Source organism: Pseudomonas sp. NBRC 111123 (assembly GCF_001320205.1).
In the GTDB taxonomy this organism is placed as follows: Bacteria; Pseudomonadota; Gammaproteobacteria; order Pseudomonadales; family Pseudomonadaceae; genus Aquipseudomonas; species Aquipseudomonas putida_J.
This window is the reverse complement of record NZ_BCAZ01000044.1, coordinates 1-46,806: the sequence shown is the minus strand read 5'-3', so window position 1 is coordinate 46,806 and position 46,806 is coordinate 1. Positions and strand designations below refer to the sequence as shown.

Below are 46,806 nucleotides of genomic sequence, written 5' to 3'. Positions count from 1 at the left end.
CGGGCGCTTAGCCTGTGGGAGCGGGTTCACCCGCGAAGAGGCCCGCACAGCGCCGCTGAATGCCCGGTTGTTCCTTACCAGTGATGTTTATCGAACCCTGAACTACGCTGACAGTCGCATCCCACGAATCATTTGCGCGCAAGCAAGGAGCCTGCATGACGTTGATGCGTCCCCTGTCGGTCATTTGCCTGGGGCTGCTGTACATGCTCACCGGCTGTAGCAAGGAAGAGGTACCCGAGACACTGCCACGTGTAGGTGTGCAGCAGGTCCAGCCCACCGATTTCGCTGCCAGGGTCACCCTAACCGGCGACGTGCAGGCGCGGGTGCAGACCGACCTGTCGTTCCGCGTGGGCGGCAAGATCATTTCCCGCAGCGTCGACGTCGGTGACCACGTCAAGGCCAACCAGGTGCTGGCGCGGCTAGACCCGAAAGACCTGCAGAACAATGTCGACTCGGCCAAGGCCGAGGTGTTCGCCGCGCAGGCGCGGGTCACCCAGACCAGCGCCGCCTTCGTGCGCCAGCAGAAACTGCTGCCCAAGGGCTACACCAGCCAGAGCGAATACGATTCCGCCGAAGCCGCGCTGCGCAGCAACCAGAGCGCGCTCAAGGCCGCCCAGGCGCAATTGGCCAATGCCAACGAACAACTCAGCTACACCGCGCTGGTGTCCGAAGCCGATGGTGTGATCACCCAGCGTCAGGCCGAAGTCGGCCAAGTGGTTCAGGCGACCATGCCGATTTTCAGCCTTGCCCGTGACGGCGACCGCGATGCCGTGTTCAACGTCTACGAATCGCTGTTGGTGGCGCCGCCGAGCGATGTCGGTGTCATCGTCAGCCTGCTGGACGACCCCAAGGTCCAGGCTCACGGCTTTGTCCGCGAAATTACCCCCACCGTGTCGGCGCAAAGCGGCACGGTGCAGGTCAAGGTAGCGCTGAAGGACGTGCCGCCAGGCATGCAGCTGGGCGCGCCGGTCACTGCAAGCACCAATGCGGTGGGGCGGCCGAGCATCGAGTTGCCGTGGTCGGCATTGACCAAGGCGTTGCATGAACCTGCTGTCTGGGTGGTGGGCGAGGGCGACAAGGTCGAATTGCGCAAGGTCGAAGTCAGCCGCTACCTGACCGGCAAGATCGTGGTCGCCAGCGGCCTGAAGGCTGGCGAGACCGTGGTGGTCAATGGTGGGCAACTGCTGCACCCGGGCATGCAGGTACAGAAGATCGAAGCCAAGGCCCAAGGGGGTGAGCTATGAAGCGCCTGCTGCTGATGCTGTCGGCCGGCATGCTGCTGGCCGCCTGCGGTAGCGAGGAAGAAGCCCCCGAGCCGATCCGGCCAGTGTTGTCGGTCAAGGTCGAGCCACAGGTGCAGTCGCAGCTGGGGCGCTTTGCCGGGCTTATCGAGGCGCGCTTCGAAAGTACCTTGGGCTTCCGGGTTGGCGGGCGCATAGCTCGGCGTTGGCTGGATGTGGGCGCCCAGGTCAAGCCGGGCGATACCCTGGCCACGCTCGACCCCACCGACCAGCAGAACCAGTTGCGCGCCGCCGAAGGCGACCTGGCCAAGGTGCAGGCACAGTGGATCAACGCCCAGGCCGATGCCCGTCGCCAGCAACAGCTGTATGACCGTGGTGTGGGCGCCCAGGCCCAGCTGGATATCGCCCAGACCAACCTGAAAACCACCAGTGCGGCGCTGGAGCAGGCGCGCTCCGCGCTCAGCCAGGCCCGTGACCAGCTCGACTACAGCACCTTGCGCACTGACCACGCTGCGGTTATCACCGCCTGGCAGGCCGAAGCCGGGCAAACCGTTACTGCAGGCCAAGCCGTGGTCACCCTGGCTCGGCCAGACGTGAAGGAAGCGGTGATCGACCTGCCCATCGGCCTGGCCGAGCAGTTGAACAAAGACCTGACCTTCACCGTCGCCTTGCAACTCGACCCGACCATCAACACCACCGCCAGCCTGCGCGAACTGGAGCCCCAGGCCGACGCTGCCACCCGCACCCGCCGCGCCCGCCTGACCCTGGCAAGCACGCCGGCAGCTTTCCACCTGGGCACTGCGATCAGTGTGACCCTGAGCTCGGAAGTGTCCCCGCGCAGCGAGCTGCCTTTGAGTGCCCTGCTCGAGCGTGACGGCAAGACGCAGGTCTGGGTGATCGACACCCAGCAGAAGACTGTGGGCACCCGTGACGTCACCCTGATCGACCGTACTGCCGACAGCATTGTCCTGGCCTCGGGCGTGCAGCCTGGCGAGCGCGTGGTGACTGCGGGCGTGAACAGCCTCAAGCCTGGCCAGAAGGTCACCTTCGACGAGGATGCGCAATGAAAGGAAGCTTCAACCTGTCCGAATGGGCGCTCAAGCATCAATCGTTCGTCTGGTACCTGATGTTCGTCGGCCTGCTGATGGGCATTTTTTCGTACTTCAACCTTGGCCGTGAGGAGGACCCCTCGTTCACCATCAAGACCATGGTGATCCAGACCCGCTGGCCTGGCGCGACCCAGGACGAAACGCTTTACCAGGTCACCGACCGCATCGAGAAGAAGCTCGAGGAACTCGATTCCCTCGACTACACCAAGAGCTACACCCGCCCGGGCGAGTCCACGGTGTATGTGTACCTGCGCGACACCACCAAGGCCAAGGACATCCCGGAAATCTGGTATCAGGTGCGCAAGAAGATCCAGGACATCCGCGGCGAGTTCCCCGCAGGCATCCAAGGGCCTGGTTTCAACGATGAATTCGGCGACGTGTTCGGCTCGGTCTACGCCTTCACCGCCGACGGCCTCACCCTGCGCCAGCTGCGTGACTACGTGGAACAGGCGCGTGCCGAGGTGCGCGATGTGCCCAACATCGGCAAGATCGAACTGATCGGCACCCAGGACGAGGTGCTGTACCTGAACTTCTCGACCCGCAAACTGGCCGCTCTGGGCATCGACCAGCGCCAGGTCATGCAGGCCCTGCAATCGCAGAACGCGGTGACCCCGGCCGGTGTGATCGAGGCCGGACCTGAACGCATTTCGGTGCGCACCACCGGGCAGTTCGCTTCGGAAAAGGACCTGAAGACCGTCAACCTGAAGATCAACGACCGCTTCTTCCGCCTGGCCGACATCGCCGATATCCAGCGCGGCTACGTCGACCCGCCATCACCGATGTTCCGCTACAACGGCCAGACCGCCATTGGCCTGGCCATCGGCATGAAGGCCGGTGGCAACATGCAGGTCTTTGGCGCGGCGCTGAAAAAGCGCATGGACCGGGTGATCGAAGACCTGCCGATCGGCGTCGGCGTGCACACCGTTTCGGACCAGGCCGTGGTGGTCAAGCAGGCGGTCGGCGGCTTCACCAGCGCGCTGTTCGAAGCGGTGGTGATCGTGCTGGCGGTGAGCTTCGTCAGCCTTGGTGTGCGCGCCGGCCTGGTGGTGGCCTGCTCGATACCACTGGTGCTGGCGATGGTATTCGTGTTCATGGAATACAGCGGCATCACCATGCAGCGGATTTCGCTGGGGGCGCTGATCATCGCCCTTGGCCTGCTGGTGGATGACGCGATGATCACGGTCGAGGTGATGGTCACACGCCTGGAAATGGGCGAGAGCAAGGAGCAGGCGGCCACGTTCGCCTATACCTCGACGGCGTTCCCCATGCTCACCGGTACATTGGTCACGGTTGCCGGCTTCGTGCCCATCGGCCTCAACGCCAGCTCTGCTGGTGAATACACCTACACGCTGTTCGCAGTGATTGCGGTCGCGCTGATGGTGTCGTGGGTAGTGGCGGTGTTCTTCGCCCCGGTGCTGGGCGTGCATATTCTCAGCAGCTCCAAGCTCAAGGCCCATGAGGCCGAGCCGGGGCGCGTCGGCCGGGCCTTCGAGCATGGCCTGCTATGGTGCATGCGCAACCGCTGGCTGACCATCATCGGCACCGTGCTGTTGTTCGCCCTGGCGATTTTCTGCGAGCGCTTTGTGCAGAACCAGTTCTTCCCTTCATCGGACCGCCCGGAAATCCTCGTCGACCTCAACCTGCCGCAGAACGCCTCGATCGAGGAAACCCGCAAGGTGGTCGACCGCTTCGAAGCTCGGATCAAGGATGATCCGGACCTGGTGCACTGGAGCACTTACATCGGCCAGGGCGCCATTCGCTTCTATCTGCCCCTCGACCAGCAGTTGCAGAACCCGTACTACGCGCAGCTGGTGATCGTCAGCAAGGGCTTCGAAGCGCGCAATGGCATGATGCAGCGCCTGCAGAAGATCCTGCACGAAGAGTTCGTCGGCATCGGCACCAACGTGCAATCGCTGGAGATGGGCCCGCCGGTGGGCCGGCCGATCCAGTACCGGGTCAGCGGTGCCAACATCGACGAGGTGCGCAAGCACGCCATCGACCTGGCCACCTTGCTCGACCAGAACGAGCACATCGGCGAGATGATCTACGACTGGAACGAACCCGGTAAGGTGCTGCGCGTGGAAATCGCCCAGGACAAGGCACGCCAGCTGGGGTTGTCGTCGGAAGACGTGGCCAACGTGATGAACAGCATTGTCAGCGGCGTGGAAATCACTCAGGTCAACGACAATATCTACCTGGTCGACGTGGTCGCCCGCGCCGAGGACAGCGAGCGCGGTTCGCCCGATACCCTGCAGAACCTGCAGATTCTCACCCCCAACGGCACCTCGATCCCGCTGCTGTCGTTCGCCACTGTGCGTTACGAGCTGGAACAGCCACTGGTATGGCGCCGCGACCGCAAGCCGACCATTACCATCAAGGCCTCGGTCAACGGTGATATTCAGCCTACCGACCTGGTGGCCCAGCTGAAGCCGAAGATCGACGCGTTCGCCAGCAAGCTGCCCGTGGGCTTCGAAGTGGCCACTGGCGGTACCGTGGAGGAGAGCGCCAAGGCCCAAGGGCCGATCCGCAAGGTGATTCCGCTGATGTTGTTCCTGATGGCGACCTTCCTGATGATTCAGCTGCACAGCGTGCAGAAGCTGTTGCTGGTGGTCAGCGTGGCGCCGTTGGGGCTGATCGGTGTGGTGCTCGCGCTGGTGCCGACGGGTACGCCAATGGGCTTTGTGGCGATTCTCGGCATCCTTGCGCTGGCGGGCATCATCATTCGTAACTCGGTGATCCTGGTGACCCAGATCGACGAGTTCACGGCCCAGGGCTTGTCGCCGTGGGATGCGGTGGTGGAGGCCACCAACCACCGGCGCCGGCCGATCCTGCTGACCGCGGCGGCAGCCAGCCTGGGCATGATCCCGATTGCCCGCGAAGTGTTCTGGGGGCCGATGGCCTACGCCATGATCGGCGGGATCATTGTCGCGACCCTGCTGACGCTGCTGTTCCTGCCGGCGCTGTATGTGGCCTGGTACAAGATCCGCGAGCCACAGAAAGAATCCTGAAACCCTGCACCAAGCCCTGTGGGAGCGGGTTTACCCGCGAATGCGATGGTGGAACTACCGCCGCATTCACGGGTAAACCCGCTCCCACAGGGCCTTTTGTTGTCTTCAGGTTGAGGATTTTATTTTGGTTATATAAACATTCTTAAACAGTATTTTTAAGAATAACTCCGCCTCACTACTATTGCCCTCAAGCCAGGCGCAAACCCCTTCATACCTCAGCCCGGCACCCTCACTCCAAGGAGAACGAGCATGAGTGCATCGCTGCGTAGCATCGACGGTCAGGACGAAGCCACCATTCTGCGTGAGATCCAGAGCGCCCTGCGCGACCTGCGTTTCGGTGCGGTGGAAATCACCGTGCACAACGCCCAGGTCGTGCAGATCGAACGCAAGGAGAAGTTCCGCCTGCAACAGCCTGGCAACAAGGCCGGCTGATTCGCGCCACACCCTTCAAAACGAGAAAAATGCCAATCGGGAGCTTCACCATGTCCATCCGCCGTTATGCGCTCGCCGCGCTGGCCAGTGCTGTTTTTGCCGGTTCCGCCATTGCCAAGGACTACGAACTGCTGAACGTGTCCTACGACCCGACCCGTGAGTTGTATCAGCAGTACAACGCTGAATTCATCAAGCACTGGCAGCAGGCTCACCCGGGCGACAAGGTCAAGATCCAGCAATCCCATGGTGGCTCGGGCAAGCAGGGCCGTGCAGTGATCGATGGCCTGCGCGCCGACGTGGTGACCCTGGCCCTGGCCGGTGACATCGACGAAATCGCCAAGCTCGGCAAGACCCTGCCGGAAAACTGGCAGACCCGCCTGCCCAACGCCAGCACGCCTTACACCTCGACCATCGTGTTCCTGGTGCGCAAGGGCAACCCGAAAGGCATCAAGGACTGGGGCGACCTGATCAAGAAGGACGTGTCGGTCATCACTCCCAACCCGAAAACCTCCGGCGGCGCCCGCTGGAACTTCCTGGCAGCCTGGGCCTACGGCCTGAAAACCGGCGGCAGCGAAGACAAGGCCAAGGCCTACGTGCAGGAGCTGTTCAAGCACGTGCCAGTGCTGGATACCGGTGCCCGTGGCTCGACCATCACCTTCGTCAACAACGGCCAGGGCGACGTGCTGCTGGCCTGGGAAAACGAAGCCTTCCTGGCACTGAAGGAAGACGGTGGCGCCGACAAGTTCGACATCGTCGTGCCGTCGCTGTCGATCCTTGCCGAGCCGCCAGTGGCGGTGGTCGACAAGAACGCCGAGAAGAAGGGCAACGAAGCGATTGCCGAGGAATACCTCAAGCACCTGTACAGCCCGGCTGGCCAGAAGATCGCCGCCGAGAACTTCTACCGCCCGCGTGACGAGAAGGTTGCTGCCGAATTCGGCAAGCAGTTCCCGAAACTGGACCTGGTGACCATCGACAAGGACTTCGGTGGCTGGAAAACTGCACAACCGAAATTCTTCAATGATGGCGGTGTGTTCGACCAGATCTATCAGGCACAGTAAGGGCCAAGGAAAAGCGGGGCCGCTTCTACAAGGGATACGCGATCGTCTGTAGAAGCGGCCTTGTGTCGCGAAAGGGCTGCAAGGCAGCCCCAAGATTGAGAGTCCTGTACCGCCCCGGCATACCCGGGGCTTCGTGCGTTCAACCAGGGATATTTATGTCACGTCGTATTTCCCCCGTCATACCCGGCTTCGGGCTGACGCTGGGTTACACCTTGGTGTATCTCAGCCTGATCGTGCTGATACCGCTGGCGGCCATGTTCATCCATGCCTCGCAGCTGACCTTCGAGCAGTTCTGGAACGTCATCAGTGCGCCGCGGGTGATCGCCGCGCTCAAGCTGAGCTTCGGCACTGCCCTGTTCGCCGCCATCATCAACGGTGTGATCGGCACTCTGCTGGCCTGGGTACTGGTGCGTTACACCTTCCCCGGGCGCAAGATCATCGACGCGATGATCGACCTGCCGTTCGCCCTGCCCACCGCCGTTGCCGGTATTGCCCTGACCGCCCTGTATGCGCCTGCGGGCTGGGTTGGCCAGTTCGCCACCGACCTAGGCTTCAAGATCGCCTACACACCGCTGGGCATCACCCTGGCGCTGACCTTCGTCACCCTGCCGTTCGTGGTGCGCACAGTTCAGCCGGTGCTGGCGGACATCCCGCGTGAAGTCGAAGAAGCGGCTGCCTGCCTGGGCGCGAAGCCTTTGCAGGTGTTCCGCTACATCCTCGCCCCAGCGCTGCTGCCCGCCTGGCTCACCGGCTTTGCCCTGGCCTTCGCCCGTGGCGTTGGCGAGTACGGTTCGGTGATCTTCATTGCCGGCAACATGCCGATGAAGACCGAGATCCTGCCGTTGCTGATCATGGTCAAGCTCGACCAGTACGACTACACCGGCGCGACCGCCATCGGCGTCTTGATGCTGGTGGTTTCCTTCATCCTGCTGCTGCTGATCAACCTGCTGCAGCGCCGCATCGAAACCCCTTGAAGGAGGCCGCATGTCCAGTTCAACCCTGAGTGCAAGCGCCGCCGCCAATGCCGCCCGGCGTGGCAGCGCCACTTCGCGGCGCATCCTGATCGGCCTTGGCTGGCTGGTGTTCGCGCTGTTCCTGCTGCTGCCGCTGGTGATCGTGGTATCGCAGGCGCTGAAGAACGGCTTTGGCACCTTCTTCGAGGCGATCTTCGAGCCTGATGCCTTGTCGGCGCTGAAGCTGACCTTGCTCGCCGTGGTCATCTCGGTGCCACTGAACCTGGTGTTCGGCGTCAGCGCCGCCTGGTGCGTGAGCAAGTACAGCTTCCGTGGCAAGAGCATCCTGGTGACCCTGATCGACCTGCCGTTTTCGGTGTCGCCGGTCATCGCCGGCCTGGTCTACGTGCTGATGTTCGGCGCGCAAGGCCTGTTCGGCCCATGGCTGCAGGACCACGACATCCAGATCGTGTTCGCCTTGCCGGGCATCGTCCTGGCGACCATCTTCGTCACCGTGCCGTTTGTCGCCCGTGAGCTGATCCCGCTGATGCAGGAGCAGGGCACGCAGGAAGAGGAGGCCGCGCGCCTGCTCGGCGCCAATGGCTGGCAGATGTTCTGGCACGTGACCTTGCCGAACATCAAGTGGGGCCTGATCTATGGCGTGGTGCTGTGCACCGCGCGGGCCATGGGCGAGTTTGGCGCAGTGTCGGTGGTGTCGGGCCATATCCGTGGCGTGACCAACACCTTGCCGCTGCACGTAGAGATCCTCTACAACGAGTACAACCACGTCGCGGCCTTCAGCGTGGCCAGCCTGTTGCTGATCCTGGCGCTCTTCATCCTGCTGCTCAAGCAGTGGAGCGAGAACCGTATTAACCGCCTGCGCCACAGCGCCGCGGAGGAATGATTCATGTCGATCGAAGTTCGTAATGTCAGCAAGCGCTTCAACAGCTTCCAGGCCCTGAACGCTATCAACCTGGACATCAACAGCGGCGAGCTGGTGGCCCTGCTTGGCCCGTCCGGTTGCGGCAAGACCACCCTGTTGCGCATCATTGCCGGCCTGGAAACCCCGGACCAGGGCAACATCGTGTTCCATGGCGAGGACGTGTCCGGCCACGACGTGCGCGATCGCAACGTCGGCTTCGTGTTTCAGCACTATGCGTTGTTCCGCCACATGAGCGTGTTCGACAACGTCGCCTTCGGCCTGCGCATGAAGCCCAAGGGTGAGCGCCCGAGCGAGAGCAAGATCGCCGAAAAGGTCCACGAACTGCTGAACATGGTGCAGCTGGACTGGCTGTCCGACCGCTACCCCGAGCAACTGTCCGGTGGCCAGCGTCAGCGTATCGCCCTGGCCCGCGCCCTGGCGGTTGAGCCCAAGGTGCTGCTGCTCGATGAGCCGTTCGGTGCGCTCGACGCCAAAGTGCGCAAGGAGCTGCGCCGCTGGCTGGCGCGGCTGCACGAAGACATCAACCTGACCTCGGTGTTCGTTACCCACGACCAGGAAGAAGCCATGGAAGTGGCCGACCGCATCGTGGTGATGAACAAGGGCGTGATCGAGCAGATCGGCTCGCCAGGCGAGGTGTACGAGCAGCCGGCCAACGATTTCGTCTACCACTTCCTCGGCGACTCCAACCGCCTGGCCTTGAGCGAGGGGCAGCACGTGCTGTTCCGCCCGCATGAGGTGTCTCTGTCGCGTCATGAGACCGAAGGGCACCATGCGGCCGAGGTACGCGATATCCGCCCGCTGGGCGCGACCACGCGGGTGACCTTGAAGGTGGAAGGGCAGAGCGACTTGATCGAGGCCGAGGTGGTCAAGGATCACGACAGCCTGACCGGGCTGGTGCGTGGGGAGACGCTGTTCTTCCGGCCGAAGGTCTGGCAGAAGGTGGCGGATATCTAAGCCATCCTGATCGATGAAAACCCGGACACAGTTCCGGGTTTTTTATTGCCTGCAAGCGTGCGCGATCCCGTGTAGGAACGGCCTTGTGCCGCGCAACGAGGGCCAAGCCCTCGCGACAATCTGATGCCTTACGCGAATATTTCATATGCCCGCAAAGCATCACCCTGACACCTTGAAAGCGCACCCCGCGAAACCCGCGGGCTAGAGCCAGCCTTGCAAAATAGATATTCAAAAATGATCTAACTTTAATTTTAAACATTACTTTCAGCGCTAAGCCCCTGCCCCCGATGATTCAGCCACACACCTGAATCAAGAACCCCAGGAGTTTGATCAATGGGTAATGTCCAGTCGGCCGTCAGGGCCTACGACCAGCCATGGCGCCCGGCACCGGGTGACCTGGTCGAGCTTGGACGGACACTTCGCCTGCCACTGGGCCAGCTGCGCCTGCAACGCACGCCGGTCAGTGGCCTCAAGCGCCGCGACAAGCTGGCGCTGGGCCTGCTGGTACTGGCCCTGCACGGTGCCGCCGCCTACTGGGTAAGCCAGGCCCCCACGCCTGCGCTGCCCGTGGTGCCACCACAGATTCCGCCCATGACCATCGAATTTGCCGCGCCCGCGCCGCCGGTGGTGCAACCGCCACCGCCAGCCCCGGCCCCGCCGGTGGTCGAGCCCCCGCCCCCGGTGATCGACGAGTTGGCCGCCAAGCCCAAGCCGAAGCCAAAGCCCGCGCCCAAACCGGTCGCCAAGCAACCACCCAAGCCGCAGCCCAAGCCGGTCGAGGCGCCACCACCTGCGCCGGTCGCTGCCCCTGCACCGCCCGCGCCACCCGCGCCGGCGCCGGTCACGCCGCCATCGGCCAACGCCGCGTACCTGAAGAACCCGGCGCCGGAGTACCCGCAGATGGCTCAGCGCCGTGGCTGGGAAGGTACCGTGCTGCTGCGCGTCGAGGTGCTGCCCAGCGGCAAGCCGGGGCAGATCCAGGTCCAGAAGAGCAGCGGCCGCGACGCCCTGGACGCCGCTGCGCTGGCCGCAGTCAAGCGTTGGAGCTTCGTCCCCGCCAAGCAGGGCGACGTAGCCCAGGCCGGCTGGGTCAGCGTGCCGATCGATTTCAAGCTTCGCTAACTTTTTCGCAGAACACAGGAAGACACCATCATGAGCCTGCTGGCATCCCCCCTCGAATCCGTTGAAAGCGCAGTCATCTGGCTGCTGGTCGGTTTTTCCGTTGCAACCTGGGGCTTGGCCCTGGTCAAGGTCGCGCAGTTCGTGCGGCTCAAGCATCAGGACAAGCGCTTCCACCAGCAGTTCTGGGCGGCCTCAAGCCTGGACTCGGCCGCCGAGCTCAGCCACGAGCTGCCTGGCCCGGCTGCCCGCGTTGCCCAGTCTGGCTACGCCGCCATCGCTGTCGGGGATAGCCAGGCCAGCGACCTGAGCCACGCCATCAACCACCAGGACCGCCTCGAACGTGCCCTGCGCCAGCAAATCGTGCGTGAACGCCGTTCGCTGGAAACCGGGCTGGCGGTGGTCGCCAGTATCGGCAGCACTTCGCCCTTCATCGGCCTGTTCGGTACCGTGTGGGGCATCATGGAAGCGCTCAAGGGCATCAGTGCGGCCGGCTCCGCCAGCCTGGAAACCGTCGCCGGCCCGATTGGTGCCGCGCTGGTCGCCACCGGCGTGGGTATCGCCGTCGCGGTGCCGGCGGTGCTGGTCTACAACTACTTCCTGCGCCGCCTCAAGCTGACGGCGGCCGACCTGGATGACTTCGCCCACGATTTCTACAGCCTGGCGCAGAAGAGTGCCTTCCGCGTGCTGGTGCACCCTGCCGTGCACAAGGCCCAGGCCGGCTTCACCCAGCCGGTGAAGGAGGCGTCCTGATATGGCCTTTTCGACCCAGGACAGCGACGAAGTCCTCAGTGAAATCAACGTCACGCCGTTGGTGGACGTCATGCTGGTGCTGCTGGTGGTGTTCATCGTCACCGCACCGCTGCTGACCAACGCCATCCCGATCAACCTGCCCAAGACCGAAGCCGTGGCGCCGGTGGAACAGAAAGACCCGCTGGTGGTGAGCATCGACGGTGGCGGCAAGCTGTTCATCAACAAGGACGAGATCCAGCCGGAGCAGCTGGAAACCAACCTCAAGGCAGCCAAGGACAAGGATGCCGACGTGCGTGTGCAGCTGCAGGCCGACGATGGCGTGAATTATGGCGAAGTGGCGCGGGCCATGGCGGCGATCGAGCGTGCGGGCATCAGCAAACTGGCGGTAATAACTGCACGGTAATCTTCAACCTTCTTCAGGCAAGTGACTCTCGCAAGTGCGTTGGGGCCATATCTCTTGGCAGGGGTTGGCCCTTTTTTTTCGCCGTAACGGCTTCAGCGCCTATTAGATCGAGCGCCGCCCGCGCGGCGCATCGCGGATAAATCCGCTCCTACATCTGTTTCATGCCAATCACGCCAGTGCAATGGTACGCACTCCTGGTGTGTCCCCTTCGATATCGAGCCGTACACCATAGATGCGCGTGCGCTGGCGCAGAACTCACTGGCCCGAAACAAATGTAGGAGCGGATTTATCCGCGATGCGCCGCGCGGGCGGCACTCGATTTCACGGGCAGCAGAAAATTTTGGCTTGATATTTTGGTTATTAATAAATAGCTTCTTATTCCTTTACGGATATAACTCCCTCCTTATACTGGTCTCCAAGCACGCAAACTTACTGGAGGCGTCCCCATGCGCAATGAGTCGATTCGTTACCTGATTGTGCCGGGCTGGCAAGGATCGCCAGACAACCATTGGCAGAGTCACTGGCAGCGCACGCTGCCCAACAGCGCCCGGGTCGAGCAGCATGACTGGCTCACCCCAAAGCGCGGCGACTGGGTGCAGGCGTTGGAGCAGGCGATTGCTGCCGAAGGCTCGCCGGTGATTCTGATTGCTCACAGCCTGGGCTGCGTCACCGTCGCCCACTGGGCCGCACAGGCCAGCCCGGCCCTGCTGCACCGGGTGCGCGGCGCATTGCTGGTGGCCCCGGCGGATGTCGAGCGGCCCACCTGCGCGCCGGCCCTGCGCAACTTTGCGCCGATCCCGCTGCAGGCGCTGCCGTTCCCCAGCCAGGTGGTCAGCTCCGACAACGACCCGGCAGTGAGCGTGCCGCGTGCCTTGTACCTGGCCCAGGCCTGGGGTGCCGAGGCGGGCCTTCTGAGCAATGCCGGGCACATCAACGTCAAGTCCGGCCATGAGCGTTGGGAACAAGGCTTCGCCTACCTGTATCGCCTGCAAAGCCGGGTCGAGCAGCGCGCATTGCGCCGCGCCTGATCGACCCCGACCGTTCACCGTTTGCCTGACGCCCGGCCACCCATGGCCTGGGGCGGGAGTTTGTCATGACTTTTCAAAACCCGTTCGGCCAGCCGCTGCTGACCTTCCCTGAACTGGACAAGAGCCCCCTGAGTATCCGTGCCAAGGCGCTGGTGTTCATCGACCCGCGCTCGCAGCAGCTGCGCCAGGCCCTGGAGCAGCTGGCGCCGCAACCGGTGCCGGTGCTGATTCGCGGCGAGACCGGTACCGGCAAGGAACTGTTGGCACGGCAGATCCACCGGGCCAGCGACCGCCCCGGCCTGTTCGTCTCGGTCAACTGTGCCGCCATCAGCCCTACCTATGCCGATGCCGAACTGTTCGGTTACAGCGCCGGCAGCCAGGGCGGCACTGCCAGCAGCCGCGCGGGCTGGTTCGGTTCGGCCAATGGCGGCACCTTGTACCTGGACGAGATCGCCGACTTGCCGTTGGCGATCCAGGGCAAACTGCTGGCGGCCCTGGAAAACCGCGAGGTTACCCGTGTCGGTGCGCAGCAACCGCAGCCGGTGGATGTGCGCCTGGTGGCTGCGACCAGCATTGATCTGGCGCGGGTGGTGAAGGCCGGGCGCTTCAACGAGCGCCTTTACCAGTACCTGCGCGAGGGCGCGCTGGAACTGCCGCCGTTGCGCGAGCGGCCAGGCGATATTCTGCCTTTGGCCGAGTATTTCGTGGGCATCTACAGCGTGCGCTTGCAGCGCCCGCTGGCGTTGATCAGCGAGGCCGCGCAGCAAGTGCTGGAAGCGCATGCCTGGCCGGGCAACACCCGTGAACTGGAGAACGTGATCCACTTCGCCCTGCTGGTAAACGATACGGACGAGCTGCTGCCACAAGACCTCGACCTGCCGAACCCCGCGGGCTAGACGAGCTAATAAGCAAACTGGATGATGGCAGTTTGTTTTTGGAATAAGCAGCTAATTAAAAGATATTGTTACGGAATAAAAAATCTCGGTATCGTCCGCCTCACGCCCGCCGGTGAAACGGTTGGGCACCCGACTTCGCCATCCGCGATGGCCCAGATCCAGAACAAGGAACACCATGAAGAAGACCCTGCTGACCACTGCCCTGGCCGCTGCCCTGTCGTTCGCTGGCCTGGCATCTGCCGCCGAGAAACTGGTCGTTGCCGCGACCCCGGTGCCGCACGCCGAAATCCTTGAACTGATCAAGCCAACCCTGGCCAAGGAAGGTGTGGACCTGCAGATCAAGGTCTTCACCGACTACGTGCAGCCGAACGTGCAGGTTGACCAGAAGCGCCTCGACGCCAACTACTTCCAGACCCTGCCGTACCTGCAGAACTTCAACGAAGGCAAGGGTACCCACCTGGAAACGGTGGTAGGCGTTCACGTCGAGCCGTTCGGTGGCTACTCGAAGAAGGTCAAAAGCCTGAGCGAGCTGAAAGAAGGCGCCAGCGTTGCCATTCCTAACGAGGGCAGCAACAGCGGTCGCGCCCTGCTGCTGCTGCAGAAGGCTGGCCTGATCACACTGAAAGACCCGAAGAACGCCCTGGCGACTCCGAAAGACATCGCCGAGAACCCGAAGAAGCTGAAGTTCCGCGAGCTTGAGTCGGCCATGCTGCCGCGCGTTCTGGACCAGGTCGACCTGGACATGATCAACACCAACTACGCTTTGGAAGCCGGCCTGAACCCGGCCAAGGATGCGCTGGTGATCGAGGGCAGCGACTCGCCGTACGTGAATTTCCTGGTAGCCCGCCCGGACAACAAGAACAGCGAGGCCATCCAGAAACTGGCCAAGGCGCTGACCAGCCCTGAGGTGAAGGAATTCATCGCCAAGAAGTACCAGGGTGCGGTACTGCCTGCGTTCTGATGCGTTTGTTGTGATGTGAAAACGCCGACGCTTTTGCGTCGGCGTTTTTGTTTGTGGCTGGCGGGGAAGGGTGAGCTGGCCTCACTGGCCACTTCGCGGGTACGGGCTCACGCGGACCCAGCCCCACCCAAGGCCCGGCGCAGCGCCAGCAGCCACAGCAGTTGTTCGTTCGAATCAGGTGAGCAGGGGCTATTCATCATTATCGTCCTTGTGGGTGATGGCCTTGCAAGTCACGGGCTGAAGCTGTTTGAGAGGTTTGTTGGAGGAAAGTTTCGATAGCCCGGTCAGTGATATCAATATGCAATAAAGGTATTTATAAAAAGTTTTTTATACCTTTAGAGTCTACTCACCGCGCTTGGCGCATCGTTCAGACTTTCCCATGTCGCACTCTGCAAACCGGGTGTCGAGGCAACATCCATGACCTTCGACATCGCATTCATTCTCAGCACATTGCCAGCATTCTTCAAGGCTGTCGGCGTGACCTTGCAGGTTGGCCTGTTCGCCATCGCCACCTCGCTACTGGTGGCGCTGCTCAATGCCACTATCCTGGTGCTGCGCACGCCTTACCTGCGGCACCTGGTCAAAGGTTATGTGGAGCTGGCGCGCAACACCCCCCTGCTGATCCAGCTGTTCTTCGTCTATTTCGCCTTGCCCAGCGTGGGCCTGAAGATTTCCGGTTTTGCTGCGGCAATCATCACCATGACCTTCATGGGCGGTGCCTACCTCACCGAGGTGCTGCGCGCCGGTGTCGAGGCCGTGCCGCGTGCGCAGCTGGAGTCGGGGCGTTCCATCGGGCTGTCGGAAGGCCAGTTGCTGCGCCATGTGATCCTGCCCCAGGCCGGCATCCTCAGCCTGCCGGCACTGTTCGCCAACTTCGTCTTCCTGCTCAAGGAAACCACCGTGGTCTCGGCCGTGGCGGTGCCTGAAATCCTCTACACCACCAAGAACTACATCGCCTTGTACTACAAGACCTACGAGATGCTCGCGGTGCTGACGCTGCTGTGTGTGCTGCTGTTCCTGCCGCTGTCGCTGCTGCTGCGCTACCTGGAAAGGAGGCTGCAACATGGCCAGTTCGGTCACTGAGCTGCTGCTGACGTCATTGCCGCTGCTGGCCAAGGGCGCGGTGCAGACACTGGCCATCTCGGCGCTGGGGATTGTCTTCGCAACGCTCGGTGGCGTGCTTTACGGCACGCTGGCGACGCTTGGCAACCGGTTGCTGAACATCGCCCTGCAGGTGTACCTGGAGTTGTTTCGCGCGATCCCGGTGCTGGTCTGGCTGTACCTGGTTTTTTTCGGTTTGCCGATCGTCTTTGCCCTGAGCATTCCCAGCTTCTGGTGCGCGGTGCTGGTGCTGGGCCTTTGGGGGGCCAGCGAAGTGGGCGAGGTGGTGCGTGGAGCACTGCAATCGTTGCCACGCGGGCAACGTGAGGCGGGGCTGTCGATTGGCCTGTCCGCCGGCCAGCTGTACGGCTACGTGTTATTGCCCCAGGCGCTCAAGCGCATGACGCCACCGACCATCAATGTCTACACGCGGATCATCAAGACCAGTTCGCTGGCGGTGCTGATCGGCGTGGTCGAAGTGATCAAGGCCGGCCAACAGATCATCGAGCGCACTTACGAGTCGCTGCTGATCTACGCCGTGCTGTTCCTGTTCTTCTTCATCGTCTGCTATCCGCTGTCCGCCGCCTCGCGCGTGCTGGAGCGCCGCTGGGCTCACTCATGACCGCATTGATCGAATTCCAGGGTTTCAACAAGTACTTCGGCGCACATCAGGTGCTGGATAACGTCGACCTCAAGGTCTGTACCGGCGAGGTGGTGGTGATCCTTGGCCCAAGTGGCTGCGGCAAGAGCACCTTGCTGCGTTGCCTCAATGGCCTGGAAGAGGCGCACAGCGGGCACCTGCGCCTGGCGGGCGAAGAGCTGCTAAGCGCCGATACCGACTGGCGCCGGGTGCGCCAGCGGGTGGGCATGGTGTTCCAGAGCTATCACCTGTTCGGCCATATGAGCGTGATGGACAACCTGCTGCTCGGCCCGCTCAAGGTGCAGAAGCGCGAACGGGCCGAAGCCCAGGCACAGGCCGAAGCGCTGCTGGCGCGGGTTGGCCTGCTGGACAAGCGCGACGCCTACCCGCGGCAGTTGTCCGGTGGCCAGCAGCAGCGCATCGCCATCGTCCGCTCGCTGTGCATGAACCCGCAGGTGATGCTGTTCGACGAGGTGACCGCAGCACTGGACCCGGAAATGGTCAAGGAGGTGCTGCAAGTGATCCAAGGCCTGGCCCGCGACGGCATGACCTTGCTCATCGTTACCCACGAAATGGCCTTCGCTCGCGCGGTGGCCGACCGTATCGTGTTCATGGAGGCCGGCAGGATCCTTGAACAGAGCGACCCCGAGAGCTTCTTCAGCCAACCGCGGACCGCACGCGCGCAGCAGTTCCTGGACAAATTCTCCTTTGTCGAAAGCCTGCCGAAGACAACACAAAAGGAACTGTCATGAAAACTGCCCCGCTTACCAAACTGCTGGCGCCCTTGTTCGGCGTGGCCCTGCTGGCCGGCTGCAACAAGGCCGAGGAGCCGCCCAAGCCAGCGGCTGCCTCGCCGGCCACCAGCTACCTGGAAACCATCAAGGCTCGCGACAAGCTCATCGTTGGCGTGTTCAGCGACAAGCCGCCGTTCGGTTTCGTCGACGCCAGCGGCCGTTATGTCGGCTTCGACACCGATATTGGTCGGCGCTTGGCCAAGGACCTGCTGGGCGACGAGAACAAGGTGGAGTTCGTCGCCGTCGAGCCGGCCAGCCGTATTCCGTTCCTGCAAAGCGACAAGGTCGACCTGATCCTCGCCAACATGACCGTGACCCCGGAGCGCAAGGAAGCGGTGGACTTCACCAACCCCAACTTGCGCGTGGCCGTGCAGGCCATCGTTGCCGACGGCAGCCCGGTGCAGGCGCTTGATGACCTTGCAGACAAGACCACCATTGTCACCACCGGTACCACGGCCGACATCTGGCTGACCAAGAACCACCCGGACTGGAAATTGCTCAAGTTCGAGAAGAACAGCGAGTCGTTGCAAGCGCTGGCCAATGGCCGTGGCGATGCCTATGCCCAGGACAACCTGATCCTGTTCAGCTGGGCCAAGCAGAACCCAGGGTACCGCGTGTTGCCGCAGTTGCTGGGAGAGGAAGCGCCGATCGCACCGGCCGTGAAGAAGGGCAATACCGAACTGCGTGACTGGGTGAATGCCGAGCTGGCCAAACTGGGGGAGGAGAAGTTTCTGCTGAAGCTATATGACCAGTATGTGCGCAAGGAACTGAGCGATGACACCAAACCGGAGAGCGTGATCGTCGAAGGCGGCAAGTGGCAGGGTTGACTGCGTAAATGGGGCCGCTGCGCGGCCCATCACGACACAAGCCGCTCCTACAGGTAGCGCAAAGCCCTGTAGGCGCGGCCTCGTGTCGCAAAAGGGCTGCAAAGCAGCCCCAGCAATCTCAAGCCTTGCCAGGTAGCCAGTTCAACAAGAACTCATTGACCACCTTGGGGTTCTCCAGACTGGAGATATGCCCCGCAAACGGAATCTGCGCGGCCAGGCAGCCAATGATCCGCGCCATTTCGTTGGACTCTTCAGGCGGCCGCGGAATGTCCTGATCACCACAGATCACGATGGCCCGCTCACCGGCAATCGCGCATAACTGCGGCAACAGATCCGGCCTGCCAAAAATTACTCGCCCCATCGGGTCCAGGCTTTGCCGAATGGTTTCGGCGGTGCTCGCCTTGAGGTCGGCGCGAAACTGGTCGCGCACCTCGGGCACCGTCTGCCCACCGGCATGGAAGAAGATCGGCACAATGATATCCAGTAGCGCATCGCTGAAGTAACCTGCAGCGCTTGCTGCGTCCAGCAGGGCGAAGTACTTCTGCCGGGTCGCTTCTGGCTCGGCGCCGAGGTAGGTGTCCATCAAAACCAGGCGGTCGACCCGCTCGGGGTGCTCGATGGCCAGTTGCGCACCCCACATGCCGCCGACCGACAGGCCGACCAAGTGGCACTGGCGGATGTCCAGCGCATCCAGCAGCGCCAGGTGCTGACGGGCCAGGGCGCTCATGTCGGTGGTGGTGGCTGGTGGGGCATCGGAGTCGCCATGGCCCCAGAGCTCAGGGACGATGACACGCCAGTGCTGTGACAGGGCAGCGATCTGTGGCTGCCACATGTCCGCCGACCACAGGTAGCTGTGACCGAGCAGTACCGGAAAGCCATGGCCCTGGTCGACGTAGCTCATGCGTGCGCCGTCGATTTCGATGAAGTGTTTTTGCATTGAAAGGGTCTCGGTTGAGGGCGTTGTTGAGTATTCGGAGTTGTGGGGCTGCACAGCAGCCATAGTGCTCATCCGCCAGGCACCAATCTCAAACTGCTCTGCGCCGGAATCACTCCCATCTGTGCGCGCTGGTACTCACCTTCGACATACCCCTCGGCCTGATCCGAAAAATGCTGGTCGAACGGCACGCCACTCTGCCCGACCGGGTTGCTGGTCAGTGCCTGCCCGGCATCGGCAAAGTCGATCAGGCGCCGGGTTGATGGCCCATAGGTCACCGGCCATGGCGCCGGGCCGATCTTCGCCGAAAGATTGTTCGGCACTTCATGGGTACCGGGCGCGGCGAATGGCCCAACGTTGAACAACAGGTTCAGCGGCTTCTTAACCCCAAGTGGGTGGTTGTGGGTCAAGGTATGGGCCTTGCCCCACTGCCAGCTGGCTGGGTCGCTGCCGATGGTGTCGCGCAGGTGTTTCAGGCTTTTCTGCCAAGCTGTGCGCACGACGGCGGTACGGTCGGTACGCTGGTTGCCACCGCGGGTATTCCACCAGGGCGAATCGGCATCCGCTGCCAGGCGTGGCAGGGCGGCGTCGATGGCGCGGGTGCTGATCAGTATCGGGAACCAGGTATCGCCCAACTCGTCATGCAGGGCCGCGAACGCCAGCTCGTAGAGGAACTGGTTGAACAACGTGGCGCTGGTGGAATCCAGTGGAGAGTCGCCGCGCCAGGCAGCCAGCTGTTCGACCAACTCCTTTTCCTCGTCACCTTGGGCGATCTGGCGCAAGGTCGCCAGCAGGGGCGCCAAGGTACGCGGGCCGTAATCGCTGGCCGTATCGAGCTGCAGCGCCTGGCTGTTATGCGTGTCCCATTTCACCTCCGGGTTGGCCAGCTGGCGATCAAGCTGGCGGCCGCGGTCGGCGAGGTTGTAGTAGCCGGGTATCGGCACGACGGCCGGTGGCTGGTAGTTGGCCGAGACGATATAGCCGCTGGCCGGGTTCTCCTGCTGCGGGTTGACGCTGAAGGGGTAGAAACCGGGTTTGTCGGCCTGGCGGCTGGCGCCGTCGAGGATGAACGCCGGGTTTACCCCGTCGGGGCGAATCGGCAGTTTCGCCGCGGCCCACCAGCCAATATCGCCACGGGCGTTGGCCCAGACGAAATTCAGCCCCGGCGCCTGCACCTTGGCAGTGGCTTCGCGCATCTTGCCCAGGGTGTCGGCGCGGTTGAGTTGATAGAACCCTTCGAGGATCGGGTTCTCGGTTTCGAGGAACGCCCACCACATGGCAATCGGCCGTGGCCCGGCTGTGGTGCCGAGAACTTCGTTGACGATTGGCCCGTGGGTTGAGCGGCGCAGGGTGATGGTGACCGGTTGCTCGCCTTTGACCGCAATCTGCTGCTCGGTTTTTTCCAGCGTCTGCCACTTACCGTCGATCATCACCTGGTCGGCGTTGGCAGGGTTGGTCTGTTCTGCGATCAGGTCGACGTCATCGTTCTGGAACATGGTCAGGCTCCAGCCGAAATCACGGTTGTGCCCCAGCATCGCGAACGGGTTCAGCGCCTGGAAGTAGCCATACAGGTTGAAGCCGGGTGCTGACAGCTCGGCCTCGTACCAGACGGCAGGTACGGCAAAACTGATGTGCGGGTCACCGGCCAGCAAGGGTTTGCCGCTGCGGGTGCGGCTGCCGGAAACGGCCCAGGCATTGCTGCCCTCGAACTGCGGGATGCCGGCGTCGATCAGGGCTTCGTGGCTGGCACGGGCCACGGTTTCGAGGCTTTGCCAGTCGGCAGCGGCCAGCGGCGTGCCGAGGGCACCCTGCGGTTGCCAGCCGAGGTCGAAGATGTTCAGGTATTGCGGGCCAAGCTGGTCGCGGATGTAGGTCAGCGCAGGTTCGGTGCGAAAGGCCGCAGCGAAACTGTAAGCCAGGTAGCCAGCGATGCTCAGGGTATCTTCGGCAGTGAACGGCCGTGGCGTGATGCCGATCAGGTCGAACTCCATCGGTTTGGGGTGGCTGGCCTGCCAGGCGTTGACGCCCTCAAGGTAGGCCTGCAAGGCTTGCCAGGCGGGCGATTGGTGGTCCTGGCGCTGGGCCATCAACGCGGCTTGTTCACGGATGCGCAGGCTGCGGAACAGGGTATCGGTGGGCAGCAGCTTTTCGCCCAGTATTTCGGCCAGTTCGCCACGGGCCAGGCGGCGCATGATCTCCATCTGGAACAACCGGTCCTGGGCATGCACGTAGCCCAGGGCACGGTACAGGTCCGCTTCGTTCTGGGCTTGCAGGTGGGGCACGCCACGGGCGTCGTAGCGCACGCTGACCGGCGCCTGCAGCCCGGCAATGGCCACCTCGCCCTCGCGCTGTGGCAGCTTGCCGTGCACATACCAGTAACTGGCGCCAGCGGCCACGGCAACAACGGCCACGGCCAACAGGGTCAGGCTGCGCTTCATCGGGACTCCTTGTGCATTCGAGCGGAAACTGTGGTCCGATCATCGACGGATTCGCGAACAGAGCATAGCCCCCTGAAAGGAGTTTCCATGTCCCACAGCGAAAAACAGAAAATGCTGGCCGGTCAGCTCTATCACGCCAGCTGCCCCGAGCTGCAGGCCGAACAGATCGCCAGCAAGCACTGGATGCACCGTTACAACAACAGCGTCGAGTTGCTCAACGAAGCGCGCAACGGCCTGCTGGCCGAGCACTTCGGCCATGTCGGCGAGGGCGCGGTGATTCGCCCGCCGTTCTATTGTGACTACGGCTACAACATCAGCATCGGGCGCAACACGTTCATGAACTTCAACTGCGTGATCCTCGATGTAGTGCCGGTGCGCATCGGCGATGACTGCCAGATCGGCCCCAACGTGCAGATCTACGCGGCTGACCATCCGCTTGACCCCGAGGTCCGCCGCAGTGGGCTGGAAAGCGGGCGCCCGGTGACCATCGGCAACAATGTGTGGATCGGCGGTGCGGCGATCGTCCTGCCCGGGGTGACCATTGGTGACAACGCCATCGTGGGTGCCGGCAGTGTGGTGACCCGTGATGTGCCAGCAGGGGCGACCGTCGTGGGTAACCCGGCGCGGGTGCGTCAGCCGGACCAGGGGCAGTAGCAGCCCACGGCCAGCGTATTCGAGGCGGTGACCTTGCGCCCGGCCAACAGTGCTGTGAGGATCGGCTCGATGAAGCTGTTGCTGGCATTGCACACCGCGCCTTCGCTGTAGGGGCCGAAGTAGGCAAGGTTGCCCTGGCGGTCCCAGATGGCCACGGCAGGGGAGGCGGGCAGGTGTTCGCTGCCGGGCAGGTTGGCGATGGTTTGCAGGCTGGCGAGGTTGGCGGGCAACTGGCCGTGGCTGCCGGGCTTTTGCACAACGTGGAACGACACACCCTGGTCGGCGAACTGGGCAATCAGGTCGCCAAGGTGCTGCTGGTTGCCGACGTTGCACGGGCAGGCCGGGTCCCAGAAATGCACTACGCGGATCGGCCCGGGGCCGGCGAGCTCGGCAGGCAGGCGCAGCTGGCTGCCGTCGAACAGCGTGGTCTGGTTGTCGAACGGGCGCAGGTAGCGGGACTGGAAGGTGGCGTAGGCCTGCCAGAGCACGGCGACGCCAATTACCAAGGCGATTGCGATGCACATCTGTTTGATGAATCGAGTTTTCATGAGTTTTTCGCGGTCCCTTGTAGGAGCGGCCTTGTGTCGCGAAAGGTCCGCACGGCGGACCCGGCAATATCGATGTGTTGATGAAATCCTGGGGGCGCTTCGCACCCCTTTCGCGACACAAGGCCGCTCCTACAGGCGGTCGGTGGTGTTGATCGGTGGCGAGCAAGCTTGCCACGACGCCAGCCAGAGCTGAATATCGCAGATCAATACTCGCTCCGCCGTGGATGTACCTGATGCCTGCTGCCTTTCACCCCGATACCTTGCGTGCCAGCCTTGCGCCGTTGGCCAAGCGTCAGCCGTTGTCCAAGCAGGCGCAGGACTATCAGCGCTTCTATGGCTTGAACCTGCCGGCGCAGAGCTGGCTGGGTGGTTTCCAGGTGGCGGGCTTCGAGCTGGTCGGGCAAGTCTGGCTGCCCGAAAAGCCGGTAGCGACGCTGTTCCTGCTGCACGGCTATTACGACCACATGGGCCTCTATCGGCACGTGATCGAATGGGCGCTGAAGCTCGGCCATGCGGTAATCAGCTGCGACCTGCCAGGCCACGGCCTGTCCAGTGGCGAGCGCGCCAGCATCAGTGATTTCGCGGTGTACCAGCAGGTGCTGGACGCCTTGTTCGAACAGGCGCGAGGCCTTGAATTACCCCACCCTTGGCATCTTTGCGGGCAGAGTACCGGCGGCGCCATTGCCGTGGATCACCTGCTGCACCAGGGCGAGCGCAGCCCGATCAATGGCGAGGTTATCTTGCTGGCGCCGCTGGTAAGGCCACGCTCCTGGCACTGGTCGAAGTTCAGTTATCGGGTCTTGCGCCACTTCGTCAATGGCATCGAGCGGCGTTTCAGCGAGAACACCAACGACCCGACGTTCCTGCCTTTCCTCGAAGCCGACCCGCTGCAACCGCGGCGGCTGCCCACGGCCTGGGTCGGCGCCTTGATCGCCTGGGTCAAGCGTATCGAGGCGGCGCCGCATTGTGCGCGGCGGCCGCTGATCGTGCAGGGGGAGGCAGATGGTACGGTGGATTGGCCGTATAACCTTGAAGTGCTCAAGGCCAAGTTCAGCGAGCCGCAGATCCTGATGTTGCCTGAAGCCCGCCATCACCTGGCCAACGAGCGGCCGGACATTCGCCGGCGCTATTTCGATTTCATCAAGCAGCGCCTGGGCTGATCACTTGAGGTCGGCGCTGTTCTGGCCCACCGCCAGCCCGGCACGCACGGCGGCCACGGCGGCCTGGTAGTAGGCCTTGCCGTCTGGCGACTCGGCGAAGGTGGCGAACGCTTCCAGTTCGTCATCGGACAGATCGCGGTACACATACAACAAGGTGTTGTTCAGGTCTTCGCCGATCTGCCCCATCAGCCGCTGGCGCTGACCGTCGAGAAGGCCCTGGGCCTGGCTGGCGCCGAACAGGCCGGGGATCATCGAACTCAGGCTGTCGGCAGCCACCCCGGCAATCGCCAGGCTGACTTCGGCACCGGCTTCGCGGGCTGGCAGTGCTTGGGCCAGGTGGCCGATAACCAGCATGCGGTTGTCGCTGGCCTGGATCTTCGGCAGCCCCTTGGCATTCTTGGCCAACTGGTCCTTGCGCGTGGCCAGCAGCTCGGCGGCGACGATCTTGCGCCCCAGCGGCGACTGGAAGAAGGCCAGTGCCGGCGCCGGGTTGGGCAGCGTGCTGCGCAGTTTGGCCAAGGCACGGTTGTCCATTGCCTGGGCCTGGAAGCGCTGGTTGCTGTTGTTGACCAGCGCCTGATAAACCGCAGGCGGCAGGCTGTTGCGGTAGCGCTGCTGGGCGGCGCTCACGGCATCGGAAAAATGGGCGCGCTGGTCGGGCCAGCCGGCGGCCTTGTACAGTTGATCGAGGCTGTCTGCCCAGACAGGCAAGGTGCAGATCATCAGCAGAAGCAGGGAAAACAGACGGCGCATTCAGGACTCCTGTCGGCAGGTGGCTATTGTCCTTGGCCTTGCGCCATTTTGTCGAGCAATCCGAACGCTTCTCAGCCAAGTGGCGCTGTGCGCCGTCAGGGTGAATGGATATGATGCGCGCCATGCACATCTCCCCTGAAAACCCGATGTTTGCGGCCGTCGTCGACGATCTGGCCACCCATGGCTGGTCGCAGCAGGCGCTCTTTTTGCCTGCCGACCTGGTGCGCGCGCTGGCGGCCGAGTGCCGGCGGCGTGATGCCGAAGGCGAACTCAACCCGGCGGGGGTTGGGCGTGGTGATGCCCAGGAGGTGCGCGAGAGCATTCGCGGCGACCAGATCCAGTGGATCGACCCCGGCCAGGCCGAAGCCTGCGACCAGTACCTGGCGGCCATGGACCAGTTGCGTCAGGCCATTAACCAGGGCCTGTTTCTGGGCCTGGAGGACTTCGAATGCCATTTCGCCCTGTACCCACCGGGGGCGTTCTATCGCCGACACCTGGACCGCTTCCGCGACGATGACCGACGCATGATTTCGGCGGTGCTTTATCTCAACGAAGACTGGCAGCCGGAGGACGGTGGGCAACTGCGCATGTTCCTGGCGGATGATGTCGAGCACGATGTGCAGCCTATTGCGGGTTGCCTGGCGATATTCCTTTCCGGTGAGGTGCCGCATGAGGTGCTGCCGGCCAGGCGCGAGCGCCTTTCATTGACCGGTTGGTTCCGGCGCCGTGGCAATGACCTGTTCTGATCTGCCCAAGGTATTGGTGAGCGCCTGCTTGCTGGGGCAGCCGGTGCGCTATGACGGCCGGGCCAGCGGGCATCCCGATCTGTTGCAGCAGTGGCAGGCCGAAGGCCGTGTAGTGGCCTTGTGCCCCGAGGTGGCTGGCGGCTTGCCAACGCCGCGCCCGCCGGCGGAGATCCCCGGTGGGCAGGGCGCGCTGGTGCTCGATGGCGGGGTGCAGGTGCTGACGGTGACCGGTGAGGATGTCAGTGCCAAGTTTCTGGCTGGGGCGCAGCAGGCGCTGGCGCTGGTGCGCCAGCATGGCATTCGGGTGGCGGTGCTGAAGGCGGGCAGCCCTTCGTGTGGCAACCGGTTGACCTACGATGGCACCTTCAGTGGGGTGAAGGTGCCGGGCGAAGGCGTGACCGCAGCCTTGCTACGGCGCGAGGGCGTGCAGGTCTTCAGTGAGCTGGAGCTGGAGCAAGCGCGGCAGGCGTTGGCTCACCTGCCTGCATTGCCTTGAACCATTTCTGTTCAAGTTCCGCGGTGCGGCCGCTGTCCTTGAGACGCTGAAGCGCATTGTTCACCGCGCTTTCGAACGCCGGGTTGTCTTTCTGGAACGGAATCACCAGTTTCTTTTCACCAAATGCCTGGCTTACATCGAATGGGCCGTCCGCCTTGGGCGACTCGCTCGACGGCGTCAGGGCAATGTCGTACTTGCCACTTTCAACGCCTGGCAGAACTTCTGCCGCAGTCGTTTCGACGAACTCGGCACGTAGGTCGAGTTCGCGGGCCAGGTCCTGGCCAAATTCGATTTCAAAGCCGGTAAGGCGCTCGTCCTTCTTGAACGAATACGGCGCGTTATCAGGTTGTACGGCAATGCGCAATTCGCCCCGGTCGGCGATTTCGTCTATCAGCTCGGCCTGAGCCAACGGAGTGATCAGTACTGCCAGCAGTACGCCTATGGTCGAACGCATGGAGTGCCCCTTTTTTCTTCAGCAGATGAATAACTTTCGCCGCGGCTTTCTTCCTCGTCGCGGTCGAGCGCAGCCTATGACCTTGAAGCCTTGGCGAGGTTTAACCCTAACTGAAATATTGACGTCTGGGGGCCACAATTACCCCGGATGCATATTTCAACTATGGTGAATCATCGTCGCCATTCGTTTTATGGCTGCGTTTTCAAGTGAATCACAGGAGAAGTGAATGAACAGCCTATTTTCGCGTGCTGCCGTTGCCGGTCTGCTGATGGGGGCCTCGGTTTTTGCCGGCGCCGCGGATGCCCTGAAGAGCCAGGAGCCGCCCAAGGATGCCAAGGTCGTCATCGTTTCCCCGGCCGACGGCGCCACGGTGGACCAGACCTTCACCGTCAAGTTCGGCATCGAGGGCATGGAGCTCAAGCCTGCGGGTGACCAGACACCGCATACCGGCCATCACCACTTGCTGGTAGATGTGGATAAAGAGCCAGTGGCCGACATGCCACTGCCGACCAGCCTGATGCCGGCAGCCGGTACGGCGTTGCCAGCCGGGCCGCAGGTGCTGCACTTCGGCAAGGCGCAGACCGAAACCAGCATCACCCTGACCCCAGGCAAGCACACCCTGCAACTGGTGCTGGGTGACCAGTATCACGTGCCGTTCAAGCCGAGCGTCGAATCGAAGAAGATTACGGTCACTGTGAAATAGGCGCAGGGCCCTTCACGGGCAAGCGCTGCCAGAGACAAAAAAGGGAGGCCACCAGGGCCTCCCTTTTCATGCCGTCAGCGAACTTAGAACAGGACGCGCGAACGGATGGTGCCTTTGACCTGTTGCAACTTTTCTTGCGCCAGGTCGGAGTATTCGGCGTCGACGTCGATTACCACGTAACCCACTTTCTCGTTGGTCTGCAGGAACTGACCGGAGATGTTGATGCCGTTCTCGGCGAAGACCTTGTTGATCTCGCTGAGCACGCCTGGGATGTTTTCGTGGATGTGCAGCAGACGGTGTTTGCCTGGGTGCGCCGGCAGGGCAACTTCCGGGAAGTTGACCGACGAAACGGAAGTACCGTTGTCGCTGTACTTGACCAGCTTCTCGGCCACTTCCAGGCCGATGTTGGCCTGGGCTTCTGCAGTGGAACCACCGATGTGCGGGGTCAGGATCACGTTGTCCAGGCCACGCAGCGGGCTTTCGAACTCTTCGTCGTTGGAGCGTGGCTCGACCGGGAACACGTCGATGGCGGCGCCGATCAGGTGCTTGTCCTTGATCGCGGCAGCCAGGTGGTCCAGCTCGACCACGGTGCCACGGGCGGCGTTGATCAGGATCGAGCCCTTCTTCATCGCGCGGATTTCCTTCTCGCCGATCATCCACTGGGTGGACGGCAGCTCAGGCACGTGCAGCGAAACGATATCGGCCAGGCCCAGTAGCTCGGTGAGGCTGGTGACCTGCACGGCGTTGCCCAGTGGCAGCTTGGTCAGCGGGTCGTAGAAGTACACCTGCATGCCCAGGTTTTCCGCCAGGACCGACAGTTGGGTACCGATCGAGCCGTAGCCGACGATGCCCAGCTTCTTGCCGCGGATCTCGAACGAGTTGGCCGCGCTCTTGATCCAGCCGCCACGGTGGCAGGAAGCGTTCTTCTCAGGGATGCCGCGCAGCAGCAGGATGGCTTCGGCCAGCACCAACTCGGCCACTGAACGGGTGTTGGAGTAAGGGGCGTTGAAGACGGCGATACCACGCTCGCGGGCCGCAGCCAGGTCGACCTGGTTGGTGCCAATGCAGAAGCAGCCGACGGCGACCAGTTTCTTGGCGCAGTCGAAGATTTCTTCGGTCAGTTGGGTGCGCGAGCGGATGCCGATGAAGTGGGCATCGGCGATCTTTTCCTTCAGCTCGGCATCCGGCAATGAACCGGTGAGGTATTCGATGTTGGTGTAGCCGGCAGCCTTGAGGGTATCGACTGCGTTCTGGTGCACACCTTCAAGAAGAAGGAACCGGATCTTGCTCTTGTCGAGAGAAGTCTTGCTCATCTGCGTAAACCTGTATCCCGGAGAAAAAATGGCGAGGACTGATGCCAGGCGCGAGGGCAGCCTTAGCATGAACAGCGGGAGGGCTATGCTAGCATACGCGACACAATCTGAGCTTATCCCGACAGGTGAAGAGTGCTCAGGGTGACTATGAATAAGTCGAGAGTTCCAGCGATGACCCACCCCGCTGTAATTGATGAACTGATGACCCTTGTCGACCCTGGCAAGGTCCTGACCGACCCCGCTTCCCTGGAAGCCTACGGCAAGGACTGGACCAAGCATTACCCGCCTGCGCCCACGGCCATCGTGTTCCCCAAGTCGGTTCAGCAGGTGCAGGCCATCGTCCGCTGGGCCAACCAGCATCAGGTTGCGCTGGTGCCGTCCGGCGGGCGTACCGGGCTTTCCGCCGGGGCCGTGGCGGCCAATGGGGAAGTCGTCGTCGCCTTCGACAACATGAACCAGATTCTTGATTTCAATGCGTTCGACCGCACTGTGGTGTGCCAGCCGGGCGTGATCACTCGTCAGTTGCAGGCCTTTGCCGAAGAGCAGGGCCTTTATTACCCAGTGGACTTCGCCTCCAGCGGCTCCAGCCAGATTGGCGGCAATATCGGCACCAATGCCGGCGGTATCAAGGTCATCCGATACGGCATGACCCGCAACTGGGTGGCCGGCCTGAAAGTGGTCACCGGCAAGGGCGAACTGCTGGAGCTGAACAAGGGCCTGATGAAGAACGCCACCGGCTACGACCTGCGGCAGCTGTTCATTGGTGGCGAAGGCACCTTGGGCTTCGTGGTCGAAGCGACCATGCGCCTGGACCGCGCCCCGCGCAACCTCACGGCCATGGTGCTGGGCACGCCGGATTTCGACTCGATCATGCCGGTACTGCATGCCTTCCAGGGCAAGCTCGACCTGACTGCCTTCGAGTTCTTCTCCGACAAGGGCCTGGCCAAGATCATGGCCCGAGGTGATGTGCCGGCCCCGTTCGCCACTGACTGCCCGTTCTATGCCTTGCTGGAGTTCGAAGCCAGCACCGAGGATGTGGCCAACGACGCGCTGGCTACCTTCGAGCATTGCGTCGAGCAGGGCTGGGTGCTGGATGGGGTGATGAGCCAGAGCGAAACCCAGCTGAAGAACCTGTGGAAGCTGCGCGAGTACTTGTCCGAGACCATCTCGCACTGGACACCCTACAAGAACGACATTTCCGTCACTGTTTCCAAGGTGCCAGCGTTTTTGCGCGATATCGATGCCATCGTCAGCGAGCATTACCCGGACTATGAAGTGGTCTGGTACGGCCACATCGGCGACGGCAACCTGCACCTGAATATCCTCAAGCCCGAGCACATGGGCAAGGATGACTTCTTTGCCTCATGCACCAAGGTCAACAAGTGGGTATTCGAGATCGTCGAACGCTACAACGGCTCGATCTCGGCCGAGCACGGCGTGGGCATGACCAAACGCGACTACCTGGGCTACAGTCGCTCACCGGAAGAAATCGCCTGCATGAAGGCAATAAAGGCCGTCTTCGACCCTAACGGCATCATGAATCCGGGTAAGATCTTCGCTCCTGAACAAAAGCAGTAATCAAAGGAGTCGGCCATGAGTTACCAGCACCAGTACGTAGACGGCACGCGCATTCATTTCCCGCTGGGCAAGGTGGTGTGCATCGGCCGCAACTACGCCGAACATGCAAAGGAACTGGACAACCCCATTCCTTCCGAGCCGCTGCTGTTCATCAAGCCGGGCAGTTGCGTGGTGCCGCTGGAAGGCGGGTTCAAGATCCCGACCGACCGTGGCTCGGTACACTACGAGGCCGAAATTGCCGTGTTGCTGGGCAAGCCGCTGTCGTCCAGCGCTTGCGAGGAAGAAGTGCTGGACGCCATCTCCGGCTATGCCCCGGCGCTGGACCTGACGCTGCGCGATGTGCAGGCCAAGCTCAAGGAAAAGGGCCTGCCGTGGGAGCTGTGCAAGAGCTTTGACGGCGCTTGCGTGCTGCCACCGTTCGTTTCCGCTGCGTCCTTCGAAGATGTGACCGATATTCCGGTGCGCCTGACCATCAATGGTGAAGTGCGTCAGGATGGCAACAGCGCGATGATGCTCAACCCGATCGTGCCGATCATCCAGTACATGGCGGCGCATTTCTCGTTGCAGGCGGGTGACGTGATCCTGACCGGCACGCCGGCCGGTGTCGGGCCGTTCAATGTCGGTGACGAGCTGGTGTTGGAACTGCCGGGCGTCTGCCGCTTCGAGAGCCGGGTGCTCTGATTACAAAGTCTGTCGCGGCCAATGTAGGGGCGGCCTTGCGTCGCGAAAGGGTCGCGAAGCGGCCCCAGCAATACTGGCTATAACGCTGACACCTTGGGGCTGCTTTGCAGCCCTTTCGCGACGCAAGGCCGCTCCTACACAACCGCGCTGGTGCGATTTACCGATTTTTCACACGCCATCCGGATAATGCGCGGATCTTCGCCCATCTCCCCAGGACTCTTGCATGCCAGCATCCACCAGCGCCCCCGCATCCCCCAAGCGCCGCTTCTACCTGCGCTGGCCCTTCGGCCTGGCCGTTGCGGCGGTGATCGGTTATGGCGTGGCTGTGGCCATGCACTGGGATGACCGCGGCATGCTGTGGGTCAAGGAAGGCTTTGAAACCAGCGCCGAGCGCAGCGAAAGCGTGTGGCTGCCGGACTATCAGGTCGACATCGACGCCAAGGTGTTGCCGGGCATGGAAGAAGACGAAGCCTCCGACGTCGCCTTCAACCCGCGTACTCGCACGCTGTTCGCGGTGATGGGCAAGAACCCGTTTCTGGTCGAGCTCAACCTCGACGGCGACGTGCTGCGCAAGATTCCGCTGGTAGGCTGGAGCAACCCGGAGGGTGTCGCGGTGATGGAAGATGGCAACGTGGCGATCACCGATGAACGCCTGCATGACCTGACCGTGGTCAACGTGGACGCACAAACCACCTCGCTGAACCACGCCGATTTCCAGAGCCACGACCTTGGCGAGTCGGTGAAGCGCAACAAGGGCTTCGAAGGCGTGGCCTGGGACCCGATGCGCCAGCGTCTGGTGATCGGCGAGGAGCGGCCGCCGAAGCTTTACACCTTGAGCAGCGACGGGCGCAGCCCGCTGAAGGGTGAAAAGCAGGCGCTGGCCAGCGATGAGCTCGACCTGCGCAACCTGTCAGCCCTCGGTGTCGACCCGCGTACGGGCCACCTGCTGGTGTTGTCGGCCGACTCCAACATGCTCCTGGAACTGGATGAGCAAGGTCAGCAGGTCAGTTTCATGACTCTGCTGGGCGGTTTCAACGGCCTGGAAAACACCATTCCGCGTGCCGAAGGCGTGGCCATGGACGATCAGGGCAACCTGTACATGGTCAGCGAGCCGAACCTGTTCTATCGCTTCAAGAAAAGTCAGTAGCGGTGCTGGAAATTTCCTACATTAAGCTTTGCTTCAGTCGGCCATGGTTTGATTCGCCACCCTCACGTCGAGTCTCCTGTCATGCGTCGCTTGTTTCAGCTTTTATTGATCCTTCTGCTCGCCGGGCTGCTGCTCCTGGGCCTGGCCGCCCAGGAATTTCGCCTGTTCGAGCGTGGCTGGTTCAACCTCAAGACCTGGTGGCAGCCGGCTGAGCAAGGCATGGCCCTCGATCGCTACCAAGTAGTGGTGGAGGCACTGCCGGTTGAAGGGCTGGACGACGACCTTTCGGCACTGACCTACGACCCCGACCGCAAAACCCTGTTCACAGTTACCAATGCCCGCTCGGAACTGATCGAGCTTTCGCTGGACGGGCGCATTCTGCGCCGGGTGCCACTGACCGGCTTCGGCGACCCGGAGGCCGTGGAATATGTCGGGCCCAACAGCTATGTGATTAGCGACGAGCGGCAGCAGCGCCTGATCCGAGTGCGCCTGGACGATGACACGCTGTTTCTCGACGCCGCAGACGCCGAGCAGATGAGCCTTGGCATCGGCCTCAATGGCAACAAAGGGTTTGAGGGCCTGGCCTACGATTCGGCGGGCCAGCGACTGTTCGTGGCCAAGGAGCGCGACCCGATGTTGATCTATGAAGTGCATGGGTTCCCGCATCAAAACCCGGAGCGGCCTTACGCGGTGCACGTGGTGCAGGACCGCAAGCGCGATGCGCGCTTGTTCGTGCGAGACCTGTCGAGCTTGCAGTTCGATGAGCGCAGCGGGCACCTGCTGGCGCTCTCGGATGAGTCGCGGCTGGTGCTGGAGCTGGATGTGCAGGGGCAGCCACTGAGCACCCTGTCGTTGCACAAGGGGTTTCAGGGCTTGAGGGCGACAGTGCCGCAGGCCGAAGGGATTGCGATGGACGAGGCGGGGACCCTGTACCTGGTCAGCGAGCCCAACCTTTTCTACGTGTTCAAGCCCGCTCCTGCAAAGTTGTAGGAGCGGGTTCGGCCGTTGTTACTCGGCCTTGAGGGTCTTGACGCCCTCAGCGGTACCCAGCAGCAGCAGGTCTGCCGGGCGTGCGGCGAACAGGCCGTTGGTCACCACGCCAACGATGGCGTTGATCTGTGCTTCCAGCTCCACCGGGTTGGTGATCTGCAGGTTGTGCACATCGAGGATCACGTTACCGTTGTCGGTCACCACGCCTTCACGGTACACCGGGTCGCCGCCCAGCTTGACCAGCTGACGCGCCACGTGGCTGCGGGCCATCGGAATCACCTCGACCGGCAGCGGGAAGGCACCCAGTACGGGCACCAGCTTGCTGCCGTCGGCGATGCAGATGAAAGTCTTGGCCACGGCCGCGACGATTTTCTCGCGTGTCAGGGCCGCGCCACCACCTTTGATCAGGTTCAGGTGCGCGTCGCTTTCGTCGGCGCCGTCGACGTAGAACTCCAGCTCGCTGACGCTGTTCAGCTCGTAGACCGGGATGCCATGGCCCTTCAGACGCTGGGCAGTAGCCTCGGAGCTGGCGACCGCGCCATCGAAGGCGGTCTTGTGCTGGGCCAGGGCGTCAATGAAGAAGTTGGCTGTCGAACCGGTGCCGACGCCGACGACGCTCTTTTCATCCAGCTTGGGCAGAATGAAGTCGACAGCGGCCTGGGCGACGGCCTGTTTGAGTTGGTCCTGGGTCATGCGGGCTCCGGAATGGGGCAGGGCGGTAATGAAAGGAGCCTAGTATAACGGCTCGGGCGGCTTTGCTGTGGTCGCCCGACGTAGCGCTGGGGTAGACTCGCAGCCCTTGTCCCGCGGCCAGTGATGCTTTCCGATGCTCGAACAGTACGTCAAGAAGATCCTCACCTCGCGCGTCTACGACGTCGCTGTCGAAACCCCGTTGCACAGCGCCGGGCAGCTGAGCAAGCGCCTGGGCAACCAGATCCTGCTCAAGCGCGAAGACCTGCAGCCGGTGTTCTCGTTCAAGATCCGTGGGGCGTACAACAAGCTGGCGCAACTGACCCAGGAAGAGCTGGCCCGCGGCGTGGTCACCGCCTCGGCCGGCAACCACGCCCAGGGCGTCGCCCTGGCGGCCCGAGAGCTGGGCATCAAGGCCACCATCGTGATGCCCAAGACCACCCCGGAGATCAAGGTCGAAGGCGTGCGCTCGCGCGGCGGCAAGGTAGTGCTGCATGGCGACTCGTTCCCCGAAGCCCTGGCCTACTCGCTGAAACTGGTCGAGGAAAAAGGCTTCGTCTACATCCACCCGTATGACGACCCGCACACCATTGCTGGCCAAGGCACCGTAGCGATGGAAATCCTCCGTCAGCACCCGGGGCAGCTGGACGCGATATTCGTCCCGGTGGGCGGCGGTGGCCTGATTGCGGGTATTGCGGCCTATGTGAAATACCTGCGCCCGGAAATCAAGGTGATCGGCGTCGAGCCGGACGACTCCAACTGCCTGCAGGCCGCGATGGCGGCTGGCGAGCGCGTGGTGCTGCCGCAGGTCGGGCTGTTCGCCGATGGTGTGGCAGTGGCACAGATCGGCCAGCACACCTTCGACATCTGCCGCCTCCATGTGGATGAGGTAGTGACTGTCAGTACCGACGAAATCTGTGCGGCAATCAAGGATATCTACGACGATACCCGCTCGATCACCGAACCTGCTGGCGCGCTGGGAGTTGCAGGCATCAAGAAGTATGTCGAACTCAAGGGCGTGACCGGGCAGACCTTGGTCGCCATCGATTCGGGGGCCAACGTCAACTTCGACCGACTGCGCCATGTGGCCGAGCGCGCTGAGCTGGGCGAGAAGCGCGAAGCCATCATTGCCGTGACCATCCCCGAGCGCCCGGGCAGCTTCAAGGCCTTTTGCGAGGCCATCGGCAAGCGCCAGATCACCGAATTCAACTACCGCAAGCACACCTCCGACGAGGCGCATATTTTCGTCGGCGTGCAAACCCACCCGGAAAACGACCCACGGGCGGCGCTGGTGCAGAACCTGATCGATCAGGGCTTCCCGGTAACCGACCTGACCGACAACGAACTGGCCAAGCTGCACATCCGCCACATGGTCGGTGGCCACTCGGCAGGTGCCAGCGACGAGATCGTGCTGCGCTTCGAGTTCCCCGAGCGGCCAGGGGCGTTGTTCAACTTTCTCACCAAGCTGGGCGGGCGCTGGAACATCTCGATGTTTCACTACCGTAACCACGGCGCGGCTGACGGGCGCGTGGTCGCCGGCCTGCAGGTGCCGGAGGACGAGCGTCACCTGGTGCCGGCGGCGCTGGCCAAGATCGGTTACCCGTACTGGGACGAGACCGATAACCCCGCGTACAAGCTGTTCCTGGGTTGAGCGGCTAAGCTAGGGCTGATGGCCTTTTCGCGGGCTTGCCCGCGAAGAGGCTAACGGAAAAATGGCCTGCGCAAGGACAATTGGGAAATGGAACACCTGACCACCCTCAAGACCCTTCACATCATCGCCACCGCGCTGTTGCTGCTGGGCGCCCTGGGCCTGGCGATCTGGACCGTGCGCGCCCGTCGCCAGGGCGATGCCGAGGCCTATGCCAAGTTGCTGCGTCGGCCGTTGGTGTTCGTCTGGCTGGTGATGGGGGTGTGCCTGGTGAGCATGCCGTTCACCGGCTGGTGGCTGGTGCACCTTGTGGGATGGCCGCTGGGGCAGACCTGGGTGCTGGCGTCCAGCGTCATCTATACGCTGGGTGCGTTTGCCGGCTGGTGGTTGCTGGTGCGGCTGAACCGGCTGCGCAAGGCTGAAGTGGTGGGGCTGCGGTTTACCTTGGCGCTGGCAGTGTTCAGCGGGGTGTGCTTCCTGTCCATTGCCGGGCTCATGGGTGCCAAGCCAGTCTGACAGCCCTGCTTTGCCAATGCCGGCCTCTTCGCGGGTGAAACCGCTCCCACAGGTACTGCGGTGCTCTGAAGGGCAGTGATGTTCCTGTGGGAGCGGGTTTACCCGCGAAGAGGCCGGAACAGGAATGCTCAATCCCTAAGAGAAATCACCGGCCAGCCACGCTTCTCGGCCTCGGCCCGCAAGTTCGGGTCCGGGTCCACTGCCACCGCATGCGTCACGCGCTCCAGCAACGGCAGGTCATTCATCGAGTCGCTGTAGAAGTAGCTGTCCTCCAGGTCGAACCCGTTCTCCAGCATCCAGCGCTCCAGCCGCGTCACCTTGCCTTCACGGAAACACGCTATATCGGTACTACGCCCGGTATAGCGGCCGTCGTACGTCTCGCATTCGGTTGCCAGCAGCACGCGCACACCCAGGCGCCGTGCGATGGGCGCGGTGACGAAGCGGTTGGTGGCCGTGATGATCACCAACTGGTCGCCGGCCTCGCGATGCTGCTGCAGCAATGCCAGGGCCTTGGGCAGGATGATCGGCTCGATGCAGTCGCGCATGAAGTCGCGGTGCCATTCGTCGAGCTGGGCCGGTTCGGTGGCGGCCAGGATTTCCATGGAAAAGGCCAGGTAGGCCTGCAGGTCCAGGGTGCCGTTCAGGTAGTCCTGGTAGAAGTCGTCGTTGCGTTCCTTGTATGCGATAGGGTCGAGAATGCCCCGCTCGCACAGGTAGTCACCCCAGGCGTGGTCGCTGTCGCCACCGAGGAGGGTATTGTCCAGGTCGAATAAAGCCAGGCGCATCGCGGTTACTCGTGTCAGCCATCGGGTAGCCCGCAGAATACGGAGTTTTCACCGCACTGCACATAAGCGTGGCGGGCGCGTTGCTGCGCTCGCAAGCTTTGTGGAACAATGCGGTGACATGCGTTTGCGAGGTTGCTGCCGTGATCGACCCGGATGGTTTTCGCCCCAATGTTGGGATCATTCTCACGAATGATGCCGGGCAGGTGCTATGGGCTCGACGGATCAACCAGGATGCCTGGCAATTCCCGCAGGGTGGCATCAACCCTGACGAGACGCCGGAAGATGCCCTGTACCGCGAGCTGAACGAAGAAGTTGGCCTTGAACGCGACGATGTGGAAATTCTTGCCTGCACCCGCGGCTGGTTGCGTTATCGTTTACCCCAGCGGCTGGTCCGCACCCACAGCCAACCGCTGTGCATCGGCCAGAAGCAAAAGTGGTTTTTACTGCGCCTGGTGAGCAATGAACAACGGGTGCGGATGGACCTGACCGGCAAGCCGGAATTCGACGGCTGGCGCTGGGTCAGCTATTGGTACCCGCTGGGCCAGGTGGTGACATTCAAGCGTGAAGTTTACCGCCGCGCCCTGAAAGAGCTTGCACCGCGTCTGCTGACGCGCGACTGACGACGGAGTTCGACCCCGAGCCATGCTCAATACGCTGCGCAAGATCGTCCAGGAAGTGAACTCCGCCAAAGATCTCAAGACGGCGTTGGGGATCATTGTCTTGCGCGTCAAGGAGGCCATGGGCAGCCAAGTCTGCTCAGTGTACCTGCTCGACCCGGAAACCAACCGCTTCGTGCTGATGGCCACCGAGGGTCTGAACAAGCGCTCCATCGGCAAGGTCAGCATGGCCCCCAACGAGGGCCTGGTCGGCCTGGTCGGTACCCGGGAAGAGCCACTGAACCTGGAAAACGCCGCCGATCACCCGCGTTATCGCTACTTTGCCGAAACCGGCGAAGAGAGATTCGCCTCTTTCCTCGGTGCGCCGATCATCCACCACCGCCGCGTGGTAGGTGTACTGGTCATCCAGCAGAAGGAGCGCCGCCAGTTCGATGAAGGCGAAGAAGCCTTCCTCGTCACCATGAGCGCCCAGCTTGCCGGCGTTATCGCCCACGCCGAAGCCACCGGCTCTATCCGCGGCCTGGGCCGCCAGGGCAAAGGCATTCAGGAGGCGCGCTTTGTCGGCGTGCCGGGCTCGCCGGGCGCCGCTGTCGGGCGTGCCGTGGTCATGCTGCCGCCGGCCGACCTTGAAGTGGTGCCGGACAAGACCGTCGATGACATCGACGCCGAGCTCAAACTGTTCCACAACGCCCTCGAAGGCGTGCGTGAAGACATGCGCAAGCTGTCGGCCAAGCTGGCGACCCAGCTGCGCCCGGAAGAGCGCGCGCTGTTCGACGTGTACCTGATGATGCTCGAGGATGCCGCCCTCGGCGGTGAAGTGTTCGAAGTCATCAAGACCGGCCAATGGGCCCAGGGCGCCTTGCGCCAGGTGGTTGGCGAGCACGTCAACCGCTTCGAGCTGATGGACGACGACTACCTGCGCGAGCGCGCCTCGGATGTGAAGGACCTTGGCCGGCGCCTGCTGGCCTACCTGCAGGAAGCCCGCTCGCAGTCGCTGGTGTATGCCGACAACACGATCCTGGTCAGTGAAGAGCTGACCCCGGCAATGCTGGGTGAAGTGCCGGAAGGCAAGCTGGTTGGCCTGGTCTCGGTGCTGGGGTCGGGCAACTCCCACGTTGCCATCCTTGCCCGTGCCATGGGCATTCCGACGGTGATGGGCCTGGTCGACCTGCCGTATTCCAAGGTCGATGGCATCGAGATGATCGTCGACGGCTACAAGGGCGAGGTATTCACCAACCCCAGTGACGTGCTGCGCAAGCAGTACAGCGAAGTGGTCGAGGAAGAACGCCAGCTGGCCCAGGGCCTCGACGCCCTGCGCGAACTGCCGTGCGTCACCCCCGACGGCCACCGCATGCCGCTGTGGGTCAACACCGGCCTGCTCGCCGATGTGGCCCGTGCCCAGCAGCGCGGCGCCGAAGGGGTTGGCCTGTACCGCACTGAAGTGCCGTTCATGATCAATCAGCGCTTCCCCAGCGAGAAGGAGCAGCTGGCGATCTACCGCGAGCAGCTGGCGGCCTTCCACCCGCTGCCGGTGACCATGCGCACCCTCGACATCGGGGGTGACAAGGCGCTGTCGTACTTCCCGATCAAGGAAGAAAACCCGTTCCTCGGCTGGCGCGGCATCCGCGTCACCCTCGACCACCCGGAGATCTTCCTGGTGCAGACCCGTGCGATGCTCAAGGCCAGCGAGGGCCTGAACAACCTGCGCATTCTGCTGCCGATGATTTCCGGCATCCACGAGCTGGAAGAAGCATTGCACCTGATCCACCGTGCCTGGGGCGAGGTGCGCGACGAAGGCACCGACGTGCCGATGCCGCCGGTGGGCGTGATGGTGGAAATCCCTGCGGCGGTGTACCAGACCAAGGAGCTGGCGCGGCAGGTGGACTTCCTCTCGGTCGGCTCCAACGACCTGACCCAGTATCTGCTGGCGGTGGACCGCAACAACCCGCGGGTCGCCGACCTTTACGATTATCTGCATCCGGCAGTGCTGCAGGCGCTCAATACCGTGGTGCGTGATGCCCATGGCGAAGGCAAGCCAGTGAGTATCTGTGGTGAGATGGCCGGTGACCCGGCGGCGGCAATCCTGTTGATGGCCATGGGCTTCGACAGCCTGTCGATGAACGCCACCAACTTGCCGAAGGTGAAGTGGATGCTGCGCCAGGTGAACATGAGCAAGGCCAAGGAGTTGCTGGTCGAAGCCTTGAGCCATGACAACCCGCAGGTTATCCACAGCTCGCTGCAACTGGCCCTAAAGAACCTTGGGCTGGCGCGGATGATCGGGCCAGGGGCGAACAAAACGCTTTGAGTTTTTGGGGCCGCTTTGCGGCCCTTTCGCGACACAAGGCCGCTCCTACAGGGGATCGCGTATCTCTGTAGGAGCGGCCTTGTGTCGCGAAAGGGTTGCGAAGCAGCCCCATGGCCCTCAAACCCAGAGCTCGACTTCCCCTAGGTGCCCACCAAAGGGGCCGAAACTGCGCTCAACCAACCGCCTTCTGCCCTGATCGTCCACGATCAGCACGGTACTCGCCCGAGTGCCATAGTTCTGGCTGGCTATGAATACGCTCGACAGCAACTTCTCGGTCGCCACCCCTACGCCGGTCTCCGGTAACTCACCGTCTGCTGCCGGTTCGTTATCCGCCAGTAACGCCAGTAATCGCTGCGGGTCGGCCGTGTCCAGCAGCCCCTGCAACCCTGTCCGTGCTTTCACCAGCTTCGGCCACGGCGTATCCAGCCCGGCATTGGAAAGCCCGTACACACCTGCCTCCAGCAAGCGTGGCGCCACGTCCCGGGCATGCAGGTAGCCCAACTGATAGGCATCACCTACCAGCAGGTTGAACCCTGAATACTGCCCGCTGCGGCTGGCTACCTGATCGAGGTAGGCCTCCACCCCCAGTTCACCCTGCAGATACGCCGCCACCAACTCGCCCCGCGAGCGCGGCCCCAGCACCTGCCCGGGATCGCGAATGTTGGTCAGCGCCGCGAAGCGCCCCTGCGGGCCGATGCCCAGCCAGGTGCCACCGGCCTCAAGGTCGCGCCCGGCATGCACCCCGGGCGCATCCTCCCAGGCTGCCAGGGCCTGAGTCGGCCGGGCATAGAATTCGTCACGGTTGGCCGCGACGATCAGCGGCAGGGCATGCCCTGGCCGCCAGGCGAATACGATCAGGCACATAGGTTGGGCCTCTGTGTTTTTGCCCACTGTACCCACTGCACGGGTGTCGATCCATCCTGTCAGAGAGTTCACTAGAGCCACGAGCCCGGCTTCCGTTACCATGCCGCATTGTTTTCTCGGGGAAGACGAATGGAATTCGTGCTTTATCTGCTGTTGGGCGCCTGTGCCGGTGTGCTGGCCGGGCTGTTCGGCGTGGGCGGTGGCATCATCATCGTGCCGGTGCTGGTGTTCAGCTTCACCCTGCAAGGCTTCGACGCGTCCGTGCTGACTCACCTGGCAGTCGGTACCTCACTGGCGACCATCGTCTTCACCTCGATCAATGCCGTGCTCGAGCACCATCGCAAGGGCGCGGTGCAGTGGCCGATATTCGCCTGGATGACCCTCGGTATCCTCCTTGGCGCAGGTATCGGCGCCAAGACTGCTTCACTGATCCAGGGCCCGCACTTGCAGAAGATCATCGGCGTGTTTGCCCTGATCATTGCCGCGCAGATGGCCCTGGACCTCAAGCCCAAGGCCAGCCATGGTCTCCCTGGCAAACCGGTAGTGGTCGGCGCCGGCGGGGTGATCGGCTGGGCTTCGGCAATCTTCGGCATCGGCGGCGGTTCGCTGACCGTGCCATTCCTGACCTGGCGCGGCCTGCCCATGCAAAAGGCAGTGGCCACCTCATCGGCCTGCGGCTTGCCGATTGCCCTGGCCAGTGCTCTGAGCTTCATGTTGCTGGGCTGGCACGAGGAACACCTGCCGCCTCACAGCCTGGGTTTCGTCTACCTGCCGGCGCTGGTCGGCATTGCCGTGACCAGCATGTTTTTCGCGCGCTTCGGCGCGCGCCTGGCGCACAAGCTGTCGCCACGCCTGTTGAAACGCCTGTTCGCAGCCTTGCTGTTCTGCGTCGGCCTCAGCTTTCTGATTTGAATCGAGAGGAAGTTCCATGCTGCCTTACCCGCAGATAGACCCCGTGGCCGTAGCCCTCGGGCCACTGAAAATCCACTGGTACGGGCTGATGTACCTGGTTGGCATCGGCGGCGCCTGGCTGCTGGCCTCGCGCCGGCTCAACCGCTTCGACCCAACCTGGACCCGCGAGAAACTCTCCGACCTGGTGTTCTGGCTGTCGATGGGTGTGATTGTCGGTGGGCGCCTGGGTTACGTGCTGTTCTACGACCTGCACGCCTACCTGGCCAACCCGACCCTGATCTTCGAGGTGTGGAAGGGCGGCATGTCGTTCCACGGTGGCTTCATCGGTGTGATGCTGGCTGCGCTGTGGTTCGGCAAGCGCAACAACAAGTCGTTCTTCGAACTGATGGACTTCGTTGCGCCACTGGTGCCGATCGGCCTGGGCGCCGGGCGTATCGGCAACTTCATCAACGCCGAGCTGTGGGGCAAGCCCACCGACGTGCCGTGGGCGATGATCTTCCCGCCGTTCAGCGACCCGGCCCAACTGCCGCGCCACCCGTCGCAGCTCTACCAGTTCGCCTTGGAAGGCGTGGCGCTGTTCGCCATCCTCTGGCTGTTCTCGCGCAAGCCGCGGCCAACCATGGCGGTTTCCGGCATGTTTGCGCTGTTCTACGGCATCTTCCGCTTCATCGTGGAATTCGTCCGTGTACCGGATGCGCAGCTCGGTTACATCGCCTGGGGCTGGCTGACCATGGGTCAGATTCTCTGCGTGCCGATGATCCTGGCTGGCCTTGGCCTGATCTGGTGGGCTTATAATCGCAAACCCACGGCGAAACCCGCCTGATTATTCCCACGGCAGGGGTGATCCCCCTGCCGTTTTTGTTACAGGTAAGCCATGAAACAGTATCTGGACCTGGTCCGCGACGTCATCGAGAACGGCACGCTGCAGAGCAACCGCACCGGCATCCGCACCATCAGCCTGCCGGGCGCCATGCTGCGTTTCGACCTGCAGAAGGGCTTCCCGGCCATCACCACGCGCAAGTTGGCGTTCAAGTCGGCGATCGGCGAGATGGTCGGTTTCCTGCGTGGCGTGAAGAACGCCGGTGAATTCCGCGAGCTGGGCTGCAAGGTCTGGGACCAGAACGCCAACGAGAACGCCCAGTGGCTGGCCAACCCGTTTCGCCAGGGCCATGACGACCTTGGCGAAATCTACGGCGTGCAATGGCGGCAGTGGCCGGGTTACAAGCGCATCCCGCTGAGCAACCCGGCGGCCATCGAAATGGCCGAGCAGGCGGGCTTCCGCCGTATTGCCCAGGACGAAGAGGACGGCGTAGCGTTCGTCATCCTGTACAAGGCCATCGACCAGGTGCGCCAGTGCCTGGACACCATCGCCAACGACCCGGGCAGCCGGCGCATCCTGTTCCACGGCTGGAACTGCGCCCAGCTCGATGAAATGGCCCTGCCGCCGTGCCACCTGCTCTACCAGTTCCACCCGAATGTCGAGACCAAGGAAATTTCCCTGACCCTCTACATCCGCTCCAACGACCTGGGCCTGGGCACGCCGTTCAACCTCACCGAGGGCGCGGCGCTGCTGTCGCTGTTCGGCCGCCTGACCGGTTACACCCCGCGCTGGTTCACCTATTTCATTGGCGATGCCCATGTGTATGAAAACCATCTGGACATGCTCAACGAGCAGCTCAAGCGCGAGCCACTGCAAGCGCCGAAGCTGGTGATCAGTGATCGTGTGCCTGAGTTTGCCAAGACCGGCAAGTACGAGCCGGAGTGGCTGGAAAAGATCGAGCCGAGCGATTTCAGCCTGGAAGGGTATGAGCACCATGCGCCAATGACGGCGCCGATGGCGGTCTGACAGGTCTCTATCGCCTGAAGAGGCCTACTCGCGGGTAAACCCGCTCCCACAGGGATCGCACAAGCGGCAGGCCTGTGCAGTACCTGTTGGGAGCGGGTTTACCCGCGAAGCTTTTGGCTCAATGTCCGTGGCTTCGGCCCACATGCGAATGTTCGGTATCCGGCACCGATACCGCCCCATTCGTCTCCAGTTGCTGCAAGATCGCGCACTCCGCCCCCTGCGCATTGCAGCGCCGACGCAGCTCCACCAGCTGCTCCTGCAACGCCACCAAACCATCGATCCGCGCCTGAACATGCTCGATATGCTCATCGATCAGCGCATTGACGCTCCCGCACGAGTCGTCGGGGCTGTCGCGCAGGCGCAGGAGGCTGCGGATTTCGTCCAGGGTCATGTCCAGCGTTCGGCAGTTGCGGATGAAGGTCAGCCGTTCGACATGGGCCTGGGTGTATTGCCGGTAATTGCCCTCGGTGCGCGCAGGCTCCGGCAGCAGTTGTTCACGCTCGTAATAACGGATGGTTTCCACGGCGCAATCGGTGGCTTTGGCCAGTTCTCCGATTTTCATGACGAAATCTCCAGCAATTGGCTTGACCCTATAGTGGCTACAGGGTGTTCACTTGGCAACAGGCTCAATTTAAGGATGACCCCATGAACCAGCCTGTCAGCCACGAACACAAGCATTCACACGACCATGCCCATGGCGATGAAGCCCATGCCCACGGTCACAGCTGCTGTGGTTCCAGCGCCGCGCCCCCGTTGGTGCAACTGAGCGAGAAAGCCAGCAGCCACGCCCGTCTCAGCCGTTTTCGCATCGACGCCATGGATTGCCCTACCGAGCAGACCCTGATCCAGGACAAGCTGGGCAAGCTGGCGGGCATCGAGCAGCTGGAATTCAACCTGATCAACCGCGTGCTTGGCGTGCGCCACACCTTGAGCGACACGGGCGAAATCGAGCGCGCCATCGACAGCCTGGGCATGAAGGCCGAACCGCTGGCCGCCGAGGACGATGGCAGCGCCACTGCAGCCCAGCCGCACAAGACCCGCTGGTTGCCGCTGGCCTTGTCGGGTATTGCCGCGATCGCCGCCGAAGTCGTGCACTTCGCCAACCTCGCGCCGCAGTGGCTGGTTGCCGCGCTCGCACTGGTGGCAATCATCGGTTGCGGCCTGGGCACCTACAAGAAGGGCTGGATCGCCCTGAAGAACCGCAACCTCAACATCAATGCGCTGATGAGCATTGCCGTGACCGGCGCCGTGCTGATTGGCCAGTGGCCGGAAGCGGCCATGGTCATGGTGCTGTTCACCGTCGCCGAACTGATCGAGGCGCGCTCGCTGGACCGTGCGCGCAATGCCATTGGCGGGCTGATGCAACTGGCCCCGGACATGGCAACGGTGCAGCAGGCCGATGGCCAGTGGCGTGAGGTAGAGGTGCGCGCGGTGGCTATCGGTACCGTGGTACGGGTGCGCCCGGGTGAACGCATCGGCCTGGATGGCGAAGTGGTCAGCGGGCAGTCCAGCGTCGATCAGGCGCCGATCACCGGCGAAAGCCTGCCCGTGGAAAAGGCAGCGGGGGACAAGCTGTTCGCCGGTACCATCAACCAGGCCGGTGCCTTGGAGTACCGGGTGACGGCGGCCGCCGGGCAGTCGACCCTGGCGCGCATCATCAAGGCCGTCGAAGAAGCACAGGGGGCGCGTGCGCCTACCCAGCGCTTCGTCGACCAGTTTTCTCGCATCTACACCCCAGTGGTGTTCGCCGTGGCCCTGGCGGTGGCAGTGATTGCGCCGTTGTTCATGGCCGGGGCCTGGTTCGACTGGGTGTATCGAGCGCTGGTGCTGCTGGTGGTGGCCTGCCCATGTGCGCTGGTCATCTCTACCCCGGTGACCATCGTCAGCGGTTTGGCGGCTGCGGCACGCAAGGGCATCCTGATCAAGGGCGGGGTATACCTGGAAGGCGGGCGCAAGCTGGACTTCCTGGCCCTGGACAAGACCGGCACCATCACCCACGGTAAACCGGTGCAAACCGACACCAAAGTGCTCGACCCCCTGTTCGAGGACCGCGCCCAGGCGTTGGCGGCGAGCCTGGCTGACCGTTCAGATCACCCAGTGTCGAGTGCCATCGCCCAGTTTGCCAAGGCGCAGAACCTGCCGCTGAGCGAGGTCAGTGAATTCGCGGCCCTTGCAGGTCGCGGCGTGCGTGGTGAAATCGACGGCGAAACCTACCACCTGGGCAACCACCGGCTAGTCGAGGAGCTGGGCCTGTGTTCGGCAGAGCTGGAAGCACAGCTGGATGCACTGGAGCGCCAGGGCAAGACCGTGGTCCTGCTGCTCGACCGTTCCGGGCCGTTGGCACTGTTCGCCGTGGCCGACACGGTCAAGGACAGCAGCCGCCAGGCAATCGCCGAGCTGCACGCGCTGGGCATCAAGACCGTCATGTTGACCGGCGACAATCCTCACACCGCCCAGGCCATCGCCGCGCAGGTGGGCATCGACCGCGCCGAGGGCAACCTGCTGCCGGCCGACAAGCTGCGCAGCATCGAGCAGCTGTATGCCGAAGGGCACCGGGTCGGCATGGTGGGTGATGGCATCAACGACGCGCCAGCCCTGGCCCGTGCCGAAATCGGCTTCGCCATGGCAGCGGCCGGTACCGACACGGCGATCGAGACCGCCGATGTGGCGTTGATGGATGATGACTTGCGCAAGATCCCGGCGTTCGTCAGGCTGTCGCGCCAAAGTGCGGCGATCCTGACGCAGAACATCGTTCTGGCGCTAGGTATCAAGGCGATATTCCTGGCAATCACCTTTGCCGGCATGGCCACCCTGTGGATGGCGGTTTTCGCTGACATGGGCGTGAGCCTGCTGGTGGTGTTCAACGGTCTGCGCCTGCTGCGCAAATGAGGTCCTGCAATGCTGAGTGCCGAGCTCAAAGCCTTCTACATGGTGGCCCGCCTGGGCAGCATCACCCTGGCGGCGAAGAAGCTCGGGCTCAGCCAGCCCACGGTGACCACGCAGATCCGCAACCTGGAAAGCCACTATGCCGTGGCGCTGTTCTACCGCGGTGGCCGGCGCCTGGTGCTGAGCGAGGAGGGCGTGCGCCTGCTGCCGATGGTCAAGGCGCTGTTGCAGCAGGAGGCTGACATCGAGTTCGAGTTGCGTAACTGCGGCCAGGCCCAGGGCAGCTTGCGCATTGCCGCTACTGCGCCGTATTACATCCTCGACCTGGTGAAGATCTTCCGCGAGCGCCTGCCCCAGGTCGAGGTGATGGTGGAAATCGGCAACTCCCAGCAGGTGCTGGAGATGCTCGAAGACTACCGGGTGGATATCGCCGCGTCGTCGCAGTTGGTGGAGGATGCACGGTTGGTGCGCCGGGTGCTCGGCAGCGACCCGCTGGTGGTGGCGGTGCACCGCAATCATCCGCTGGCGCATCGGCAGGCGGTGTCTATCGAAGTGGTGGCAGGGCATTGCCTGCTGATGCGCGAGAAGGGCTCGACCACGCGCATGTTGACCGAGCAGATGATGCTGGATGCCGGGGTCAAGGCGGGGGCGTTGCTGGAGATCGGCAGCCGTGAGTCGATCCGCGAGGCGGTGCTGCGAAATATCGGCATCAGCGTGATTGCCCGCCACGAGGTGCCGCACAACCCGGAGCTGCGGGTGCTGGCGTTGGAGAATGCGCCGGTGATGCATGAGTATCTGTATTGCCTGAAGGAGCGGCGCCAGGCCCGCTTGCCGGCAGCCTTCCTGGGCGTGGCGCAGGAAGTGGTGGGTTCGCAGTTCTGAATCGGTGTTGGTTTCTTCGCGGGTAAACCCGCTCCCACAG

General features: G+C 62.8%; 46 protein-coding genes. 36 read left to right on the top strand and 10 right to left on the bottom strand.

The window, feature by feature from the left end; translation table 11 throughout:
* Positions 1-155: 155 nt before the first annotated feature.
* The 18 genes from APH27_RS20155 (at position 156) to APH27_RS20070 (ending at position 18,220) form a co-directional block, all read left to right on the top strand.
* Positions 156-1,244 (top strand): efflux RND transporter periplasmic adaptor subunit, encoded by a 1,089-nt coding sequence (locus tag APH27_RS20155; RefSeq protein WP_027920899.1) that lies wholly within the window; start codon positions 156-158, stop codon positions 1,242-1,244.
* A complete protein-coding gene (locus APH27_RS20150; RefSeq protein ID WP_027920900.1) occupies positions 1,241-2,308 on the top strand; it encodes an efflux RND transporter periplasmic adaptor subunit in 1,068 nt (355 codons plus the stop codon). The genes APH27_RS20155 and APH27_RS20150 overlap by 4 nt, the downstream gene beginning before the upstream one ends.
* Entirely contained in the window at positions 2,305-5,358 is a 3,054-nt protein-coding gene (locus APH27_RS20145; RefSeq protein WP_060485727.1) for an efflux RND transporter permease subunit, read from the top strand. The genes APH27_RS20150 and APH27_RS20145 overlap by 4 nt, the downstream gene beginning before the upstream one ends.
* Positions 5,359-5,607: 249 nt before the next feature.
* Entirely contained in the window at positions 5,608-5,790 is a 183-nt protein-coding gene (gene oscA, locus APH27_RS20140) for a sulfur starvation response protein OscA (protein WP_016712582.1), read from the top strand.
* A 50-nt stretch (positions 5,791-5,840) separates the two neighbouring features.
* A complete protein-coding gene (locus APH27_RS20135; protein WP_027920902.1) occupies positions 5,841-6,848 on the top strand; it encodes a sulfate ABC transporter substrate-binding protein in 1,008 nt (335 codons plus the stop codon).
* A gap of 155 nt (positions 6,849-7,003) precedes the next feature.
* Positions 7,004-7,822, top strand: a complete 819-nt coding sequence (cysT, locus tag APH27_RS20130) for a sulfate ABC transporter permease subunit CysT (protein ID WP_027920903.1) — start codon at positions 7,004-7,006, stop codon at positions 7,820-7,822.
* 10 nt (positions 7,823-7,832) lie between these two features.
* A complete protein-coding gene (gene cysW / locus APH27_RS20125; protein WP_027920904.1) occupies positions 7,833-8,705 on the top strand; it encodes a sulfate ABC transporter permease subunit CysW in 873 nt (290 codons plus the stop codon).
* 3 nt (positions 8,706-8,708) lie between these two features.
* On the top strand, positions 8,709-9,698 hold the full coding sequence (locus APH27_RS20120) for a sulfate/molybdate ABC transporter ATP-binding protein (RefSeq protein WP_060485726.1): 990 nt from the start codon (positions 8,709-8,711) through the stop codon (positions 9,696-9,698).
* A gap of 333 nt (positions 9,699-10,031) precedes the next feature.
* Positions 10,032-10,820, top strand: coding sequence for an energy transducer TonB (locus tag APH27_RS20115; RefSeq protein WP_060485725.1), 789 nt, complete (start codon positions 10,032-10,034; stop codon positions 10,818-10,820).
* A gap of 30 nt (positions 10,821-10,850) precedes the next feature.
* Entirely contained in the window at positions 10,851-11,570 is a 720-nt protein-coding gene (locus APH27_RS20110) for a MotA/TolQ/ExbB proton channel family protein (protein WP_027920907.1), read from the top strand.
* 1 nt (position 11,571) lies between these two features.
* Complete coding sequence (locus APH27_RS20105) at positions 11,572-11,973, top strand: biopolymer transporter ExbD (RefSeq protein ID WP_027920908.1); 402 nt, start codon at positions 11,572-11,574, stop codon at positions 11,971-11,973.
* A gap of 446 nt (positions 11,974-12,419) precedes the next feature.
* Positions 12,420-13,001: an alpha/beta hydrolase gene (locus APH27_RS20100; protein ID WP_060485724.1), complete on the top strand. Its 582-nt coding sequence runs from the start codon at positions 12,420-12,422 to the stop codon at positions 12,999-13,001.
* Between the two features lie 65 nt (positions 13,002-13,066).
* The gene (locus APH27_RS20095) at positions 13,067-13,897 is read left to right on the top strand and encodes a sigma 54-interacting transcriptional regulator (protein ID WP_060485723.1); all 831 of its coding nucleotides are present in this window, start codon (positions 13,067-13,069) and stop codon (positions 13,895-13,897) included.
* A gap of 175 nt (positions 13,898-14,072) precedes the next feature.
* A complete protein-coding gene (locus APH27_RS20090) occupies positions 14,073-14,858 on the top strand; it encodes a MetQ/NlpA family ABC transporter substrate-binding protein (RefSeq protein WP_027920911.1) in 786 nt (261 codons plus the stop codon).
* A 417-nt stretch (positions 14,859-15,275) separates the two neighbouring features.
* On the top strand, positions 15,276-15,941 hold the full coding sequence (locus APH27_RS20085) for an amino acid ABC transporter permease (RefSeq protein ID WP_027920912.1): 666 nt from the start codon (positions 15,276-15,278) through the stop codon (positions 15,939-15,941).
* Positions 15,922-16,581 carry an amino acid ABC transporter permease gene (locus tag APH27_RS20080; protein WP_060485722.1) on the top strand — a complete coding sequence of 220 codons (660 nt, stop codon included), beginning with the start codon at positions 15,922-15,924 and terminating at the stop codon, positions 16,579-16,581. The genes APH27_RS20085 and APH27_RS20080 overlap by 20 nt, the downstream gene beginning before the upstream one ends.
* On the top strand, positions 16,578-17,351 hold the full coding sequence (locus APH27_RS20075) for an amino acid ABC transporter ATP-binding protein (RefSeq protein ID WP_060485721.1): 774 nt from the start codon (positions 16,578-16,580) through the stop codon (positions 17,349-17,351). Before APH27_RS20080 ends, APH27_RS20075 begins: the two co-directional genes overlap by 4 nt.
* A complete protein-coding gene (locus tag APH27_RS20070; RefSeq protein WP_027920915.1) occupies positions 17,348-18,220 on the top strand; it encodes a transporter substrate-binding domain-containing protein in 873 nt (290 codons plus the stop codon). Before APH27_RS20075 ends, APH27_RS20070 begins: the two co-directional genes overlap by 4 nt.
* 118 nt (positions 18,221-18,338) lie before the next feature.
* On the opposite strand, the gene APH27_RS20065 is transcribed toward APH27_RS20070, so the two are convergent.
* Complete coding sequence (locus tag APH27_RS20065) at positions 18,339-19,157, bottom strand: alpha/beta fold hydrolase (protein WP_027920916.1); 819 nt, start codon at positions 19,155-19,157, stop codon at positions 18,339-18,341.
* A 68-nt stretch (positions 19,158-19,225) separates the two neighbouring features.
* Positions 19,226-21,592 (bottom strand): penicillin acylase family protein, encoded by a 2,367-nt coding sequence (locus tag APH27_RS20060; protein ID WP_060485720.1) that lies wholly within the window; start codon positions 21,590-21,592, stop codon positions 19,226-19,228.
* An 87-nt stretch (positions 21,593-21,679) separates the two neighbouring features.
* Here APH27_RS20060 and APH27_RS20055 point away from each other — a divergent pair, with 87 nt between their 5' ends.
* Positions 21,680-22,246, top strand: a complete 567-nt coding sequence (locus tag APH27_RS20055) for a sugar O-acetyltransferase (protein ID WP_027920918.1) — start codon at positions 21,680-21,682, stop codon at positions 22,244-22,246.
* Here APH27_RS20055 and APH27_RS20050 read toward each other — a convergent pair.
* Positions 22,225-22,770 (bottom strand): DUF6436 domain-containing protein, encoded by a 546-nt coding sequence (locus tag APH27_RS20050; RefSeq protein ID WP_371260282.1) that lies wholly within the window; start codon positions 22,768-22,770, stop codon positions 22,225-22,227. The genes APH27_RS20055 and APH27_RS20050 overlap by 22 nt on opposite strands.
* Before the next feature lie 257 nt (positions 22,771-23,027).
* Between APH27_RS20050 and APH27_RS20045 the strand changes: the two genes are divergently transcribed.
* Entirely contained in the window at positions 23,028-23,954 is a 927-nt protein-coding gene (locus tag APH27_RS20045; protein ID WP_060485719.1) for an alpha/beta hydrolase, read from the top strand.
* Here the strand turns inward: APH27_RS20045 and APH27_RS20040 are convergent, their stop codons facing one another.
* Positions 23,955-24,707, bottom strand: a complete 753-nt coding sequence (locus APH27_RS20040; RefSeq protein WP_027920921.1) for a DUF2059 domain-containing protein — start codon at positions 24,705-24,707, stop codon at positions 23,955-23,957.
* Between the two features lie 113 nt (positions 24,708-24,820).
* Here APH27_RS20040 and APH27_RS20035 point away from each other — a divergent pair, with 113 nt between their 5' ends.
* Entirely contained in the window at positions 24,821-25,453 is a 633-nt protein-coding gene (locus APH27_RS20035; RefSeq protein WP_027920922.1) for a 2OG-Fe(II) oxygenase, read from the top strand.
* On the top strand, positions 25,440-25,949 hold the full coding sequence (locus tag APH27_RS20030; protein ID WP_027920923.1) for a DUF523 domain-containing protein: 510 nt from the start codon (positions 25,440-25,442) through the stop codon (positions 25,947-25,949). The genes APH27_RS20035 and APH27_RS20030 overlap by 14 nt, the downstream gene beginning before the upstream one ends.
* On the opposite strand, the gene APH27_RS20025 is transcribed toward APH27_RS20030, so the two are convergent.
* Positions 25,888-26,403, bottom strand: coding sequence for an ABC transporter substrate-binding protein (locus APH27_RS20025; RefSeq protein ID WP_050437264.1), 516 nt, complete (start codon positions 26,401-26,403; stop codon positions 25,888-25,890). The two genes, APH27_RS20030 and APH27_RS20025, sit on opposite strands and share 62 nt — an antisense overlap.
* Before the next feature lie 226 nt (positions 26,404-26,629).
* Here APH27_RS20025 and APH27_RS20020 point away from each other — a divergent pair, with 226 nt between their 5' ends.
* A complete protein-coding gene (locus APH27_RS20020) occupies positions 26,630-27,106 on the top strand; it encodes a DUF4399 domain-containing protein (protein ID WP_027920924.1) in 477 nt (158 codons plus the stop codon).
* Between the two features lie 83 nt (positions 27,107-27,189).
* On the opposite strand, the gene serA is transcribed toward APH27_RS20020, so the two are convergent.
* Positions 27,190-28,419, bottom strand: a complete 1,230-nt coding sequence (gene serA / locus APH27_RS20015) for a phosphoglycerate dehydrogenase (protein WP_027920925.1) — start codon at positions 28,417-28,419, stop codon at positions 27,190-27,192.
* Positions 28,420-28,590: 171 nt separating this feature from the next.
* Here serA and APH27_RS20010 point away from each other — a divergent pair, with 171 nt between their 5' ends.
* From APH27_RS20010 to APH27_RS19995, 4 genes are all read left to right on the top strand, one after another.
* Positions 28,591-29,997, top strand: coding sequence for an FAD-binding oxidoreductase (locus APH27_RS20010; RefSeq protein ID WP_027920926.1), 1,407 nt, complete (start codon positions 28,591-28,593; stop codon positions 29,995-29,997).
* Between the two features lie 15 nt (positions 29,998-30,012).
* Positions 30,013-30,678: a fumarylacetoacetate hydrolase family protein gene (locus tag APH27_RS20005; protein ID WP_060485718.1), complete on the top strand. Its 666-nt coding sequence runs from the start codon at positions 30,013-30,015 to the stop codon at positions 30,676-30,678.
* Between the two features lie 223 nt (positions 30,679-30,901).
* Positions 30,902-31,825 carry an SdiA-regulated domain-containing protein gene (locus APH27_RS20000; RefSeq protein ID WP_060485717.1) on the top strand — a complete coding sequence of 308 codons (924 nt, stop codon included), beginning with the start codon at positions 30,902-30,904 and terminating at the stop codon, positions 31,823-31,825.
* A gap of 81 nt (positions 31,826-31,906) precedes the next feature.
* Entirely contained in the window at positions 31,907-32,815 is a 909-nt protein-coding gene (locus tag APH27_RS19995) for an SdiA-regulated domain-containing protein (protein ID WP_027920929.1), read from the top strand.
* A gap of 18 nt (positions 32,816-32,833) precedes the next feature.
* On the opposite strand, the gene rpiA is transcribed toward APH27_RS19995, so the two are convergent.
* Entirely contained in the window at positions 32,834-33,508 is a 675-nt protein-coding gene (gene rpiA / locus APH27_RS19990) for a ribose-5-phosphate isomerase RpiA (protein ID WP_060485716.1), read from the bottom strand.
* A 133-nt stretch (positions 33,509-33,641) separates the two neighbouring features.
* Here rpiA and ilvA point away from each other — a divergent pair, with 133 nt between their 5' ends.
* Together ilvA and APH27_RS19980 are read left to right on the top strand one after the other, a co-directional pair.
* Complete coding sequence (gene ilvA, locus APH27_RS19985) at positions 33,642-35,156, top strand: threonine ammonia-lyase, biosynthetic (protein WP_027920931.1); 1,515 nt, start codon at positions 33,642-33,644, stop codon at positions 35,154-35,156.
* Between the two features lie 87 nt (positions 35,157-35,243).
* Complete coding sequence (locus APH27_RS19980) at positions 35,244-35,669, top strand: DUF2269 domain-containing protein (protein ID WP_027920932.1); 426 nt, start codon at positions 35,244-35,246, stop codon at positions 35,667-35,669.
* Positions 35,670-35,797: 128 nt separating this feature from the next.
* Here APH27_RS19980 and APH27_RS19975 read toward each other — a convergent pair whose 3' ends face one another.
* On the bottom strand, positions 35,798-36,454 hold the full coding sequence (locus tag APH27_RS19975; RefSeq protein ID WP_060485715.1) for an HAD family phosphatase: 657 nt from the start codon (positions 36,452-36,454) through the stop codon (positions 35,798-35,800).
* A 140-nt stretch (positions 36,455-36,594) separates the two neighbouring features.
* On the opposite strand from APH27_RS19975, the gene APH27_RS19970 reads away from it, so the two are divergent.
* Positions 36,595-37,074 (top strand): RNA pyrophosphohydrolase, encoded by a 480-nt coding sequence (locus tag APH27_RS19970; RefSeq protein WP_003249017.1) that lies wholly within the window; start codon positions 36,595-36,597, stop codon positions 37,072-37,074.
* A 22-nt stretch (positions 37,075-37,096) separates the two neighbouring features.
* The gene (ptsP, locus tag APH27_RS19965) at positions 37,097-39,376 is read left to right on the top strand and encodes a phosphoenolpyruvate--protein phosphotransferase (RefSeq protein ID WP_060485714.1); all 2,280 of its coding nucleotides are present in this window, start codon (positions 37,097-37,099) and stop codon (positions 39,374-39,376) included.
* 117 nt (positions 39,377-39,493) lie between these two features.
* Here the strand turns inward: ptsP and APH27_RS19960 are convergent, their stop codons facing one another.
* The gene (locus APH27_RS19960) at positions 39,494-40,240 is read right to left on the bottom strand and encodes an NRDE family protein (protein WP_060485713.1); all 747 of its coding nucleotides are present in this window, start codon (positions 40,238-40,240) and stop codon (positions 39,494-39,496) included.
* A 129-nt stretch (positions 40,241-40,369) separates the two neighbouring features.
* Between APH27_RS19960 and APH27_RS19955 the strand changes: the two genes are divergently transcribed.
* Genes APH27_RS19955 through APH27_RS19945 form a run of 3 tightly spaced genes read left to right on the top strand, consistent with a single transcriptional unit; the run spans position 40,370 to position 42,998 of the window.
* A complete protein-coding gene (locus APH27_RS19955; RefSeq protein ID WP_060485712.1) occupies positions 40,370-41,152 on the top strand; it encodes a sulfite exporter TauE/SafE family protein in 783 nt (260 codons plus the stop codon).
* 16 nt (positions 41,153-41,168) lie between these two features.
* A complete protein-coding gene (lgt, locus tag APH27_RS19950; protein ID WP_027920937.1) occupies positions 41,169-41,975 on the top strand; it encodes a prolipoprotein diacylglyceryl transferase in 807 nt (268 codons plus the stop codon).
* Between the two features lie 51 nt (positions 41,976-42,026).
* Positions 42,027-42,998, top strand: a complete 972-nt coding sequence (locus tag APH27_RS19945; protein ID WP_027920938.1) for a thymidylate synthase — start codon at positions 42,027-42,029, stop codon at positions 42,996-42,998.
* 118 nt (positions 42,999-43,116) lie between these two features.
* Here the strand turns inward: APH27_RS19945 and cadR are convergent, their stop codons facing one another.
* Positions 43,117-43,560 carry a cadmium resistance transcriptional regulator CadR gene (gene cadR, locus APH27_RS19940; protein WP_027920939.1) on the bottom strand — a complete coding sequence of 148 codons (444 nt, stop codon included), beginning with the start codon at positions 43,558-43,560 and terminating at the stop codon, positions 43,117-43,119.
* A gap of 83 nt (positions 43,561-43,643) precedes the next feature.
* Here cadR and APH27_RS19935 point away from each other — a divergent pair, with 83 nt between their 5' ends.
* Both APH27_RS19935 and APH27_RS19930 read left to right on the top strand, forming a co-directional pair.
* Positions 43,644-45,887: a heavy metal translocating P-type ATPase gene (locus tag APH27_RS19935; protein WP_060485711.1), complete on the top strand. Its 2,244-nt coding sequence runs from the start codon at positions 43,644-43,646 to the stop codon at positions 45,885-45,887.
* 9 nt (positions 45,888-45,896) lie between these two features.
* Positions 45,897-46,766, top strand: coding sequence for a LysR family transcriptional regulator (locus APH27_RS19930; protein ID WP_027920941.1), 870 nt, complete (start codon positions 45,897-45,899; stop codon positions 46,764-46,766).
* The last annotated feature ends 40 nt before the right edge of the window (positions 46,767-46,806 follow it).

Excerpts from the sequence above, each read along its gene's own strand:
- APH27_RS20005 (WP_060485718.1), top strand. The coding sequence starts at position 30,013 with ATGAGTTACCAGCACCAGTACGTAGACGGCACGCGCATTCATTTCCCG.
- APH27_RS20155 (WP_027920899.1), top strand. The coding sequence starts at position 156 with ATGACGTTGATGCGTCCCCTGTCGGTCATTTGCCTGGGGCTGCTGTAC.
- serA (WP_027920925.1), bottom strand. The coding sequence starts at position 28,419 with ATGAGCAAGACTTCTCTCGACAAGAGCAAGATCCGGTTCCTTCTTCTT.
- rpiA (WP_060485716.1), bottom strand. The coding sequence starts at position 33,508 with ATGACCCAGGACCAACTCAAACAGGCCGTCGCCCAGGCCGCTGTCGAC.
- APH27_RS20025 (WP_050437264.1), bottom strand. The coding sequence starts at position 26,403 with ATGCGTTCGACCATAGGCGTACTGCTGGCAGTACTGATCACTCCGTTG.
- ptsP (WP_060485714.1), top strand. The coding sequence starts at position 37,097 with ATGCTCAATACGCTGCGCAAGATCGTCCAGGAAGTGAACTCCGCCAAA.
- APH27_RS20100 (WP_060485724.1), top strand. The coding sequence starts at position 12,420 with ATGCGCAATGAGTCGATTCGTTACCTGATTGTGCCGGGCTGGCAAGGA.
- APH27_RS19995 (WP_027920929.1), top strand. The coding sequence starts at position 31,907 with ATGCGTCGCTTGTTTCAGCTTTTATTGATCCTTCTGCTCGCCGGGCTG.
- APH27_RS20080 (WP_060485722.1), top strand. The coding sequence starts at position 15,922 with ATGGCCAGTTCGGTCACTGAGCTGCTGCTGACGTCATTGCCGCTGCTG.
- APH27_RS20135 (WP_027920902.1), top strand. The coding sequence starts at position 5,841 with ATGTCCATCCGCCGTTATGCGCTCGCCGCGCTGGCCAGTGCTGTTTTT.
- lgt (WP_027920937.1), top strand. The coding sequence starts at position 41,169 with ATGCTGCCTTACCCGCAGATAGACCCCGTGGCCGTAGCCCTCGGGCCA.
- APH27_RS20010 (WP_027920926.1), top strand. The coding sequence starts at position 28,591 with ATGACCCACCCCGCTGTAATTGATGAACTGATGACCCTTGTCGACCCT.
- APH27_RS20055 (WP_027920918.1), top strand. The coding sequence starts at position 21,680 with ATGTCCCACAGCGAAAAACAGAAAATGCTGGCCGGTCAGCTCTATCAC.
- APH27_RS20045 (WP_060485719.1), top strand. The coding sequence starts at position 23,028 with ATGCCTGCTGCCTTTCACCCCGATACCTTGCGTGCCAGCCTTGCGCCG.
- APH27_RS20095 (WP_060485723.1), top strand. The coding sequence starts at position 13,067 with ATGACTTTTCAAAACCCGTTCGGCCAGCCGCTGCTGACCTTCCCTGAA.
- APH27_RS20060 (WP_060485720.1), bottom strand. The coding sequence starts at position 21,592 with ATGAAGCGCAGCCTGACCCTGTTGGCCGTGGCCGTTGTTGCCGTGGCC.
- oscA (WP_016712582.1), top strand. The coding sequence starts at position 5,608 with ATGAGTGCATCGCTGCGTAGCATCGACGGTCAGGACGAAGCCACCATT.
- APH27_RS20065 (WP_027920916.1), bottom strand. The coding sequence starts at position 19,157 with ATGCAAAAACACTTCATCGAAATCGACGGCGCACGCATGAGCTACGTC.
- APH27_RS20035 (WP_027920922.1), top strand. The coding sequence starts at position 24,821 with ATGCGCGCCATGCACATCTCCCCTGAAAACCCGATGTTTGCGGCCGTC.
- APH27_RS20070 (WP_027920915.1), top strand. The coding sequence starts at position 17,348 with ATGAAAACTGCCCCGCTTACCAAACTGCTGGCGCCCTTGTTCGGCGTG.
- APH27_RS19955 (WP_060485712.1), top strand. The coding sequence starts at position 40,370 with ATGGAATTCGTGCTTTATCTGCTGTTGGGCGCCTGTGCCGGTGTGCTG.
- APH27_RS20120 (WP_060485726.1), top strand. The coding sequence starts at position 8,709 with ATGTCGATCGAAGTTCGTAATGTCAGCAAGCGCTTCAACAGCTTCCAG.
- APH27_RS20110 (WP_027920907.1), top strand. The coding sequence starts at position 10,851 with ATGAGCCTGCTGGCATCCCCCCTCGAATCCGTTGAAAGCGCAGTCATC.
- APH27_RS20145 (WP_060485727.1), top strand. The coding sequence starts at position 2,305 with ATGAAAGGAAGCTTCAACCTGTCCGAATGGGCGCTCAAGCATCAATCG.
- APH27_RS19930 (WP_027920941.1), top strand. The coding sequence starts at position 45,897 with ATGCTGAGTGCCGAGCTCAAAGCCTTCTACATGGTGGCCCGCCTGGGC.
- APH27_RS20000 (WP_060485717.1), top strand. The coding sequence starts at position 30,902 with ATGCCAGCATCCACCAGCGCCCCCGCATCCCCCAAGCGCCGCTTCTAC.
- APH27_RS20020 (WP_027920924.1), top strand. The coding sequence starts at position 26,630 with ATGAACAGCCTATTTTCGCGTGCTGCCGTTGCCGGTCTGCTGATGGGG.
- APH27_RS20040 (WP_027920921.1), bottom strand. The coding sequence starts at position 24,707 with ATGCGCCGTCTGTTTTCCCTGCTTCTGCTGATGATCTGCACCTTGCCT.
- cysW (WP_027920904.1), top strand. The coding sequence starts at position 7,833 with ATGTCCAGTTCAACCCTGAGTGCAAGCGCCGCCGCCAATGCCGCCCGG.
- APH27_RS19980 (WP_027920932.1), top strand. The coding sequence starts at position 35,244 with ATGGAACACCTGACCACCCTCAAGACCCTTCACATCATCGCCACCGCG.
- APH27_RS20050 (WP_371260282.1), bottom strand. The coding sequence starts at position 22,770 with ATGTGCATCGCAATCGCCTTGGTAATTGGCGTCGCCGTGCTCTGGCAG.
- APH27_RS20115 (WP_060485725.1), top strand. The coding sequence starts at position 10,032 with ATGGGTAATGTCCAGTCGGCCGTCAGGGCCTACGACCAGCCATGGCGC.
- cysT (WP_027920903.1), top strand. The coding sequence starts at position 7,004 with ATGTCACGTCGTATTTCCCCCGTCATACCCGGCTTCGGGCTGACGCTG.
- APH27_RS20085 (WP_027920912.1), top strand. The coding sequence starts at position 15,276 with ATGACCTTCGACATCGCATTCATTCTCAGCACATTGCCAGCATTCTTC.
- APH27_RS19975 (WP_060485715.1), bottom strand. The coding sequence starts at position 36,454 with ATGCGCCTGGCTTTATTCGACCTGGACAATACCCTCCTCGGTGGCGAC.
- APH27_RS20075 (WP_060485721.1), top strand. The coding sequence starts at position 16,578 with ATGACCGCATTGATCGAATTCCAGGGTTTCAACAAGTACTTCGGCGCA.
- APH27_RS20090 (WP_027920911.1), top strand. The coding sequence starts at position 14,073 with ATGAAGAAGACCCTGCTGACCACTGCCCTGGCCGCTGCCCTGTCGTTC.
- APH27_RS20150 (WP_027920900.1), top strand. The coding sequence starts at position 1,241 with ATGAAGCGCCTGCTGCTGATGCTGTCGGCCGGCATGCTGCTGGCCGCC.
- APH27_RS19960 (WP_060485713.1), bottom strand. The coding sequence starts at position 40,240 with ATGTGCCTGATCGTATTCGCCTGGCGGCCAGGGCATGCCCTGCCGCTG.
- ilvA (WP_027920931.1), top strand. The coding sequence starts at position 33,642 with ATGCTCGAACAGTACGTCAAGAAGATCCTCACCTCGCGCGTCTACGAC.
- APH27_RS19945 (WP_027920938.1), top strand. The coding sequence starts at position 42,027 with ATGAAACAGTATCTGGACCTGGTCCGCGACGTCATCGAGAACGGCACG.
- APH27_RS20105 (WP_027920908.1), top strand. The coding sequence starts at position 11,572 with ATGGCCTTTTCGACCCAGGACAGCGACGAAGTCCTCAGTGAAATCAAC.
- cadR (WP_027920939.1), bottom strand. The coding sequence starts at position 43,560 with ATGAAAATCGGAGAACTGGCCAAAGCCACCGATTGCGCCGTGGAAACC.
- APH27_RS20030 (WP_027920923.1), top strand. The coding sequence starts at position 25,440 with ATGACCTGTTCTGATCTGCCCAAGGTATTGGTGAGCGCCTGCTTGCTG.
- APH27_RS19935 (WP_060485711.1), top strand. The coding sequence starts at position 43,644 with ATGAACCAGCCTGTCAGCCACGAACACAAGCATTCACACGACCATGCC.